The organism is Domibacillus sp. PGB-M46 (genome assembly GCF_022668875.1).
Classification (GTDB): Bacteria; Bacillota; Bacilli; order Bacillales; family Domibacillaceae; genus Domibacillus.
In genome coordinates this window covers 228,760-286,430 of record NZ_JAKGCR010000001.1, presented here as the reverse complement: position 1 = coordinate 286,430, position 57,671 = coordinate 228,760, and the positions used below count along the sequence as shown (strand labels likewise).

Sequence of the window (57,671 nt, the reverse complement as noted above, 5' to 3'; positions counted from 1 at the left end):
CGGTCGTGGAAACGGCCATTAAAACATTGGATAACGCCATTTTAAAGGGCAGCTTTATGCTGTTTACCGATATGAAAACAGAAAAAGAGCTGATGCAGGCATCCCAGCAGCTCGCAGATGCACGCAAGCTGTTGGCTAAAGGTGATACGCAGGCCGCAGCTCGGATTGTATCAGAGGTAAAGGTGCTGATCGATAAAATAACCTTTAAACCGTCCGATGCCCGGGTTGTCCATATGGCGACACAGGAGCTGGCCGATACGCCGCAGCGCCACTTGGCCGGCGCGATGGCCGGTCTTTACGATACGCCGGGCCCCCGCAGCGCTTTTGAACTGGTCCGCGCCGCTGGCTTGAACTATGAGCATGAGCAGTCCGCCGCTCTGTTAAAAGGAAAAGCGGAAGTGCCGAATGCCGTGAAGCAGGCACTGCTTGCCACGATGGGCAGCCAGTCCGGCGATCAGGCCGCTTCAAACTTAACCGGCCAGCAGCTGTTAAGCAAACCAGAAACCGGTCTGCAGTCGATAATGATGTCTCTGCCGTTTTTACTGGGCGGCCAGGCGGATAATGTGAATGTTTTTATCCGCTCAAAAAATGGCGGCCAGCAGGTGGACTGGGAAAACTGCTCGCTTCACTTCTTGTTTGAAACAAAAAAACTGGGACCGGTCGGCATGACGATCACAGCTGCCGACCGAAACCTTTCTTTAAAAGTACAAAACGACCAGGAAGGCTTTGAGCAAAAAATGGCGCCGCTCGCCGCCGTGCTCAAAAACCGGCTTTCCGATATCGGCTACCGGGTTGGAGCGGTTCAGTTCGGTCCGTTTACTCAAGAAGAAAAGGGCGGGACAGCCGCGAAGCAGTCCGCCGCTGCTGCTTCCACGAAAGGGTTTGATTTAACGATATGAGTTATTACAACCAAATAAAGCGCCGGAAAGTAAATGGCCCATCTGCCGCGGTGATCCGCTATGAAGAGGGAAATGCGCCAACAGTCGTCGCGCAGGGAAAAGGCGCGCTCGCTTCAAAAATTTTGGAACTCGCCAGCCAGCATGGCATTCCGATGGAGCAGGACTCGTCACTCCTGTCAGAGCTGATCGATATTGACCTGGGTGATTCCATCCCGCCTCAATTGTATTCGGTCATTGCCGAAATGCTCATTTTAATCGAAGAAATGGAATCTGCGTATTAAAATTCGGCAAATGTTGCCGATACACTCACATGAGGTGACAAAAATGATCACAAAAGAAATGATTTACCAGAAAACGCCGCAGCAAATTACAGCCCTTTTATATGAAGCAGGACTGACGCAATTTGACCAGGCGATCGCTTTTTTAGAAGAAAAACAATATGCAGAAGCCAACAAGGCGATGCAGAAAATTAACGATATTACGGAGCGGCTCGGCGCCGGCTTGAACTATGAAGCCGGCATTATCGCCGACCAGCTCGATCATGTGTATAACTTTATTGCCGACACCGTTATTCAAGCGAATATGTACAAAGACGCCGAAAGGCTCCAGCAGGCGCGCCAGCTTTTCGAAACGATTGCGGAGGCGTGGAACGAAGCGTCGAAAACAGCAACGGCCAAGCCGGCTGCACGCAAAACAAATGCATACGAACAAAATATCTTTGTTGAAGCCAGACCGGCCAATACATTTGAAACGGGGAATTGATCAATGAGAATTAACCATAACATTCAAGCATTGAATGCTTATCGCAATTTAAACAACACGGCCAATACAACCGCTAAAAGTCTAGAAAAATTGTCATCAGGCCTTCGTATTAATCGGGCGGCGGATGATGCAGCAGGACTTGCCATTTCGGAAAAAATGCGCTCGCAAATCCGCGGTCTTGATATGGCAGAGCGCAATTCACTCGATGCGATTTCCCTGATTCAAACAGCTGAAGGTGCGCTTGCCTCGACGCATGACATTTTGCAGCGGATGCGTGAGTTGTCGGTACAGGCGTCAAACGGAACACTTGAAACAGCGGATAGAGACGCCATTCAAGAAGAAATTAATGCACTGACAACAGAAATTCAGCGAATCGCAGATACAACAGAATTCAACAAGAAAAAGCTTCTGGATGGCAGCTTTGTGAATGTTGATTTCCAAATTGGAGCTAATAATGGACAAATGCTAGGTCTTTCGATTGGAAATATGGCTCCAGGTGCGCTTGGGATTGCCGGTCTTAACTTAGCAACCCCTTCAGGGGCGCAAACAGCCATTTCTACATTTGATACAGCTATAGCAACTGTTTCTAAACAGCGCAGCCAACTCGGTGCCGTTCAGAATCGTTTAGAGCACACCATTACAAACCTTCAGACAGCAAATGAAAACTTAACAGCTTCAGAATCCCGCATTCGTGATTTGGATATGGCGAAAGAAATGACGAACTTTACGCGAAACAACATCTTAAACCAAGCGGGACAGGCTATGCTCGCACAGGCGAATCAGCTTCCGCAGGGTGTTCTGCAGCTTCTTCAATAATTAAACGGGGTGAATCACGATGGAAGTACAGCGCGTAAATAAAGTTTCCGCGTCCCGGATCGAACGGAAAGAAGAAACGGCGAAAGCATCCGTCACGTTTACGGATGTGATCGCAAACAAGCGCCAAAATGCCGCACTTGAGAAAATGAACGGCATGATGAAAGATATCGAAACGCAGGGCGAAAAATTGGCCGAGCACCGGTCGATTGATGACCTGCGAAAGTATAAAAAAATGGTCAAAGAATTTATGGAAGAAGCCGTGAACAGCGGGCTGCAGCTAGAAGATCAGCGCGGCTTTAACCGCCGCGGCCGGACGAAGGTATATAAAATAGTGAAAGAAGTAGACAGTCGTTTGACCCAGCTTGCCAATGACGTCATTAATAAAGAGAAATCACAGCTTGATATCTTAAGCAAAGTCGGCGAAATTCAAGGCTTATTAATTAATATTTACACATAAGGAGTGGAGCGTCATGCTTATTAAAACGCTCGAAAAACAGCTGGCGCTTCATAAAAGCCTGCTTAGTTTGGCTCGCGCCAAAAAAGACGCCATTAAAGAAAATAAAATGGACGAATTGAACCGAATTATCCGCGATGAGCAAAAGCATGTCAGTGCGGTATCGATTCTTGAAAAACAGCGTGCTTCCCAGTCAGAAGGAACGGTTACAGAAGAGATTCCAAACCTTTTAAAGGAAGAACAGGAGCAGGCCGCATATCTTCGTGATGAGCTGCTCGGTGTATTGCTGGAATTAAAAGAAGCCAATGATTTAAATGCCGCACTGCTGGATCAGTCGCTTCAATTCGTTCATTTGCAGCTAGACTTGCTTGCCCCGCCGGATGCGGGGAATTACGCGCCGGATGGTGACCAAAACGAACCGTCTTCCAGGCCGGTATTCGATTCGAAAGCATAGGAGGGAAAAACATGCCATCAACCTTTATGGGACTTGAAACAGCGAAGCGCGGTATGTTTACACAGCAAAGCGCTCTTTATACAACCGGTCATAACATTTCCAATGCCAATACACCGGGCTACTCGCGCCAGCGTGTTAATTTCCAGACCACCACTCCTTACCCGGGAGTCGGATTGAACCGCCCGGAAATTCCCGGCCAAATGGGAACGGGAGTAGAGACCGGCTCGGTTGAGCGTGTTCGGGATGGATTTTTAGACGTCCAATATCGCACAGAAAACAATAAGCTGGGCTATTGGAGTGCGCGCTCAGATGCACTGATTAAAGTAGAAGATGTTTTAAACGAACCGACCGATGAAGGACTTGCGGCCGTAATGAGTGAAATGTGGCAGTCATTGCAGGATTTATCCACTACGCCTGAAAACGAAGGAGCGCGCGGCGTCGTCCTGGAACGGATACAAGCTGTAACCGACACATTCAATTATCTCTCGGATTCATTGAACTCGGTGAAGAAAGATTTCGGAAATCAATTATCGGTAACAGCGCAGGCGGCTAATTCTGTAATCCAGCAGTTATTTGATGTAAATCGGGAGATTGCTAAGATTGAACCAAACGGCTATTTGCCGAATGATTTATATGATCGCCGTGACGCCCTTGTTGACGAGCTTTCACAATATATGAATATTAAAATAAGCACGGTGCCAAGCGGAGGAAATGCCTCTAAAATCGCGGAAGGCATTTATGAAGTGAAACTGATAAATGCGGATGGAACAGAAGGAGAGCCGCTGCTGACAAAAGATACATTTAAGCAGCTCAGCTTTACGCAAACAGGAGCGGTTACAACCGATTTATCAACAGAGTACGTAAGCGACATCGACCTGGTTGAGTTTAACCGCGATGGGGAAACTGGACAAAGAATCACGCTAGATATTGCGGACGCAGGAGCGGTTGTATTTCCACAAGGTGAATTGCGCGGCCTTATTGAAGCTTTTGGCTATAAAGAAAACGGCGCAGATCCAAATGAAGCAGTCAAAGGGATTTATTCCACCCGTTTAGACAGCCTTGATAAACTGGCATATTCTCTCGCTAAAATGTTTAATGGGATTCATGAGCAGGGGACAGATTTGGATACAGCAACATCACCTGTTAATGAAGTATTTGATCTCGACGATTCAATGTCAGAAACGAACTATGCAGGAGCCGCAAGTATCATTCAACTGAATTCATCGTTTACAATGAAAGACCTTGCTGTTTCGATGAATGGAGATGCGGGAGATGGCCAAAATGCATTGAATCTGGCCAATGTCGGATCGATGCTGCTGAATGCCTCGCCGGTGACATTACTCGGCACAAAAGCCGATGGTTCAACAGTCTCCTACTCACTGCCAGCCCTTCCGATTAAAAGCGGATCGCTGAATACTTTTTATGAGTCGGTCATCGGCCGTCTCGGCGTAGATTCACAGCAGGCGCAGCGAATGGAGTCGAATGTTTCTGTTTTAAGAGAGTCGGTTGAAACAAACCGCGCTTCCGTGTCCTCTGTTTCTCTTGACGAAGAAATGACGAATTTAATTAAATTCCAGCAAGCGTATAATGGCGCGGCCCGAATGATTACAATCGTGGATGAAATGCTGGATAAAGTGATCAACGGAATGGGCACAGGCGGCCGTTAAAAAGGAGTGAAGGAACATGCGTGTAACGCAATCCATGCTGACAGGCAACATGATGAAAAATTTAACATCCAGTATGAATCGGCTTGACACATTAAATACGCAAGTGGCCACACAAAAAAAAATCAGCCGTCCGTCTGATGACCCGGTAGTGGCCATGAAAGGCATGAATTACCGCCGAAGCCTACAGGAGGTCGAACAATTCCAGCGCAATTTCAGTGAAGCGTACAACTGGGTGGAAAATTCGGATGAGACACTTGACAAAGCAAAACTTGCTATGGACCGTGTCCGTGAGCTGCTCGTGCAAACGTCAAACGATACGTATGATGCGGAGCAGCGCCAGTCAGCAAAAGCGGAAGTTGACCAGCTGAAAGAGCATTTAATTGAGCTGGCCAATACAAAGTTTGGTGAAAAATATTTGTTTAATGGGACCAACACACTGGAGCAGCCGGTTGATGAAGAGGGAACAGTGGCAGCCACAAATAAGGGGAAAGTGAAAATAGAGCTTTCTGAAGGGGTTTATATCCAAGTCAATGTTGATGCTGGCAGTGCTTTTTCTCAAGCCTTGTTTGATGATATGGACGCTATTTCTAAGGCGATGGCTGATCCGGCTACCACTGGGGAACAGTTAAGCGCCTTTTTAACAAACATTGACTCTCGTATTACCGAAAACACAACAGCACGTGCCGAAATTGGCGCCCGATTTAACCGGATCGAACTCATGCAGTCCCGCCTCTCCGAACAGGAAGTTGTGGCATCACGTATTTTGTCCGATAATGAAGACGTTGATTTTGAAAAAGTAGTGACAGAGCTGACGGCACAGGAAACGGTTCACCGCGCTGCTCTTTCTGTCGGCGCCCGGATCATTCAGCCGTCATTAATGGATTTTCTCCGCTAAATAAGGAGGGCGTTTAAATGAACATGCCAACGATACAAATCAACCAGACCCGTGCCCAAATTCAAATTTCGTCCACACCGGGCCGGCAAACGATTCAGCAGGCACAGGCGACGGTTGAACTGAGCCAGCCGCGTCCGGAAGTGAAGCTGTCCATTACGCCAGGCCGGCTTTCGATTGACCAGACAGAAGCATGGGCAGACATGGATCGGAAGAACATTTTTAGACGCACCCGCGAAGAAGCGGCAGAGGGGCGCCAAAAGGCGGCAGAAGGAATTGCACGGCGGGCGGCGGAAGGACGCGAGCTTGCAGCCATTGAAAAAGACGGCAACCCGATTGTCAGCCAGGCAATGCGTAATACAACACGAAACTATCAAACAGGCATTGCCTGGATTCCATCACCCGGAAGTGTGAAATTTCATTACCAGCCCGGCACTGTAAAGGCAGATGTTAATGTGCAGCCCATTGTCAACAACTCGCACGCCAATAAAACAACCGTCACCTATCAGCCTGGCGGGGTGAATATTCAACTAAAACAAAAGTCGTCTATTGACTTTAAAGCAGTCGATAAAACCATTTAACAAAGGATGATCAACATGAAAATCCAAACGAAATACCATGGTGAAACAGAAATTTCGCAAGAAGATATTATTTCTTTTTCAAACGGCATCCCCGGCTTTGAAAGCGAAAAAGAATTCGTTCTGCTGGGTTTTCCCGACAATAATGTCTTTTACACGCTTCAATCGGTTTCTACACCGGATTTAAGCTTCGTTGTAACGGATCCATTTTCCTTTTTTATTGACTACAACGTGAAAATTGACGACGCGACTATTGATGCTCTTGCCATTGAAAAAGAAGAAGACGTCAAGCTGCTGAACATCCTGACGGTGCGCGACCCATTCGAAGAAACAACCGTCAACCTGCAGGCGCCGCTTGTCATTAATAAAAAGAAGCATAAGGGGCGCCAGGTGATTTTAATCGGGACCCCATACGAAACACGCCACAACCTGTCTCAAGCAAGGGAGGCGTAACGGATGCTCGTCCTTACACGAAAACCGGGTGAATCTCTGATGATTGGTGATGATATTGAGCTTACTGTTGTTGCCGTCTCAGGTGACCAGGTAAAGCTCGGCATTAACGCGCCGAAACACATCGACATCCATCGAAAAGAAATTTACGTCCAGATCGGCAGCGAAAACAAATCCGCCTCTGCCGGCGTAACGGATTTATCCGGCCTTTTTAAACTCCCTCCAATGAAATAATGGATGGGAGTTTTTAATTGAGTAGTTTTCCCTTGAGTGCAGCAATCATGCCCAGCCACCTGTCAAGTAAAAGAGCAGCAACCCCTATGCCATTCTCATGAATACTTTTGCTTTCTATTACCAATCGTCTTTCCTTTTTATTTTCTCTCCATCTTGTCAAATGTTAGAGAAACAAGTAAATAAATACTTCATAAATTTGCCGGAAAAATAATAAAAAACAATTGAATATCTATTAAACATTTCCTCAATAGGACGATAATAGTAGTGTAAGCAAAAAGGAACAGGGCGGCCGACCTGGAACGGATTGCTGAACAAAAGGAAATCTGTTCACACGGACGTGAACAGCCACACTCAAGGAGGAAAATAAAATGATTATCAATCACAATATTGCAGCACTTAACACACATCGTCAGTTGGGTAGTGCTTCAAATGCCCAAGCTAAAAACATGGAGAAATTATCTTCTGGTCTTCGTATCAACCGTGCTGGAGATGACGCAGCGGGTCTAGCCATCTCTGAAAAAATGCGTGCTCAAGTTAAAGGATTAGATCAGGCGTCTAGAAATGCGCAAGATGGCATCTCATTAATCCAAACTGCTGAGGGTGCTCTAAATGAAACTCACAGTATCCTTCAACGTATGCGTGAACTATCTGTTCAATCATCAAATGAAACAAACACTGCTGATGACCGTGGTGCTCTTGACAAAGAGTTCCAACAATTAAAAAAAGAAGTTACTCGAATTGCTGACCAAACAGAATTTAACACAAAAACGTTGTTAAAAGGCGGATTTGGTGCTTCTTCTACTGAAGGCGCAAATATCGTCGCTGGTAAAGGGGTTACAGATTATAATATTGGTGGTGCAGGTGTTGGTACTGTTGCTTTAACTTCTGGAACAGGTACGAACTCTGGTGTGAAGTTAACTGCAGTTTTTACTGATGCAGCTGGAAATTCTACAACTCAAGTATTAGATGATGTAGCAATCCCAACAGGTACAGATTCAAGCACAATTAATTTTGATAAACTTGGTTTCTCATTTACAGCTAATAGTTCATTAGCTACAGGAAGTTTTGGGGGCGCGGCTGATGACACGATTACAATCTCATCTGCAGCATCTAAATTTCAAATTGGCGCAAATGCAAACCAAACGATTGATTTGTCTATCAACAACATGGATGCTACTGCTCTTGGGGTTAACGACGATGATATTTTAACTAAAGATAAAGCACAGTTAGCAATTACTGCTTTAGATAGTGCTATTAAATCAGTTTCAACTGAACGAGCAAATCTTGGGTCAGTTCAAAACCGATTAGAACATACAATTAATAACTTGGGTACTGCTGGAGAAAACCTAACAGCTGCTGAGTCTCGTGTAAGGGACGTTGACATGGCGAAAGAAATGATGGCTCAAACGAAAAATTCTATTCTTTCTCAAGCTGCTCAGGCAATGCTTTCTCAAGCTAACCAACAGCCACAAGGCGTGCTTCAACTTCTTCGTTAATCTTCACCCCGCGGCTTAGATTAGCTGAAAAGCAAGAGACTCTGGATTTTTCCAGAGTCTTTTTTATATGAAGCAGTAAAAAGCTGTTTGACAGGGAGAAACTAGATGGCTAAAAATCATCAAGACTATAAAAAGTTTCTTGAAGAACAGATCGAATGGTGTCAGGAACAGGATCTCATCTTAGAAGAGATAGAGTCAAAGCTTCTTGAAATGAAAGAGATAGCTGAATATGCTCTCAAACGTGAGCTAACCCCGTCAGAAGCTGGCAAGCTGAACGGTCAATTAAACGACTTAAAAAGTAAAATCCATTCCCTAGAAAAAAAGTTGCACTCTGACGTTCATTAGGAAATCGATGTCAGTCTACCACTCTGCCAAAATGTAATGCGATAAAGAGTGAAAAGAACAAAAAGATCAATATATATTATAATTCTGAATCAATATTAAAGCCCTTATTCCCTCGCTGGAATAAGAGTCTCAGTATTATTTTTAACACCTCGAATTTTACTGGGTTAGTAGATAACCCTTCAGGGTATTTATTAGTTATTTATACCTATATAATTTAATGACGCGATGATTATAATAGACTTATATCACAAAAAACCAAGTGAAAAAGGCAAACCATGGGAAACGATGGGACGCAAAGCCAAGGGCCTGTATCATAATGACTATTCATTATGAATGGCAGCCGGTTGCCGCAAGGGATCATAGTCTTATAGACCAATGAGCCTTGTTAAGGTTCATTTTTTATTTGGTTTTTTTAAGAAAGGTGAGGCTTTTGTATGAATAAATCGGTGAGTCAGAAGTTGTCTGTTCTGTCTGTTCTTTTGCTTGTGCTTCAGTTGTTATCTCCTGCGTTCAATGCTCAAGCAGAAGCAAACAGCAGTATTTTGCCTCCAAGTAATCTGACGGCGCAGATGGTTACGCCGGATGATGTTAAGTTGACATGGAGTACAGTTTACGGAGCCACAGGCTATAATGTTTATGAAATTAAAGAAGGGCAGATCCTCCTTCTGGGAAAAACAACGGCTGCCAGCTACAGTTTAAATAATATGGCAGAAGGCTCGTACCGTTATGTTGTTTCGACATTAAGTGCGGAAGGAGAGTCAGGTCCCTCTGCACCGGTGACAGTGGACGTTGTGTATCCAAAAATGGCTGCGCCTGAAACTTTGACACATACAGTCAAAAACGGCAATGACCTTGTGATCAGTTGGGGTGTGTCTTCTTACGCAGAAAAATATAACCTGTATGAGCTTTCTGCAACGGGCGAGAAAACATTATTATATTCGGGTACAGCACGTACATTTACGGTAAACAGAGCAACAGAAGGAACCCATTCTTATGCGGTTTCTACAGTGCATTCATTATATGGAGAGTCGGCTCTTTCCAATTCGTTAAAAGTAGATGTGGTGTACCCGGTTTTAGCAGCGCCAGCTAATTTTGCTTACACCGTGGCGAATGGAAATGACGTTACGCTTAAATGGGCGGCTGCTCCGTATGCGACAAGCTATAAGCTTTACCAAATTGTTGATGGACAGCCAGTCTTAAAAAATACGGTCACAGCCACAGCTGTCACACTATCGAACGTTGCGGCCGGTACTTATGAGTACGAAATTCGTTCTAACAGTGACAGATTTGGGGAGTCAGCAGAGGGAAGCAAGCTTTCTGTTACAGTCGGTTCTATCACAATGGCAGCACCGGGCAGCTTTACTTACAAGCTTCAAAATACGAATGATCTTACTTTAACTTGGGGAAGTGTTCCGTACGCCAACAGCTATAAAGTGTACCAAGTGGTTGATGGTGAAAAAGTGCTGAAGAGTACGGTAACTGGCACGAGTACAACGTACACAAAATTGCCGGCCGGTGATTACACATATGAAGTATATTCATTCAGTGACCGCTTTGGCGAATCGGCAGAAGGCAGCCGTGTTTCTTTAACAGTTGAAGGTGTGGCCATGGAAGCACCGGCAAATGTGATGCATAAAATTCAAAATGGCAACGACATTGTGCTAAGCTGGAATGCTGCAGCTAACGCGACAAGCTATAAAGTATATCAAATTGTTAATGGCCAAAGAGTGTTGAAAAGTACAGTAACTGGCACGGCTGTAACTTACACAAATATGCCGGCCGGTGACTATATATATGAAATTTATTCGTACAGCGACCGTTTTGGCGAATCAGCAGAAGGCGGAAAGGCCGCTTTTACGTTAGAACAAGTGATGATGGCAGCACCCGCAAACTTTACATCTAGTGTACAAAATGGAAATGATATTATTTTAAATTGGGAAAGCGTCCCGTATGCCGCAAGTTATAAAATCTATCAAATTAACGCTTCAGGACAGAAAACATTAAAAAGTACTGTAACTACGACAACAGTAACATACACGAATCAGCCAGAGGGCGAGTACAAATATGAAGTTCATTCCTATTCCAGCCGGTTTGGCGAGTCAGCGGAAGGAAGCAGTTTGTCTCTCAACCTAGTTCATCCAGAATTAAAAGCACCGGCTAATGTCAAGGAAACGATCAAATCAGATACCTCTTTTGCATTATCATGGGATGCGGCAGACTATGCGGCAAGTTATAAAGTATATCAAGTTGTCGATGGCAAAAAAACATTAAAGAGTACAGCAACAACCACAAATGTTACGTACACAAATATGCCATCAGGAGAGTACACATATGTTGTCCATTCCTATTCACCGCGATTTGGTGAGTCGGCAGAAGGAACACAAGTAACATTTACGCTGGCTGGTCAAACGATGAAAGCCCCGACAAATGCAGCTTATACAGTTGTAAATGGTAACGATATTAAACTTAGCTGGACAGCAGCAGAATACGCATCCAGCTACAAAATCTATCAAGTCATTGATGGAGTGAAAGTACTGAAAAATACGGTGGCGGGTCCGGCTTATACGTATACAAATATGCCAGAGGGCGAGTATAAATATGTGATTCACTCTGTTTCTACTCTTTTTGGAGAGTCAGCTGAAGGAGCGGAAATTTCTTTCACGCTCAGCCATCCAGTTATAGAAGCGCCGGGCAATTTCACGTATAAAATCCAAAATGGCAATGATGTGGTATTGAGCTGGAGTGCGGCAGAATACGCGAACAGCTATAAAGTTTACGAAATAATTGACGGTGAAAAAGTAGCGAAATACGTAGGAACAGCTTTAACTTTCATGCTCAAAAATGTACCAGCCGGTGAACATACGTACGTAGTGGACTCTGTGAGCACGCGTTTTGGTGAATCGGCAAAGAGTAGCAGTGTCACATTTACGATGAATGAGTATAATTTGCAGGCACCTGAGAATTTCACATACAGTGCGGCAAATACAAGTGATATTACACTAAAATGGAATTCCGTTCTGAATGCGACAAGCTATAAAGTGTATCAAGTGATTAATGGAGAAAAAGTGCTGAAAAGTACAGTAACTGGTACGAGTATAATTTATGCAAAAATGCCTGCAGGTGATTACACTTATGAAGTGTATGCATACAGTGACCGCTTTGGGGAGTCTCCAGAAGGAAGCCAGGTCACTTTTAAAGTTGTTTATCCTGACATACAGCCGCCAAAGGATCTTTCTTTTAAAGTACAAAATGGAAACGATGTAGTATTAAGCTGGAGTGCAGCAGAGTATGCGAACAGCTACAAAGTGTATGAGATAGTGGATGGCCAGAAAGTCTTGAAAAGTACAGTATCTGCATTAACTGCAAACCTGGTAAATGTACCAGCCGGTGAACACACATATGTGGTTCACACAGTCAGCAGCCGCTTTGGAGAGTCAGCAGAAGGAAGTATTCTCTCCGTTACAATGAATGAATATAATTTAGATGCTCCGTCAAACTTGACCCATAAAGTTCAAAATGGTAACGATATTGTTTTGAATTGGGAAGCTGTAAGTTATGCGAACAGTTATAAAGTTTATGAAGTGGTTAACGATCAAAAAGTGCTAAAAAGTACGGTTTCATCTTTAACTGCAGCACTAGTCAATGTTCCAGAAGGTGAGCACACCTATGTAGTTCATGCCTATAGTACCCGGTTCGGGGAGTCACCAGAAGGAAGCAAAGTAAGTCTGGATCTTGTGTTCCCGGAAATGGCGGCACCAGAAAATACTGTTTATACTGTTACAAATGGCAACGATATTACATTAAAATGGAATACGTCTGCCTACGCGAATTCTTACAAAGTGTACCAGGTGATTGACGGCGAACGAGTACTAAAAAGTACCGTAACTGGTACCACTGCTGTGTATACGAATGCACCGGAAGGAAATTATCAGTATGAAATTCATTCGGTCAGCTCGCGGTTTGGTGAATCGGCAAAAGGCAGTACAGTTTCTTTTGAACTGACTCATCCAGTTATGCAGGCACCGGGTAATGGAACCTATACGATTACAAACGGAAATGATATTACGCTTAAGTGGAATGCTGTGACTTACGGGAACAGCTATAAAGTTTACCAGCTTATTGATGGTGAATTAGTCTTAAAGAAAGCATTGGCGGGTACGTCTGTAACATTTACGAATATGCCGGAAGGGGATTACACATATGTGATCCATTCTGTGAGCACCCGGTTTGGTGAATCTCCTGAAGGGGCTAAAATCAATTTCAATTTAACCTGGCCGACCGTAGCACCGCCGCCTCTGACAGGAACCATTTTTAATGTAAATAACATTACGTTAAACTGGAAATCTGTTCAGTGGGCAAATGAATATCGCGTGTATCAAATTACAAATGGTGAGAGAAAGCTAGTCTATAAAGGCAACTCACTTACACAAAAAGTCTATAACCTGACAGAAGATACGCATTCTTTTGAAGTAACAGCCTACAGCACACGCTTCGGTGAATCGGCGCCTTCTGAGCAGATTAGGGAGAAAATTGTGTATCCAGATATGCAAGCTCCGGAAGCGACTCTGACGTTAACAAGTGAGACAAGCGCACGTATCGTTTGGGATTTTGTAACGTATGCGAATGGCTACAATATTTACGAGCTTATTGACGGGAAAGCAGTATTGGTAGCGGAAAAAGTAAATAACCTATCTTACACTGTTTCTAATCTGTCATATGCGAATCATGAATACTTTGTTACTTCTTATAGCAACTCGTTTGGCGAATCTGACCGCTCAAACGTTGTACTGGCGAAATTGATTGTCGATACGGAAGCGCCGGTTACGAAAGCGGAAGCGCCAGCGGGCTGGACGAATCAAAAAGCTTCTGTTACGTTGTCTGTAACAGACAATGAAACAGGCGTCGCTGGCACATACTATTCAGTAGACGGCAGCGAATACAAAGCGGGTACTTCTTTCACAATTGAAGAAGAAGGCGTGCACAACGTTTCTTTCTACTCGGTTGATAAAGTGGGCAACAAGGAAACCGCTCAAACGATTGAAGTGAAGATTGACCAAACGTCTCCTGTGACAAAAGCGGAAGCGCCAGCCGAATGGAGCAAAGAAAATGCGACTGTAAAACTGGCAGCCGCTGATGAAGCAAGTGGCATTGCACGAACGTTCTATTCTATTAATAGCTCTGATTATACAGAAGGTACAACGGTTACAGTTGAAAAAGAAGGCGTACACAGCATCTCTTACTTCTCTGTCGATAAAGCAGGAAACAAAGAAGAAGCAAAAACGATTGAAGTGAAGGTTGATCAAACAGCTCCTATTACAAAAGCGGAGGCGCCGGCAGACTGGAGCAAGGAAAATGTAACAGTGAAACTGGCAGCATCTGATGAAGCGAGCGGCGTAGCGCAAACCTTCTACTCGATCAATGGCGCTGACTACACAGAAGGCACATCTTTCACTGTGGAGAAAGAAGGACTGAACAAAGTTTCTTTCTATTCTGTGGACAAAGCGGGTAATAAAGAAGCCGCCCAAACGGTTGAAGTAAAAGTCGATCAAACGGCACCTGTTACACAGTCTGATGCCACAGACCAATGGCTGAAAGACGATGCTGTGATTCATTTAACGGCAACAGACCATGCAAGCGGTACGGCGAAAACGTATTACTCAATCGATGGATCAGTGTACAAGGAAGGCACAAGCTTCACGATCAGCAAAGAAGGCATCACTGCTGTTTCTTTCTATACGGTAGACCAAGCTGGAAATGCGGAGGAAGCCAAAACAATCGAAGTGAAAATCGATAAAACGGCTCCAGTGGTATCTATGAATCTATTAGAAGAATACGCACTTGGCGCTTCGTTGGATTTGACTTATAAAGCAGAGGATACAGCATCTGGCGTCGCAGTTGAAACGTTAACTTTTAATGGCCAAACATATGAAAATGGCGATGACGTTACACTAGGCCAGCCGGGTACTTACACAGCGTCTGTGACGGTTACAGACGAAGCGGGCTGGACAACAGCAGTTGAGAAAACCTTTGTTGTATACATTCCAGCTTCTATTGATGTAAACCCAGGTGTGATCAAGCAAAATACTGGGGTGATCACTGTACAGGTGACAGTGCCGCAAGAATTTAATCCAGCCGGGTTCGATCTTAGCAGCGCCCAATTAAACGGCGTTTCAGCTAATAACGGAACGAACGGACTGGAGCAGCAGGCGAAAAAAGGACAATTCAAGTTTAACAGGGAAGAATTTTCTTGGAAGCCTGGAACTGCTAAAGCAGAATTCCGCGGCATGCTGAATGGTTACCTTGTTGTCGGAAGCAAAAACGTCGAAATTAAATAAGTATATGTGAGGTCCTGGCTCAGCCAGGACCTTTTTATTTAGTCTGCGGCTCGGTCCTTTGATCGTTTCCTTGAAACCGGGCTGTTGCCAAAAGTGACACAATGAGCACCAGCTCGAACAAGTTTGTCACAGCTCCGCTTGCCACAGGCAGCTGCACAGCACTCCCCACAATCATTACAAGCGAACCAATGAAGAACCATACCCATCCTTGCTTTCGCCATACCACAATAGAAGCAGCCAGCAGCACAACGGAAACGACTAAGACCATAAGCGGCGGACCATTCGATGGTTCGGCGTTTGTATAGCTTAAAGTTCCATATTCCCACCTCGGCTGGAGCGAAAGGCCATGTACTTCTGTGAGGAATTCAAGCAGCACAAGGGCTGCAGTTAAAGCGATTGCCGCCCAGCGAAACCAGACCGTCTGTGCCCAGGAAACACCTGCTTGCTTTAAAGACATCCACGTATACAAAACGAGCAGTGGAGTAAACAGAGCATGTAGCCAGAATCGGGCAGCATTCAGGACTTCTAATACAGTACCTTCACCAATGAAGCGCCCGGCAGCAATGATTCCATTATCATAAACAAGCCCGGCGATAACAGGCAGTAGAAGGGTTGCGCTTACGATGCACCTTTTCCTAAATAGACGCAGGGCGAGAGAGAAAAGAATAAGATACGCAGCGGCAAAACAGCTGAATAAAAGGGTATCCATATAATCTCCTTTTTCTTTTATGTTTTACCTTTCCCTCCAAATTCAAACTATCTCGCTTTAACGCTTATGTGCGGTAAAGCATTAAAAATTTTCGTTGCTTTATATCAGAATATTGTATACAATTTTAACAACATCAAGAGTAAGGAGACTGGCAGAATGAAAGATTTTTTCAGTAAGCTGTTAACAGGCATGAGTATGGGGATTGTGGTGGCATTGATTCCAAATGCGCTGCTTGGGGAAATTTTAAAGCTGATCATTCCGCATGCTCCAGCGCTGCAGGCGGTTTTGGATATGACGGTTGTAGTGATGAGCTTATTGCCAATTTTAATTGGCGTGATGGTTGGGATGACGTTTAAATTAACACCGATTCAAACGGCGAGTGTCGGCATTGCGGCGATGGTTGGCGGCGGATCGGTGCAGCAGACGGCCGAAGGATTGTTTGCCTTGAATGGCATTGGTGTTGTCATCAACACTGGCTTAACGGCAGCTTTAGCGGTTCTGTTTGTACAGTGGATTGGTGGGCGGTTAAAGGAGTATTCGATTTTATTGATGCCGACGCTTTGTATTTTGGTGCCGGGTATGATTGGTGTAATGACTCTTCCGTATGTGAAGTCGTCAGCGGGCGTAGTGGGTGTGGCAGTGGATAATGTAACGACATGGCAGCCAGTGTTAATGGGAGCGATTATTGCGGTTATTTTTTGTGTCATTATTTTATCTCCTATTTCAACGGTTGGTGTTGCAACAGTCATTATGCTGTCGGGGGTTGGATCAGGTGCAGCAAACCTTGGCGTTGTAGCGGCAGGGGTCGGATTTGCGATTGCCAGCTACCGGGCGAATTCATTAGGAACGGCACTGGCACATGTGCTGGGTTCACCGAAAATTCAAATGCGTAACTTTTTTATGAAGCCGAAAATCGGGCTGCCAATGCTGATTACGGCAGCTATCTTAGGCGCGCTGGCGGGCATGCTGAATGTGCAGGGGACACCGTACAGCGCCGGATTTGGATTGTCCGGCCTGGTTGGTCCGCTGAACTACATTCACCTGGCGGAGGGTGGCTGGTCGGCAAAAAATGTATCGGTCATGCTCAGCTTGTTCCTGGTGCTGCCGGTCGTATTGAACCTCGGCTTGATTTATGTGTTTGCAAGAAAATTAAAAATGATCAAAGCAGATGATTATAAACTGCAATTTGATTAAGAAGGAAGCGGCCAAATGATTGGCTGCTTTTTTATTGTAGGCAAAGGAGCACAATGGTATGCTTTTGGAAAAAAGGGGGGCTGCGTATGATTCATCTTGTACGCCACGGAGAATCAGAATGGAATGCGCTCGGACGTCTGCAGGGGCAGATGGATATTGGGCTGAGTGAAGAAGGAAGAAAACAGGCAGCCGCGCTCGGCGGTTATTTTGAACGGGAAGGTATTTCTTTTGACTATGTGTTTTCAAGTGATTTGAACCGCGCCTTTCAAACCGCGAAGCTCGCAACAGCCTGGATGCCGGTAGAATCGATTACCGCAAGCCGGCTGCTCAGGGAGCGATTTTACGGAGAGCTTCAGGGACAGCTGCTCACTGATATCCTAACGCAAGTGCCAAACTATGCGGATAATTTCGGCATTCCGATGACACATGGCATGGAATCGATAGAAGATATGCAGGAGCGGATGGTAAAGGTACTCACTATGATTTCGAAAGAAACAAATGGAGCGCCTGCTCTTGTCGTTACACATGGCGGCGCCATCAATGCTTTCGTTCATAAGCTGACAGACGGGCAGGCCGGCACCGGGCAAGGCAAAATCGATAATACGTCCATCACAAGAATTGCCTGGAACGGTAAAAAGCTGTCGGTGGTATCGGTCAATGAGATACCACATTTAAAAGAGGTCCGGGATACATTTGAAGGGTAAAAAAGGATATCTTCCTGGAAGATATCCTTTTTGTTCTAGTTCGATAAAACTTTTTAACTATTACTATATCACTGAAAAGGGAATTATAGTATAATTTGGATGTCCGTTGCCGGGGGGCAGAACGAACGGAAAGAGCCGCCGGTCCAGCTTTTGCTGGCTGGCGGCCATAAAACAGGAAAGAGGGGTTCAAGTGAAAAAGTACTCATTTATGACGATTTTAGCAGCGCTATTGATTGGATTGTCAGCAGCACAGGCAAACGCGGCGACTTTTACGGATGTACCGTCAACACACTGGGCTGCAAAAGAAATTTCCTATTTGAGTGACCGCGGCATTATTAAAGGCGGCTCGAATGGAAAGTACAATAAAGACGCTTCTGTTACAAAAGCGCAGGCGGCTGCGATTTTGGTGCGGGCAAAAAAGCTTTCGCTCACAAACGTTCCGAATCCAAAATTTTCGGACGTCCCAACGTCTCATCCTTTTTATAAAGAAATTGCCGCAGCGGTAAACGCAGGCTGGTTTTCAAAAGGAGCATCGTTTCAGCCGGATAATCAGCTAAAGCGGGTAGAGATGGCTAAAATTACACAGCTGGCTTTTGGCATTAAGGGATCCGTACCGGTGCAGTGGGAAGACATGAACGCGTCTTATTCCGGTAATACATACATAACGCCGCTTCTGGCAAGCGGCATTACATCCGGCTATACATCCACAACGTTTAACCCATCCGCCAAAGTCACACGTGCCCAGTTTGCGGTATTCGTGGCCCGTGCGATGAATGCGAACTTCCGTTTAAAAGTGGTGAATTATCCGAAACGGGCAGCAGCGGATATTTATTACCCTCAATTTGCAGATACAACGAACCAGCATAATTTTTCTTACTTGAACAGCTACTTCCGCGAAGCAGGAGCCGATCTTGTAGCAGAGCGGAATGAGATTATGGAGCTGGCTCAAGAAGATGATTATCTGGGTGAATACTATGAATTTGTTGTGGACTACACGGTGCCGCGGGCTGATTTGAATTATATCAGTGTGTTGTTTGAAAGCTTCGAGTATACAGGCGGTGCACACGGATACGAGCAGCTTTTTGCGGATAACTATGATGTAAAAAGCGACTCGTTTATCTCACTGGATGATTTAGCTACTCAGTATTATTACGAAGATAACGTGATCGACCGGATAAACACACAGGCGTATGCGATGCAGAGCAGAGGGCAGCTTACATTCTGGGACGGACTGTACAGTTTAGACGAGCATCAGTATCAGTTTTACATGAAACCAGGCGGCTTCGTGATGTTCTTTAATCCATATGAATATGGTCCATATTCAGACAGCATTCGTCAGTTTACGATGCCATACTCATTAATCCGTTAATGGAAAAAAGCGTTCAGGATACAAGTTCCTGAACGCTTTTTTATTAAGCTCTCACCCAGTGGGCAATCGTTTCGATATCAGAAGGCTTCGTGCGGCAGCATCCGCCGATGAGCTGGGCGCCGCATTCGTGCCAGTGGCGTGTATGCTGGCTGTATGCTTCCATGTCCGGTGCGCCGGACCATGTTTTCGTTTCAGCGTCATACACTTCGCCAAGGTTTGGATACACCATAACGGGCTTGGATGATGCTCGTTTCATTTCTCTAATAAGTTCGGGCATGAATTCCGGAGCGGTGCAGTTTACACCAATCGCTGCAATTTGGGAAACAGGCTCGAGTTCCCGGGCACAGTCCGCGATTCGTTCCCCGCTGCTAATATGCTGCCCGTCTTTGGCGCTGAAGCTGATCCAAGCATACGTCTCCGGGAATTCTTCCTGCAGAAGGCGTGCCAGTGCTTTTGCTTCCGTGAGATTCGGAATCGTTTCACAGGCAAGCAGATCTGCACCTGCTTCGATCAGTGCTTGAATGCGCGGACGGTGGAACTCGATCAGCTCTTCCTCTGTCAGCTTATAGTCACCCCGGTATTCGGAGCCGTCTGCAAGAAACGCCCCGTAAGGACCGACAGAAGCTGCAACGAGCGGCTTCGGCCGGCTCGTTTTGTCATCAAGCGACTGCCAGAATTCATCCCGTGTCTGGACAGCAATGCGCACTGAAGCCTGAATGACACTAATCGTTTCTTCGGCAGTAAGACCATGCCGGGCAAACCCATCAATGGTCGCCTGATAGCTTGCGGTAATCGCGCAGTCTGCTCCAGCCTGAAAATAGTCAAGGTGCACCTGTTTAATGAGTTCCGGCGTTTCCATTAATACGCGGGCCGACCAAAGGCTGTCGTTTAACTGGCAGCCATGGCGCTCAAGCTCTGTTGCCATCGCACCGTCCAGCACGATCACCGGGAACTCTCTTAAGATGGATTGAATCGGATTCATGATGCTGCTGCCTGCTGGGCTGCTTTTTGTAAAACGTCTGTGTCCGGCTTTGTGCCAATCCATTTTTCATAGATTTCAGCATACGTGCCGTTTTCGATAATTATCTTCAAGGCTGCATCGAGGTCATCCGCGACTTCGCTTCCTTTCGGGAACATGAAACCGTAAAACTCGGAACCGAATGTTTCCGGGTCTGTCAATGTATTGTACTTCTCGTTCGGATTGTTTTTCATATATTCTGTGACAACTGTATTATCGGCTACAGAGGCCTGCACCGCGCCGTTTTTCATTGACATAATGGAAACAGCGTCGCTTTCATATTTTTTTAAGTTCGGGCTGTTTTGGCCCATCACTTTCTCGGCGGCAATCTGGCCTGTTGATGCGTTCAGGACACCGACCGTCATGTTTTTCAAATCATTGGCGCTGTCCACTTTCGTTTCTTCTTTGGTCATAATCATATGAGTAGATTGATAGTAAGGAGAGGAGAAATCGAATGTTTCTTTCCGGTCATCGCTGATTGTAATCGCGCAGACGGCAAGGTCAAGCTGTTTCTGGCGCGTGCTTTCAAAAAGGCCATCCCAGCCCATGTTTTTAATTTCGTATTCGTAACCGGCTTCTTCCATCACAGCGTCTACGACATCAATATCAAAGCCGACGATTTCTCCTTTATCCATGTATGTAAAGGGAGCGTAGGCGGCGTCTGTGCCGACCACCAATGTTTTCTTTTCAGTCCCGCTTCCACCGCCGCTTTCTTCTTCCTGGCTGCATGCAGATGTAAAGGCAAGAACGGCTGCCAGCCCTGCACCTAATAATCCTTTTGATGTCCATTTTCTCACTGCTTGTTCCTCCCAATCTCTTTTTATATGTATTATTCTCGTTAATCATACCTGAATACTATGAATTTAACAAAGAAAATTTTGGATTTTTGATAGAAAAGAAATACTGTAAGAAGAGAAGAGTATCGATTTCCAAAACAACGTCACTTTTTCATAACAATAAAAAAAGACTGCCGAGGGGGCAGTCTTTTGATTCTTACGTAAGCGCGTGATCGGCGCGGATTTTTTCGAGCAGCGCTGCACAGCCGTCCAGCACAAGGTCATACGTTTCTTGAAAGTCGCCTGTGTAGTACGGGTCGGGTACGTCTTTTTGATGCTCCGTTAAATCTAGAAAGCGGATGATTTTCGGGTGATCCGGCTGGCCCAGCATGTCACGAATGTTGGTGATGTTGCTTTCGTCCATGCCAACGATATAGTCGAATTTCTCAAAATCAGCTGCATCAAGCTGGCGGCCGCTAAGGCCTTCTGAAGAGATGTTATATTCCTTCAGCTTGGCCAGTGTCCCTTTATGAGGAGGAGACCCGATATGCCACGAGCTTGTTGCAGCAGAATCCACTTCAATACGTTCGTTCAATCCTTCTTTTTGAACAAGGTCGCGGAACATCGCTTCGGCCATCGGTGACCGGCAAATGTTGCCGAGACAAACAAATAAAACGCGAATCACAGCGTTCACTCCTTTTTTCTTCATTATAGCATTAACGGAGATCCCGCTTCATCAGCTGCAAATCGATATACAGCTGGCAGCGTGTATGAAAGTCATCGAAGTTAATGGATGTCAGCTCGTCAATTTGCCTCAGCCGGTATTTAAGTGTGTTTGTATGAATAAAAAGCTCCTCTGCTGTCGGCTTGATCCGGCAGTTATTGAGCAGGAACACTTCAACCGTCCGAACCAGGTCAGAGTGGGCGTCGGCGTCTTTTTGACGGAGCTTGAGTAAATCTTCATTCACATAATGCGTGCTCAAGTGATATTGTGCGATCGTCTCTAAATAACGAAGAATGCCGAGGCGGCTGTATTCAGGTTCCATCTCGCTGCTGTCATGCAGAAAAGCAGCCGTCCGGCATACTTCAAGCGCTTCAAGATAGCTTTTTCTGAGCATCGCCATGGAAGAGTACGCATTGCCAATGCCGGAATAAAGCCCATGCTCCTGAAATTGGCTTCTCACCGTCCGTACGAGCACACGGGCACTGGCTGGCAGTTCTTCCGATGGTCCGCCGAGCAGCACGGTGACCTGCAGGTGATCGGTGAACACATGAGCCGGCTGGTCCAGCGTATTGGCAAAAAGAGCGATCGTTTCGTACAGGTCATCGATCGTTTCTTCTTCGATCGAATCAAGCAAAAAAACCGTGACAATAAACGAAGAAGGCAGCGCAATATTTAATTGCGCCGCTTCCCATTTCATTTCGCTGTCGGTCTGGTAAGACTGATGAATAAGCTTGCGGAAAAAATCATTTTTTCGTTCATCACGCCGCCGTGCCAGCTGATTTTTCTTGTGAAGGACCTTGCCGATATGAAAGGACACATCGTGCAGAAAGGCGAGCTCCTCCTCCGTCAAAGAAGGTTCTGTTTCCTGCACCCAAATGTAGCCGAGGATGTGCTCTTTAAAACGGGCGCTGACCACAACGCGCTGATTCAGCCCGATTTCCTGCATTTCCTTTACGCGAAAAGGTTCCCGCATCGACTTCAGCTGATCGACAATGCCTTCATCCATAAACGTCTTCAAAATAGAAGTCGTCCAGCTTTTTGAAAAAATCGTCTGCTGATTAGCCCGGTCAAACTGCTCAATGTAATAGGAGCTGTACGCTAAAAGAGAAAATCGATCGTCTTCAATCACGACCGGTTTTTTCAGCACACCTCTGATCACATCGGTCATTTCGTTTAAATCGGTTAATGAGAGAATTTTTTCAAGCGGCTGGGTTAAATCCATGACGGATCCTCCTTATTTTGATTCGTTTAACGTGCGTTCAAATTCATCAAAGCGCTGAGCCGTTCCTTCAGACGGCTTTGTCAGCAGGCTGACGACAACGATCGCCAGTAAGCTTGCGGCAAAACCAGGAATCATTTCATAAACGGTTGCTGACCAAGGAGTTTTCGTCCAAACGATCACTGTAACGGCACCGACGATCATGCCGGCGAGCGCTCCCCAATGGGTCATCCGTTTCCAATACAAGCTCAGCAGGATCGCCGGGCCGAACGAAGAACCAAAGCCTGCCCATGCGTAGCCGACGAGCGCCAAAATGGTGGCATTTTGTTCCCATGACAGGATCAAGGCAACGATTGAGACAATTAAAACGGCCAGGCGTCCCAGGAATACAAGCTCCCGGTCCGAAGCATCGCGGCGGAAAAATGTTTTATATAAATCTTCCGTCAGCGAGCTTGATGTAACAAGCAGCTGCGATGAAATGGTACTCATAATGGCAGCCAAAATAGCGGAAATCAGGAAACCGGTAATGATCGGGTGGAACAAAATATTCCCCAGTTCGATAAAGATCGTTTCCGGATCACCGATTTTCATATTGTTGCTTGTGTAATAAGCAAGGCCGACAAAACCGGTTACCATAGCGCCGACAACAGAGAATATCATCCAGCTCATGCCGATGCGGCGTGCTTTTTTAATTTCTTTTACCGATGTAATCGCCATAAAGCGGACGATAATATGCGGCTGGCCGAAGTAGCCAAGCCCCCAGGCAAAAAGAGAAACAATGCCGATAAAGCTTGTCCCTGTAAAGATGTTTAAAAGAGCCGGATCTACCGAACGGACCGTATCAATCGAAGGGCCAATCCCGCCGACATGCATAACCGTCACAATCGGAACGAGCACAAGTGCCAGCACCATAATGATACCCTGTACAAAGTCGGTCCAGCTTACCGCTAAAAATCCGCCAAACAAAGTGTAAGCAATCACGACACCGGCAACAATCCAAAGGCCGATATGATAATCAAGACCGAACGTCGTCTCGAACAATACGCCTCCGGACACCATGCCCGATGAAATGTAAAATGTGAAAAAGACGATAATGACAAAACTGGAAACGAGACGAATAATTTTTGACCGGTCTTGAAACCGATTTTCAAGATACGATGGAATGGTAATAGAGTCTTCCGCAATTTCCGTATACATACGCAGGCGGGGTGCCACGTACAGCCAGTTTGCCCAGGCGCCCAGCGTTAAGCCGATCGCAATCCATGAAGCGCTGATGCCGCTCGCGTACATGGCACCGGGCAGGCCCATCATCAGCCAGCCGCTCATGTCAGAGGCGCCGGCAGAAAGGGCTGTAACCGCAGGGCCGAGTCCGCGTCCGCCGAGCATATAATCAGATAAATTCGATGTTCGTTTGTATGCATACCAGCCGATTAAAAGCATACCGGCCATGTATACAACGATGGAGACAATTAACGAAGTGTCGACCACGTAAATCCCTTCTTTCTATGCAAAATAGTCATGAAGAAAAAGTAAGGCATCGTGCAGTGGGAATCATGGTCCCCTTCAGTTGGGTCACGCTGAAAGGGTCAAAAACGATTCTTTATTAAACAAGAGGCGTCTCTTAAGCTAGCGTGGCAGCTTAAGAGACAGCCTCCTTTTTAAAGCATTTCGGATGTTGTTTTTGCCTGCATGTGAAGCTGGAGATAATCCGGGCCCCCGGCTTTTGAGTCGGTGCCGGACATATTAAAGCCGCCAAATGGCTGGTAACCGACAATCGCGCCCGTACAGCCGCGGTTAAAGTACAAGTTGCCAACATGAAATTCTTCACGTGCTTTTTCCATGTTAAAGCGGTTTTTCGTAATAACCGCACCCGTTAAGCCGTAATCGGTGTTGTTCGCAATTTCGAGTGCTTCATCGAAATCCTTCGCTTTCGCAAACGCCACGACCGGGCCAAAGATTTCTTCCTGCATCAAACGGGCATTTGGCGCTACATCAGCAACAATCGTTGGCTGAATAAAGTAGCCTGTTTCATTGTCGCCGCTTCCACCCGCCACAATGCGTCCTTCTTCTTCACCAATTTTAACATAACTCATTATTTTGTCATATGCCGATTGATCAATAACTGGTCCGACAAAATGGTTATCGACAGGGTTGCCGACAGTCAGGTCATTTGTCAGCGCAATCGCTTTTTCGAGCACCTCATCATATACGTCTTCTACAATGACTGCACGGGAGCAGGCGGAACATTTTTGTCCGGTAAAGCCAAATGCAGATTGGACGATGGACTGGGCAGCAAGGTCAAGATCTGCTTCTTTGTCTACAACGATCGTATCTTTACCGCCCATTTCAGCGATCAGGCGCTTCATCCATTTTTGACCTTCGCCGACTTTGGACGCCCGTTCGAAAATACGCAGGCCAACGTCACGTGAACCTGTAAACGTAATAAAGCGGGTTTGTGGATGATCCACAAGGTAATCGCCGACTTCTGCGCCGCTGCCCGGTACAAAGTTCACCACGCCCGGCGGGAGGCCCGCTTCTTCCAGCACTTCCACAAAACGAGCTGCTACAACAGGCGTTGTAGAGGCCGGTTTTAGAAGGATGGTGTTGCCCGTTACAATGGAAGCAACGGTTGTACCGGCCATAATCGCAAATGGGAAGTTCCACGGTGAGATGACGATGCCGACACCAAGCGGGATGTAGCTGTACCGGTTAAATTCACCCGGACGGCTCAGTACGGGCGCGCCGTTTTTCAGCTCAAGCATTTGCCGGCCGTAGTATTCCATAAAGTCAATCGCTTCAGCGGTATCAATATCCGCTTCGCGCCAGGGCTTGCCGGCTTCTTTTGTTAAAAGGGCAGAGAATTCGTGGCGGCGTCTGCGGACGATTGCCGCTGCTTTAAACAGGACATCTGCACGAATTTCCGGGGTCGTTTTCTTCCATGTTTGGAACGCTTCAGATGCTGCCTGCATCGCTTTTTCAGCAAGAGCCTGGTCTGCTTTCGATACGGAGCCGATCACCTGATTCTTGTCAGCCGGATTATAAGAGACAATTTTATTTTCTGTCGTAATGCGTTCACCGCCAATAATAAGCGGATAATGGCCGCCGAGGCTGCTTTCTACTGCATCCAATGCTTTTTTGTATGCAGCCTGGTTCGTTTCTTTTGAAAAATCAGTAAAAGGTTCGTGTTTGTATGGAATCATGAGGTTCGCTCCTTGTTATTTATTTTTTCGTCATGCCTTTAAAAGCAAAGGCGATATTTGCCGGCCGTTCCGCCAGCCGTCTCATAAAATAGCCGTACCAGTCCATGCCGTATGGCACGTACACACGGACGCGGTAGCCTTGTTTCACTAGTGTCTGCTGCAGGGAAGTGCGCATGCCGTACAGCATTTGAAATTCAAACTGTTCAAGCGGAATGTTGTGCTTGCGCTGCATCGCTTTTGTAAATTCGATCATGTTTTCGTCGTGTGAAGCAATAGCTGTGTAGTTGCCAGCCAGCAGGCTTTGTTCGATGAGTTTCATATAGTTTGTGTCCACATCTGCTTTGTCCGGATAAGCATGTTCCGGGCTTTCCTTATAAGCGCCTTTCACGAGGCGAAGGAAAGGATTCAGGCGGCTGAGTTCTTTTAAGTCCTGCTCAGTCCGGTATAAATAAGCCTGAAGTACAGTACTGACATTTTTATATTGCTTCTTAAACTGCTTGAATAACTCAAGCGTTGCACCGCATCGGGTAACATCTTCCATGTCAATAGTAACCATGATATCGAGTTTTTCTGCTTCATCTAAAATGCGGGTCATGTTCGCGACAACCAGCTCCCGGTCAATATCAAGGCCCAATGATGTCATTTTTAATGAAACGTGAGAATCAAGTCCTTCTCTATGAATCATGCGAATTGTTTCTATGCACTCTTCTGTCCGCTCAGCTGCCACTTGTGGGGAATCAACAAATTCACCAAGGTGGTCAACCGTTACCGACAATCCCTGCTCATTTAACGCCCTGATATAAGAGATGGAGCTGGCAAAGTCCGTGCCGCCAATGATTTTACCGGCCGCAAAGTTGCTGCCGCGGCTTTGTGCCAAATGATTTAATGTTTTATTTTTAGAAAGAAAAAGAAAGAAATCTCTCGTAACCGCTTCCATAAAAAGCACCTCCTAAAAGGAATGTTATCTTGTTACTAGTGTATGCGGATTTGATTTCAGGAACAATGTTCACGGAAACTAAAAATGTAAACGCTTCATTGTCGGTAAGTGACAATAAAGAGGTATCTTTTTTATAATGTCTAGCTCCAGACGCCACCAGCTCGAGGGCTCGCAGGACATGAGTCACAAAAGTGTTGCGGCACGATGCCGCGTTCTTAACTTTTGTTCCACAAGAAAAGCTCTTCTGGAGGCACAAAACGCCTCCGTCAGTACCCATCTTATGCTTGTCGCTTAAAGCTAGGCGTCCTACGCTTTTCTTAAATGTGCTAAAATGAAAGAAAAACAAAGAGGTGTTTGCATGCTGGAAGAGGCACGCAGCTTTTTGCAGTCACATTTCGGCTATAATTCATTCCGGACGGGCCAGGAGCAGGCAATAACCAACGTATTAAGCGGTGAAAATACGATTTGTGTAATGCCGACAGGCGGAGGAAAGTCGCTCTGTTACCAGATCCCGGCGCTTGTGCTGGAAGGAACAACGATTGTGGTCTCGCCGCTTATTTCCCTAATGAAGGATCAAGTTGATACGCTGCTTGCGGCAGGAATCCCGGCGGCGTATATTAACAGCACGATGACGGGCACAGATATATATGAAACCATCAAAGCAGCGCGAAACGGGGAATACAAGCTGCTTTATATAGCGCCAGAAAGGCTTGAGTCGTATTCGTTTATTGAAGATTTAAAGGAGCTGACGGTACCGCTGATCGCTGTGGATGAGGCGCACTGTATTTCACAGTGGGGACATGATTTCCGGCCAAGCTATCGCCATATTCAGCGGATGACCGAGCTGTTTCCAAATAATCCTGTTGTGCTTGCGCTGACTGCAACGGCTACGCCGCATGTGCGCGAGGATATTTGCCGTCTTCTTTCTATCGAAGAGGAAAATACGGTTATAACCGGATTTGAACGGAAGAACCTATCTTTCTCTGTCGTTCAGGGACAAGACCGGGACAGCTTTTTAAAAGACTATTTAAAGAAAAACGAAAAGGAATCAGGCATTATTTATGCCGCGACCCGGAAAACGGTCGACGGGCTGCATGAACGCCTGCAGCGGGCGGGTATTTCCGTTGCCCGTTATCACGGCGGAATGAGCGATGTGGAGCGGGCACGGGAGCAGGACCGGTTTTTAGCAGATGAAGCAACCGTCATGGTCGCCACCAATGCATTTGGGATGGGGATTGATAAGTCCAACATCCGCTACGTCATTCATTACCAGCTGCCTAAAAATATGGAAAGCTATTATCAGGAGGCCGGCCGTGCAGGGCGTGATGGCCTCGACAGTGAGTGTATTGTGCTTTATTCGTCGCAGGATGTACAGACACAGCGCTTTTTAATTGACCAGGCGCTTGAACGCGACCGCATTCCGCAGGAGCTTGAAAAGCTGCAGGGCATGGTGGATTACTGCCATACAGAAAAGTGCCTGCAGCAATTTATTGTGGCGTATTTTGGTGATCCAGGTGCCAGGCCGTGCGGCCGCTGCGGCAACTGCACTGATTCACGCAATAGTGTTGATGTGACAAAAGAAGCGCAAATGGTGCTTTCCTGCGTGATCCGGATGGGACAGCGGTTCGGCAAAGCGATAACAGCGCAGGTACTCACGGGGTCACGCAACAAAAAACTGATGGAGTTCGGCTTTGACAGCTTGTCCACTTATGGCATTTTAAAGCAGCAAAGCGTGAAGGATGTCACTAACTTTATTGAGTTTTTAATTTCGCAGGAGCTGATCGGCGTTGAACAAAAACAGTTTCCGACCATTTTTGTGACAGAGCAGGGACGGGAGGTTTTGCTGGGCAGGGAGACCGTAATGCGCAAGGAAGCGGTACAAACGAAAAAAATTGCCGCAGACGACCCACTGTTCGATGTGCTCCGTGCGCTTCGCAAGAACATTGCGGAGGAAGCGGGCGTACCACCATTCGTTATTTTTTCTGATAACACACTTCACGATATGTGTGCCAAGCTGCCAATGGATGAAGAAGATTTTCTTTCCGTGAGCGGTGTCGGAGAAAGCAAAATGGCGAAATACGGAGCTGCATTTTTAGCTGCGATCAAAGCGTACACAGAAGAAAATCCGGACCGGCAAAGAGACTTGATCACTGGGCCCGCCGCAGCTGCTCCAAAGAAAAAATCGGTTAACTCCTATGTAGATACACTCGAGCTGCATCAAAAAGGAATGGCCGCTGAAGCGATTGCGGCGGAACGAAACCTGACAGTCGGAACGGTCGAAAATCATTTGATTCAGTGCATGGAAGAAGGGCTTGATGTGAATCTCGATCTGCTTGTGCCGGTTCATTATCACGAAGTGCTTAAGCGGGCTGTTGAAGAAGCAGGAGCGGACCGGCTGAAGCCGATTAAAGAGCAGGTGCCGGAAGAAGTAACCTATGGCATGATCAAAGCGTTTTTGGAGATGCGGAGGCGGAACCATGTTTGAGGTCAAAGCGTTTCCTGAATTCTCCTGGTCGTTTTCACGGCATAAAATGCTGATGACATGTGCGCGGAAATATGCGTATGAGTATTATGCCAGCCATAACGGCTGGCTGTATGATGCAGATGAAGCAGTTAAGCATGTGTACCGGCTGAAAAAGCTGAAAAATGTGCCGATTGCATTTGGGCAAATTGTGCATGAGCTGGCAGAACGAGCGCTCCGTATGTTTCTTAACCATGGCTATGTGATGACGGAAGCGGAGCTTGTGGGAGAGGCAAGAAAGATGCTGAACCAGGCGTACCTCGATTCCCGCGACCGGAAGCAGCAATGGCTGCAAAAGCCTGCCCGTTTTCATATGCTGTACGATATGTATTATGAAGGCGAGCTGAACCGGATGGAAGCAGAAGAATACCGTCGCCGCCTGCCCATTGTATTTCAAAACTTTCTGGCGAGTAAATCCTTTGGCGATATTACCGGCCGCCCTCAGACGATGCAGTTTCAGCAGGCGGAGGAATTCCGCTTTATGACTGTTGACGGAGTGAAAATTTTTGTCGTGATGGATTTGTTATACCGCGACTTAGAAACGGATAAGTGGGTCATTGTCGATTGGAAAACCGGTAAAGAAGCGGAAGATGACCGGAGCCAGCTGGCACTTTATGCGTATTATTTGATGCAAAAATACGATGCACGGGTGGAGGATATTCAAATCCGCAACGAATACGTGCTGACCGGCGTACAAAAATCATACACGCTCAGTGAAGGAGACATTGCGCTCATGCTGGAGAAAATGAAGCAGAGTGTCCACATGATGCGCCGCTATCAGCTTGATATTCTATCCAACGAGCCGGCTGAACTCGATGACTTTCCGCGGACTTCTTATGAGCAGCGCTGCCGGATGTGTAATTATAAAGAGGTTTGTCTTGCACCGTCTTAGACGGTGTTTTTTGTTTTAAAAAGAGGGACAGCGGCAAAATAAAAGTATACCGAGTAAAGGAGTTTTGCCAATGAACGTTTTAAACGGAAAAAAATTGGCCGCCAGTGTCCTGCTGCCTGTTGTCGGCGGATCGATCATAGGTGCAGTCGCCAATCGAAATACGAGAGAAGATTACCAGCAGTTGAAAAAGCCGTCCTTTTCACCGCCGGGCTGGGTATTCCCTGTTGTATGGACCGGGCTTTACACAGCCATGGGCATTGCGAAATACCGGGCATCCGTACGGAAACCGGCAACAGCGCTCCCTTACAACATTCAGCTTGGGCTGAACTTTTTATGGTCTTTTTTGTTTTTCCGGTGGGGGCTGCGCGGCACTGCTTTTGTAGAAATAGCCCTTATGCTCGGCGCCATTACATGGACTACTTATGAATTTTACCAGGCTGATGCTGTAGCAGGCACGCTCATGATGCCGTACGCGGCCTGGGTTGCATTTGCGCTTGGGTTGAACTATTCCATTTGGTCGTTAAATAGGGTTCATTCATAATAGGTGAGTTTTTTTCTTGATTGATTATCAGTTTAATATTAAATTGATTATACCAAATGAGAGGAAGTGAGACGGATGCAGAAACGGGAGCGGATGATCAGCATTCTGGCCTGGTTTCGGCTGTCACGCTTTTACAACGAAAGCATACGCAAGTCTAATCAGCATTTAAAAAAGTGGGGACTCTCCGCTGCACAATTTGATGCGCTGGCTCAAATCAGGGCGAGTGGCCGTATCTGCCAGCAGGATCTGGCGGAAAAGCTTCTGGTCACAAAAGGTAATGTAACGCATATGCTCTCGAAAATGGAAAAGCTGGGCTGGGTCACAAGAGAGCGCGAATGGAAAACGAAATATATTACGCTGACCGAAGCCGGAAGATCACTCTTGGATGAAGTGCTGCCGGTGCAGGAGCAATTTCAAGCGGATCAATTCGGAAAGCTTTCAAGAGAAGAAAAAAAACAGCTGCTTGAGCTGCTGAAAAAAATCCAGTCGTAAAAGGGAGGAAATGAAAATGGAGTTTAAAGGCATTCATCACGTATCAGCCATTACAGCGAATGCGGCACGAAACGTGACGTTTTACACGGAAGTACTGGGGATGCGCTTAATTAAGAAAACGGTCAATCAAGATGAAACGTCGATGTATCACTTGTTTTACGGCGATGAAAGAGGAAACCCGGGGACGGAGCTGACGTTTTTTGAAATTCCAATGGCCGCCCCGAACCGGAACGGAAACAATTCTATTTCGGGTCTTTCTCTGCGCGTGCCGAACGATGCAGCACTTGATTATTGGCAAAGCCGGTTTGACGAATTTAGTGTTAAGCATCAAGCTATCATTGATCAAGGCGGCCGGAAAGCACTCCCTTTTCAGGATTTCGAAGGCCAGCGGTTTTTCCTTGTGTCGGATGAAGGAAACGAGGGTGTTGCCGGCGGTATACCGTGGGAGAAGAGCCCGGTGCCGGCTGAGGTTGGGATCATTGGGCTCGGACCGGTTCATTTAACTGTGCCTGCTGCAGAACCAACTGTTGCTGCGTTAACGGAGCTGATGGGATTCCGCGAAGCGAAGCGATATCCATCGCCTGTAGAAGGGCAGCCGGACGTTATTGTTTTCGAAACAGGTGAAGGCGGCACAGGGGCAGAGGTGCATGTGGCAGAGCGAAACGACCTTGCGCCCGAGCGGCCGGGACGCGGCGGTGTTCACCATGTTGCTTTTCGGGTGGAGGATGAAGAAGAACTGCGCCAATGGATCGCACGTGTTCGTGAAGCGCGGGTCGGCAATTCTGGATTTGTGAACCGTTTTTACTTTAAATCTCTTTATTTCCGCGAACCGAACCGTATCCTGTTTGAAGTGGCTACCGATGGACCCGGATTTGATACAGATGAAGAGCTGGAGCACCTCGGTGAGTCGCTCGCACTGCCGCCATTTTTAGAGCCGCAGCGTGAACAGATTGAAGCGCGTTTAAAGCCGCTGCCAGTTACATTTTCATGATGGAAAAGCCTTTCTTCCCCTGCATGCCGGGAAGGAAGGCTTTTTTGCGTATACAAGATGTCAATGTTTTGCAAAATCAGACGAATTGTCCAAATTTTGCTTAACAAAAAATAGAATACACCGATATAAAGAAAAGAAAATGTGCATGAAGGGGGCAAAATGATGGTTGATCGTATAGGCGAAAGCACAATACCCGCGATAGCCAAACCAATTGAAGCAAATGAAACAAAAGCAGTGGAAGCAGAGCAGAAGCCTGCAGCAGAGGCGGCTGAGCCGAGCACTCCGGTAAGGGGGGAGGAGCTGCAAAAATTTGCGGATCAGGTCAACACGTTTTTACAGCCGACCCAGACGCACGTTCAATTTGAATACCACGATGAACTGCAGGAATATTACGCAGTGATCGTAGACAACAACTCAGATGAGATCATTAAAGAAATTCCATCGAAAAAAATATTGGACATGTATGCGGCAATGACCGAATTTATGGGCTTATTCGTCGATAAAAAAGCGTAGGGAGGACAAGGCTATGGTGCTTCGCGTAGGCGGAATGGCCAGTGGCATGGACACTGAGTCGATTATTAAAGACTTAATGAAAGCAGAGCGGATACCGCTTGATAAATTAAAACAAAAGAAACAGACCCTAGAGTGGCAGCGGGACGATTATCGGGCGATGAATACGCTTTTACTTGATTTTCGGACCGAACTTACACAAATGAAATTAACGTCTAAATACCGGTCAAGTTCGGTGACAACCTCAAACGAATCAAGAGTTACTGCGACAGCTGCTACCTCTGCTGCCCAGGCTTCTTACTCGATTTCAGAAGTGGAACAGCTTGCTTCAGCAGCTTATCGTGTTGGAAGCAGTGTGTCATCATCTCCATCAACGCCGGTAGTCAAAGTAGACGCATCTAAAACACTTGAATCACAAAAAGCAAGTTCATTAAATAGCTTAACTTGGCAGCAAGGTGCAGTGGGCAGCCAGTCGATTACAAGCACAGGTGGAAACTCTGTTGATTTTAAATTAAATGCTGGCGAAGCAATTAAAGAAGATAGTTTGGTCACTCCAGCAGAAGAAAAATTCTCAAAAACAATGTTTGTAAGTGTGGATGGGAAAAAGTTCAAAGTGGTAACGGATGCTCCTACAGCTGGACAAAATGAAGTTCAATATGATCCTACTAGTGGAAAACTGAACTTTGCAAGTGGTGAGCTGGCCGCTAATGCTACAGTAAAGGTAGATTACGTTACAAATAAACGAGTCCAACAAACTACTTTAACAGCAGCTGTATCTACATTTCAACTGGACAGAAAAGAAATTAATCAAGCAGATTTTAAGTTGAAAGTTGGCGTAGACACTTTTTCAATAGAATCGGCAACAACGAATGAAAAAGGTGAGAGAGTCGCTCAATTATCTAGCGGAAAAGGGACAGTAAATTTAACTACTGGCCTTGTAACATTTAGTGGGACGCCCATACCAAAAGATACTGTTATCACAGCAGAGTTTAATCAGAATTATTCGGATCTTTCCATTAAATCGTATACCTCTAAAGGAGAAGTAACGGAAAACTTTTTTATTCAGTCTTCAGATTCCCTAAATCAAGTGATAAGTAGAGTGAATAATTCTAATGCAGGTGTTTCCCTTGTGTATGACTCGTTTTCTGACAAAATGTCGATTACAAGAAAAGAAACCGGGAACTACAACGGCTTAGAAACTGATAAGGAGATGCAAATATCTGGTGGTTTTGACAGTGGCGTACTTCATCTAAGTAATGCTGCAGAAGCGGGTGGGGAAAATGCTAAATTTACGATAAATGGTCTTAAAACGGAAAGACAGTCTAATACATTCGAAATGAGTGGCGTTTCTATTACTTTAAAAACAGAGTTTACTACGGCAGATGGCCCTGTTAATCTTTCCGTCAGCAAAGATTCCAATGCAATCTATGACAATATTAAAGGATTTATCGATAAATACAATACGTTGATCGTTGCCATCAGCAAGAAAACATCAGAAGAGCGCTACCGTACGTATACTCCGCTGACAGATGATCAGCGTGAGCAGCTTTCAGACAAGCAGCAGGAACAGTGGGAAGAAAAAGCGAAAAGCGGTTTGCTTCGCCGTGATCCCCTCTTAACGGGTGTTTTAAACTCAATGCGCAGCAACTTCTCGCAGCCTGTCTCAAACAGTGAAACAAGCGCGATGTATCAGCAGCTTGCTACTATTGGAATTACCACTACAGCCAATTATTTAGAAGGCGGCAAGCTTGAAATTAATGAGGCCAAATTAAAAGAAGCGATTAATACTAATCCAAATGCGGTTGAAGCGCTGTTTAGAGGAGGTAGCGATTCAAGCTCTGTCGGTGAGAAAGGCATTATACACAGACTATACGAGACAGTTAACGGCACGATGGATAAGCTTAAGGAGCGTGCTGGTAATTCATTTTCTACAAGTCAGCAATTTACACTTGGCCGTCAGCTTTCTACTATCGACAATAGTATTGACCGCTTTGAAGACCGCCTGATTCAAGTAGAAGATCGTTACTGGAAACAGTTCACAGCAATGGAAAAAGCAATGCAGCAAGCAAATTCGCAGTCTTCTTACTTGATGCAGCAATTTAGTATGTAATATAAAAAAGGAGTGACCTTTTAATGGCAATAAACAATCCACATCAGGCCTATGCCAACAACTCGGTTAATACCGCATCGCCTGGTGAATTAACGTTGATGTTGTATAATGGATGCTTGAAATTTATTCATCTGGCTGAACGTGCGATGAAAGAAAATAATATCGAACAAAAAAATGTAAATGTGCAAAAAGCGCAGGCCATTATCCGTGAACTAAGCATCACCCTTAAAACAGATACAGATTTAGGCAAAAATATGCTCGCCCTTTACGAGTTTATGAATGAACGCCTTATCCAGGCAAACATTAAAAATGACCCGGCTATCTTAAAAGAAGTAGAAGGATTTGTCATCGAATTCCGCGATACGTGGAAGCAGGTTATCCAAGAAAACCGCCGCATGCATCATGTTGGTGCGGGCGGCCGGGTGTAATGACGCCGGTTCATGACTGTCATAAAATGACGAAAAGGCTGCTTGATCTGCTTGAGGCAACAAATGAGGATCGTGACAGTCAAATTCAAGGTGTTGAAGAGCTGCTGGACCAGCGCGGTGACATTCTTCCAAGTATTCAGCCGCCTTTTACGGAGGAAGAGCAAAAGCTTGGACATGAGATTCATTTAATGAACCAGGAAATTGAGCAGCACCTGCAAAAGCTGAGCCGGGCTGTGAAAGAAGATTTACAGGAAGTCAAAGTGAAAAAGAAAACAATGAGCAAGTATTCCAATCCGTATGAAGCGCTGCAGACAGATGGTGTTTTTTACGATAAACGCAATTAATCCGGTGCCCCTAAAGCCCGGATTTTTTCTCGATAAAAGTTTTTTGAAAATTCGACAAATTTTTTCGTGGATTAAGAAGGATTCTAAAGGGTACATAAAGAATATAGATATTATAGCAATTAGTTGAAGGAGGAGTTCTAGCATGATGAACTATAACATTCGCGGTGAAAATATTGAAGTGACTCCGGCTATTCGTGAGTATGTAGAGAAAAAGATCAGTAAGCTCGAGCGCTATTTCACCGAAACTCCTAATGCGAATGTGCACGTGAACTTAAAAACGTACAATAACACAAACGCAAAAGTAGAAGTGACGATCCCGATGAAAAATCTCGTTCTTCGCGCAGAGGAACGTAATCCGGATCTATATGCAGCTGTTGATTTAATTACAGATAAACTAGAACGCCAGATTCGCAAACATAAAACGAAAGTAAACCGCAAGTTCCGTGAAAAAGGCGAGCCGCAGGATTATTTCGCGGTGCAGGCTGACAGCGCGGCTGTAGAAGAAGAGCAGGACGATCTGCAGGTTGTCCGGACGAAACAAATTGACTTGAAGCCAATGGATTCAGAAGAAGCGGTTCTTCAAATGAATCTGCTGGGCCATAACTTCTTTATTTACACAGATGCTGAAACAGACGGCACAAATATTGTGTACAAACGAAGTGACGGCAAATATGGCTTAATTGAAACCAACTAATCTTTTTCTTATATATTAAGAAAACAGGCTGATAACATAATTTTCTTTTAAGGAACAAAGCGAGTGACCATACAGATTATGAGCATCGGAGCCGGCAGATACCAGCAGCCGAGCATGTATTAGCATCCTAGGAAGTCCGCAGAATACGCGGGCTTCTTTTTTGTAGGTGCGATTCATGATATGATAAAGAGCGTGACTTTGCACGAGGAGGAAAAAAGAACATGTCAATTGGACGAAATGATCCGTGCCTATGCGGCAGCGGAAGAAAATATAAAAAATGCTGCGGAAAAAGAGAAGGAGCGGCCATTGTACCGGTTTTGGTAGAAGAAGCAAGTGCGATTCAGCGGGAATTGATTGATTATGCAATGGAAAATCATTCAGCGATGCTGAAAAAAGAGTTTCAGCCGCTGCTTCGGTCAAATGAAACACTGCGTCAAAATGAACAGGTGTTTCTTGTAACATTTGAAATTTGGGCGATTTTAACCCGGACGATTAAAGAAAACGAGACGATTTTAACGAAATTTGTGAAACGTCGTGTACCGTCTATTTCACGTCAGCGCACAGCGGAAATTGTCTCTTCGTGGGTAGATTACCGCTTTATGACCGGAGTGATCGAATCATGCGACGGACCTGTCTACAAGGTGCGTGATATTTTAACAGACGAGGTTTATTCTGTACGGGCACTCCGAAGTGTTGATCTTGTCGGCGCGTTTGTGACCGGAGCACTGCTGCCGCATGAATCTGATTATACGTTTTTTATGACAGATTTCCATTTTGAAGCAGCACATGCAGAAGCGATGGCAGCTGCTGTCCGCAATATGTTTAATGAATCTGCTTTTGAAGATACGCAGGACTTTTTCATACATAACTTTGTCAGTGTAATGGATACATTGTTTGCCGTGTATGAAAAAGGGCATGCCGCTGTTGATCTGACGACATTGATGTGGGCAAAAGAAGCGCAAAAGGAAACAGCCGCACATATGGAAACTTCGTTTGAACAGGAGCAGTATGGGCAGCCTGTAGCCCAAATGGCCGTGCTTCTTTGGAATTACTACTGCTCAAAGGAAGATCCGGCAGTCCGGAAGCCGGAAGTCTTTACCGCTGCCATGATCGCTCTTCTTCAAGCGCACGAACTGCTTGATGTAAAAGAATCAAAGGCAGCGATCGCAAGCCGCTATGGTATTTCTGCTGCAACACTTTCAAAACGGCAGAAGGAAATGGAAGCTGTACTGGAAGAAAAATTGCAGGCAGCGGGAAGCGGGCAAAAATAAACCATATGAGTGTACGCTCACCTTCAGAAGTGGTACTATTAACTAGGAAAAATGCGAAGGTTTTGCCCTGTTGAACCTGAAAAGGAGCGTTTAAGATGGGTTTATTAAATAAAGTGTTTGATGCGAATAAAAAAGAAATAAAAAAACTTGAAAAAACAGCTGTAAAAGTGGAGGCGCTGGCGGGTGAAACAGCGGCGCTTTCCGATGCAGCGTTAAAAGATAAAACAGAAGAATTCAAACAGCGTTATCAAAAAGGCGAATCGCTTGATGACCTGCTTGTAGAAACGTTTGCTGTTGTACGGGAAGCCGCGAAACGTGTGCTTGGCCTTTATCCGTACCGTGTTCAGCTCATGGGGGGAGCCGCCCTTCATGATGGGAATATCTCTGAAATGAAAACCGGTGAAGGAAAAACGCTGACGGCCACAATGCCGGTTTACTTAAATGCGATTTCCGGCAAAGGCGTTCATGTTATTACCGTCAATGAATACCTGGCATCCCGCGATGCGGAAGAAATGGGCCGTCTTTACGAGTTTCTTGGCTTAACAGTCGGCTTGAATTTAAACAGCTTGTCGAAAGAGCAAAAAAAAGAAGCGTACGAGTGTGACATTACGTACGGAACAAACAACGAATTTGGCTTTGACTACCTGCGTGACAATATGGTGCTGTACAAAGAGCATAAAGTACAGCGTCCACTTCACTATGCGGTCATTGATGAAGTGGACTCTATCTTAATCGATGAGGCGCGGACACCGCTGATCATTTCCGGACAGGCAGCCAAATCAACGCAGCTGTACATCCATGCGTTTTCGTTCGTCCGTACGCTGAAGGAAGAAGAAGACTTCACGGTTGATATTAAAACGAAAAGCGTGCTGTTAACCGAAGAAGGAATGACGAAAGCGGAAAAAGCATTCGGCATTGAAAACTTGTTTGACTTGAAGCATGTCGGCTTAAACCACCATATCACACAGGCGTTAAAAGCGCGTGTGACGATGCATCGCGACGTAGATTACGTTGTGCAGGATGGGGAAGTGGTCATCGTTGACCAGTTTACCGGCCGCTTAATGAAAGGGCGCCGCTATTCTGACGGGCTTCATCAAGCCATTGAAGCAAAAGAGGGCGTTCAAATTCAAAATGAAAGCATGACGATGGCGACGATTACATTCCAGAACTTCTTCCGGATGTATGAAAAGCTTTCCGGCATGACGGGTACGGCCCGCACGGAAGAAGAAGAATTTCGCAACATTTATAATATGCGCGTAGTGGCGATTCCGACAAACCGTCCAATTGCCCGTGATGACCGCGCCGATTTAATTTACGCAACGATGAACGGTAAATTTATGGCTGTTGTGGAAGATATCCATGAACGCTATCAGAAAAAACAGCCGGTTCTAGTCGGGACAGTGGCGATCGAAACATCTGAGCTTATTTCAGCCCACTTAACGAAAAGGGGCGTTCCGCACAACGTACTGAATGCGAAAAACCATGAGCGGGAAGCGGAAATCATCCAGGATGCCGGACAGCCGGGTGCTGTGACGATTGCGACTAACATGGCTGGACGCGGAACCGATATCAAACTCGGTGAAGGCGTCAAAGAGCTTGGCGGCCTGGCTGTTATTGGGACGGAGCGCCATGAATCACGCCGGATTGACAATCAGCTTCGCGGACGCTCCGGCCGTCAGGGCGACCCGGGTGTCACCCAGTTTTATCTGTCAATGGAAGATGAACTGATGCGCCGCTTCGGATCGGATAATATGAAGTCGATGATGGCCAAGCTTGGCATGGACGATACTCAGCCTATTCAAAGCAAGATGGTATCCCGGGCGGTTGAATCTGCGCAGAAACGAGTAGAAGGCAATAACTTTGACGCGCGGAAACGTCTTCTTGAATATGATGATGTATTGCGCCAGCAGCGTGAAATTATTTACAAGCAGCGTGATGAAGTGCTCGAAGCAGAAAACCTGCGCAGCATTCTGGAAGATATGGTGAACAAAACGATCGCGGCGACGATTGCGGCGCATGCGAACGATGAAGAAGCGGCCGAGCCGTATGACGCAGAAGGCATTGCCGACACGGTAAACGCGAACCTGCTTGAAGAGGGAGCGATATCAGCGGATGAACTTCGCGGCCAGGATCTGGATGCAATCAGCCGCATTATTTCCGACAAAGTTACGGAACGCTACAATGAGCGTGAAGCACAGCTTGGTGCCGAGCAAATGCGTGAATTTGAAAAAGTTGTACTGCTTCGCGCAGTCGATTCAAAATGGATCAACCATATTGATGCGATGGATCAGCTTCGCCAGGGGATTCACCTGCGTGCTTACGGACAGATTGATCCACTTCGCGAGTATCAAAACGAAGGCTTTGCCATGTTTGAGCAGATGATTGCTGCCATCAACGAAGAAGCAGCCAAGTATGTTATGAAAGCGGAAATCCGCAGCAACCTTGAGCGCCAGGAAGTAGCAAAAGGCCAGGCGGTTAATCCGAAAGAAGAAGAAGCACCGAAAAAGAAAAAGCCGCTCCGTAAAGCGCCGGAAATCGGACGCAATGAGCTGTGCCCATGCGGCAGCGGTAAAAAGTATAAAAACTGTCACGGACTTCAAGAGTAAAAAACAGGATGCGCAAAAACGAATCGCTTTTAAGGTGTGCAGCGGGCGGCAGCATTGAAGGCAGGCGTTTGGCAGCGGACTGGGTGCGGTTTTTTCCGCACCTGCACTCTTTTATTACATTAATTTAGAGGTGGACTAGATGGAACTATTTGAAATTCGCAACACGCTTGACAATTCAGCCGAGAAATTGGCGGACTTCAGGGGGTCTCTTTGACTTAGAAAACAAAGAGGCACGAATGGCAGAGCTTGAAGACCGTATGCTTGACCCTGATTTCTGGAATGACCAGCAGGGTGCACAGGCGGTTATTAATGAATCAAACGCGCTCAAAGAGCTTGTGAATGAATACAAAGATTTGGTGGAAACACAGGAAAATCTTGAAATGACCCACGAGCTGTTAAAAGAAGAGAACGATGCGGATTTGCATGAAGAGCTTGCGAATGAAACGAAAGAATTTCAAACGCGTCTTGACAATTTTGAGCTTCAGCTTTTGCTGAGCGAACAGCATGATAAAAACAATGCCATTTTAGAGCTTCACCCAGGTGCCGGCGGAACCGAGTCACAGGACTGGGCATCGCTTCTGCTGCGGATGTACACACGCTGGGCAGAAAAGCGCGGCTTTAAAGTGGAAACAATTGATTACCTGCCGGGCGATGAAGCCGGCGTTAAAAGTGTAACACTCCTTATTAAAGGCCATAATGCCTACGGTTATTTAAAAGCGGAAAAAGGCGTTCATCGCCTTGTACGGATTTCACCATTTGATTCATCAGGCCGCCGCCATACTTCTTTTGTATCGTGTGAAGTCATGCCGGAATTTAATGAGGAAATCGAAATCGAAATCCGGACAGAAGATTTGAAAATCGATACGTACCGGGCAAGCGGCGCCGGCGGTCAGCACATCAATACAACGGATTCGGCTGTTCGGATTACCCACATCCCGACAGGCGTTGTGGTCACGTGCCAGACAGAGCGTTCGCAAATTAAAAACCGTGAGCATGCAATGAAAATGCTCAAAGGGAAATTGTACCAGCGCCGCTTAGAGGAGCAGGAAGCAGAGCTTGCTGAAATCCGCGGTGAACAAAAAGAAATCGGCTGGGGAAGCCAGATTCGCTCGTATGTATTCCATCCGTATTCCATGGTAAAAGACCACCGGACAAGTGAGGAAACAGGAAACATCCAAGCGGTTATGGATGGCGATTTAGACGCATTTATTAATGCGTACCTTCGCTCCCGCCTGTAAAAAGAAAAAACCACCAAAACCCATGCGGTTCGGTGGTTTTTTTGTTAATTCGACTTTTTTTCGGCTTTTTCCGCCTGTTCCCAGTGGGAAAGAGACGGGTACGGGTCAAATGCCCATTCCATCCGGCCGTTATATTTGTACATCCCATAATGAAGATGAGGCGGGAACTTGCCGGCTGTGCCGGGCTTACCATAGCCGGAACTGCCGACGTAACCGACAACCGTGCCTGGTTTAACAATCATGCCTTCTTTTATTCCTTTTTCAAAGCCCGACAGATGGGCAAAATAATGGTACACATTATGGACATCCCGGATGCCGACCCGCCAGCCGCCATATTCATTCCATCCTTTTATTTCAATGATTCCGTATGTGGTGGCCCGCACCGGGACACCATAAGAAGCAAACAAATCGGTTCCTTCATGCATCCGGCGCCCGCCCCAGCCGCGTTTGTCCCCCCACGTGCTGCGGTAGCTGTAGTTATACCCTAAAGGAAGAGGGAAAGCATGGCCATCCAGCTCAATTGTATCGAAGTGGCGGTACAAAGCCGCAATCGTCATGATCTGTTTCACCGATGCATCTTTTTTATAATAATCCTTCAATGCCTTTTTAATATCCGATTCCAGATAGCCGTTTTTCGTTAACAGGGTCGCCATTGTAAACAACACATCATCCGGATCATTTGGATCGGCTTTTCCGTCCTGATCGCCATCAAGCCCGCGGCCGCCGAAAAAAGTAATCACGGCGGGTGTGGTTGTTTTTTTCAGCGGGTTCAGCCGTCCAGCCCAGGTGCTGCGCGGAAAATGAATGCTGATTGTGCCGGTTCGGTCAGGCAGGTCATCACGGACTGCTTGAATATTCCGCTCGAATTGGTCAACAGCGGCTAAATAATACCATGGCACCAGCGTCTGCCGCTCCATTTTTTCGTAATATGCTGCTCTTTCCTCTGTAACGCGCTGTTCCGCGGAAACAGGCATGGCGCTTAAAAAATAAAGGATGAGGCATGCCATCGGCAGCCGGCTCCACTTTGACATTTACACCCCTCCGTTTCTTTACAGCTATATCGTGCCCCAACTTTCTCTCCGTTTGTCCTGTTACTTCTTGGATGAATAAATATGGCTTTTTTTTGTCACGCTATCTCTGTTCAAGCAAAAAAATGTGACAGCAACAGAGAAGGACGTGACAACATGGCAGATCAAAAAAATTTAACACAAGAACAGACAGCGTATCAACAGCTGCAAAAAAAGAGGGAAGAGAAACGTCCGGTTGCACGAAACTGCCTGCATGCTTTTTTAGTCGGCGGTCTTATTTGTGTAGTCGGCCAGGCCATTCAATACTTTTATATTTTCTTTTTTAACTTTACGGAGCAGACAGCCGGGAACCCGACGGCCGGCACGATGATTTTTATTGCTATGCTCCTGACCGGGTTTGGGGTTTATGACCGGATAGGTCAATTTGCGGGAGCTGGCTCTGCTGTACCGCTGACCGGATTTGGCAACGCGGTGATTTCAGCTGCTATTGAGCATCGTTCTGAAGGATTTGTGCTTGGGGTCGGCGGCAATATGTTTAAACTGGCAGGATCGGTTATTTTATTCGGGGTGTTTTCAGCTTTTATCGTCGCCACTATTAAAATTTTATGGATTCAATGGGGTGGTTTGTGATGCAGATGGGACAGCGCACATGGGTATTTGACCAAAAACCGGTGATTGTGGCAACTGGAACCATAGGCGGTCCATTTGAAGGAAAAGGCCCGCTGGCGGATGATTTTGATATGCTGCACGAGGATTTATGGCTTGGGGAAGATTCTTATGAAAAAGCCCACCGGCTCTTGTTTGAGCAGGCGTGTGAAACCGCACTGGCAAAAGGAAGACGCCATAAAGAGCAGGTGCAGTATATTTTAGGAGGCGACTTAATTAACCAGATCACACCGACAAGCATGGCGAGCCGGTCGATTGGCGCGCCCTACCTTGGCTTGTTCAGCGCCTGTGCCACGTCCATGGAAGGACTGGCGCTGGGTGCGATGATTATCAATGCAGGCGGTGCGAATTATGTAATCGCCGGTGCTTCAAGCCATAACGCGGCTGTGGAAAAACAGTTTCGCTATCCAACGGAATACGGCGGTCAAAAGCCGCCGACGTCTCAATGGACCATAACGGGAGCAGGAGCAGCACTTTTAGGAAATGAAGGAAGCGGCCCGCGGGTGACTTCTGCAACGATTGGGAAAGTGATCGATATGGGCCTGACTGATCCATTTAATATGGGCGGTGCGATGGCTCCGGCCGCAGTCGATACCATTGAAGCGCATTTAAAAGACCGCGGCGTTGATCCTTCGTATTACGACTTAATTGTAACCGGTGATTTGGGCCGAATCGGCCATTCTGTTTCCATGGACTTATTCAAGAAAAATGGCACGCCTGTTAAGGAAGAGCAGTACAAAGACTGCGGCATTATGATTTACAACGAAAGCCAGCCGGTTTATTCAGGCGGCAGCGGCCCGGGCTGTTCAGCTGTAGTCGCGTACGGCCATTTATTGAACGAGATGAAAAAAGGAAAAATCAACCGTATGCTCGTTGTAGCAACCGGTGCCCTTTTATCGCCGCTTACGTACCAGCAGGGTGAATCCATTCCATGTATCGCCCACGCCGTATCGATTGAGGCCGAAGGGGAATGAAAGTAACAAGTGAAATGGATCAATGCCTGGCCAGCTTAAGAAGCATCCAGTCAAGCCTTTCGACACTTATCGTGCTGTCAAAGCGGGAAGAGTCTAAAGAGGAGCTGTATGAAGCTATTCTGGCTGTCAGGGAAGCAGCGGACGATGTACAAAAACGGTTAGAGACGTATTAAGAATGGCGAAAAAGGAGGTACAGCCATGCCGGATTGGTTAGATGTTACCTTTCGCGCCGTACTGTTTACAGCAGTGTTGTTTCTTATTACGAAAGTTTTGGGGAAAAAGCAGCTGGCCCAGCTGTCTTTCTTTGAATATGTAGCAGGCATCACCATCGGAAGTATTGGCGGAGAAGTGATTATGGGACTGGAACGAAATGTGGTCCACGGGGTGGTTGGTCTTGCTGTGTTTACGGTAATTCCCTTTTTAACGGGCTATATTTCATTGAAAAGTCGAAAGTTCCGCAGGTTTGTGGAGGGAAAAGGTGTCATTTTTATTAAAGAAGGAAAAATACTGGAAGAAAATTTAAAAAAAGAACGGTACACCATTGATGAACTTTCCGAACTTCTCCGGCAAAAAAATGTGTTTCAAGCCGCAGATGTAGAGTTTGCGGTACTGGAAGCATCAGGGGATTTAAGTGTCCTGCTAAAAAAAGAAAACCAGCCGTTAACACCTGCGATGCTGGGACTCTCGGTCCGCCCGGAAAAAGAACCGCAGACCGTCATTATGGATGGCCGTATTCTTGACGACCCGCTTGCCGCTCTCCGGTTAAATAGAGGCTGGCTTCATGAAGAACTCCAGAAGCAGGGAGTAACCGTTGATAACGTTTTTCTTGGACAAGTGGATTCAACTGGCCAGCTGACCGTTGATTTGTTTGACGACCGCCTTCAAGTTCCTCCAATAACGTAGCTGTAAGAAAGCCCCCGGTGTATCCACACGCCTGCCTTGATGAAAAGCAGGGAATAAAACTTGCTTTTTCGTCATAGGCTGCCGAGTTTGGTATACTTACGGTGAGTTTTTATCGAGAGAAGGGGGAACAAGGCAATGAAGTGGAAAAAGTCACTGCTGGCACTGATGCTTGGTTCATCTGTTGCACTGGCTGCATGCGGCGGCGGAGAAGATGCAGCGGTCGAAGAAACAGAAGAACAAACACCGTCCACAGATGAAGGAACAGGTGAAACAAGAGCTTCTGTTGGAGAAGAAGTGTATACGCAAAGCTGCTTAAGCTGCCATGGCGAAAATCTCGAAGGTGCATTTGGGCCGGAGCTGAGCAATATTGGGTCGAAGATGAGCAAAGAAGAAATTTTAAACGTGATTGAAAATGGGCAGGGGCAGATGCCGAAAAATGTAGTGGAAGGCGAAGAGGCGGAGGCAGTGGCTGCCTGGCTGGCTGAAAAAAGATAACACTAAATGCGGAACCGGCATATGCTGGTTCTTTTTTTGCATAAAATACTGGTTTTGCCTCATCCTACTGAAAAAAGGGGCGAGGCATTATGCCATTTTGGCGGCAGGATAAAGGCGGTGTATTTAAGAAATCAGCATCCGAAAACGCAGCCGCGATCACAGCACTGACTGACTCAAGTGATATCAAACAAAGAACATTCTCTTACGGTAAAGCACAAGGAATCCTTTTATATGTAGAAACGATGGTCGAAGCGGTCAAGGTTGAAAATCATGTTCTTCAGCCGTTAAAAGAAAATGGTTCAAAAAAGCCGGAAGCAGCCTTAACAGTGATCGAGTATGAAGAAGCGGCAGATCATAATGATGCATTAAGAGGGTTATTGAGAGGGAAGACCTTGCTGTTTATAGAAGGAAATCCAGCCTGTCTGCTTTGCCGAACAGAAAGAGACACGGGGCGCGCCATTAAAGAGCCTATGAATGAAAAAGTGGTACGAGGTGCTCATGACGGCTTTGTTGAAGACATTTCAGTTAATATCTTTTTGGTCCGCAAACGGGTTGAAAGTAAAAGGCTGACGGTTGAATATTTAGAAAAAGGAAACAGAGCCAATACTTCATTAGCCATTATGTATGAAAAAGACATTGCCAACCCGGAGCTTGTCCAAAGAATCAAAAAAAGGCTGGAATCTATTAATGCAGAGATTATCTACAATGCAGGCCAAATCGAAGAATTGATTGAAGATTCCACGACGTCCCCTTTTCCTCAGATGTTGAACACGGAAAGACCGGACCGGGTCGCGGCTAATTTACTGGAAGGGCGTATTGCCGTTTTCATAAATGGCGATCCAACCTGCTTGATCGCGCCGGTTTCCTTTTTTTCCTTTTACCAGTCTCCGGATGATTATACGTCACGGTCACTTGCCGGGTCTTTTTACCGGATGATTCGCTTGTTTTCCTTTTTCTTCGCGATTCTTCTACCGGCTTTTTATATTTCAGTGGTCAGCTTTCACTCCGAAATTGTGCCGAGGGATTTAATTTTGCAGCTAAAGGGCTCCGTGGAGCAAGTTCCATATCCGGCTTTAATGGAAGCTCTGTTTATGGAGCTGACCATTGAACTGATCCGGGAAGCGGGGATTCGGCTGCCGACGCCGATTGGACAGACAATCGGGATTGTCGGTGGTCTTGTTATCGGGGATGCGGTTGTAAGTGCAGGGCTCGTTTCGAACTTTACGATCATTATTGTAGCCTTAACTGCCATTTCTTCTTATGTAGTTCCCTCAATCGAAATGAACACAGCCATTCGCCTTCTTCGATTTCCTTTTATGGTGTCGGCATCCCTGTTTGGATTTTTCGGTATTGTGTTTGCGCTTATGATCCTCTTAATTCATTTGTGCAAGCTCAAGTCTCTTGGAATGCCGTATTTTTCACCGCTTGCGCCACTTCGAGTAAAGGATTTAAAGGACGTTTTTATAAGGAAAACGTGGTGGAAATTAACGAAGCGGCCATATGACAGCAAACCGCAGACGCTCAAAAGAGAAAGCAAAGGAAGACAGTGGGTGGAAAAATGAAAAGAGAAGCAAGCATTTCGACCTGGCAGCTCTTTTTTTTCCTGCTTCAAACGCAGGTAGGGGTAGGAATCTTAACTCTTCCATATGAAGTTCACCAAGCTGCCGGGAAAGATGGCTGGCTGTCCATTTTACTGGCTGGTTTTTTCATACAAACAGGGATCTTTATTATATGGATCCTGGCTTGTCGTTTTCCGGAAAAAACATTGGCTGATTTTTTACCGCTCCTTGTTGGACGCGTTTTAAGTATCATTATTATAGCTTTTTACACACTCTTTTTTTTCGTGGTTGCCAGCCAGGTTTTAGCGATTTTTCTTTCTATTACGGTAAAGTGGGCATTTCCACGTACGCCATCTATTGTTTTTGCAGTCATCATTACGGCTCTTACCATTTATTTGATTCAGGAAGATGTGCGCGTCATTGCGCGGTTTCACGTATTGATGTCTTTTTTGCTTCTCGGCGTGCTCCTGGTCTTTCTTTTAATGTGGAATCACTTAAACGTGTACTATTTGCTTCCGGTAGGTTCTTCGGGTTTTAAAGACATTTTGTCTGGTTCCCCAAAAGCTCTTTTTGCGTTGAACGGTATCGAAATTTTGCTCTGGCTTTTTCCGTTTACACAGGCGGAAAACAAAAAAAAATGGATAGCTGCTGCAGGAGCGAGCTTGGTTGTTACGGTCATTTATACATTGCTGGCGCTTTGTGCATTTGCTTATTTCAGCGCCGTTAAGTTAACACATGTACCAGAGCCGGTTCTTTATATGATTAAATCGATTGAACTCGGCATTGTGGAGCGGCTCGATCTTATTTTTCTTTCTATTTGGGCTGTGTTTTCCATTACTTCTTTTATGAGCTATTTGTATATAGCAGCAATGGGTGCCGCCAAAATGGTGAATGCGAAGCACCATAAGAAGTCTGTTTACGTTTTAGGCGTATTGATTGTACCGCTGGCTGTTTATACGAGTAATGCGGAGACCATTAAAATCCTCGGCAGCATCACTGGAAAAGCCGCTATTGCTTTTCTATTTGCTATTCCGTTGTTTTTGCTCCTTGTGGCTATTATCAGAAGAAAACGGGAGGGTACAGGATGAAAAAATGGTGGACGATCATTCCTCTTTCTCTGCTTTTAGCAGGCTGCTGGGATCAGAGGTCGGTTAAAGATCTGAATTTAATATTTGGCGTAGGCATCGACAGGGAAGAAGAAAACAATCTGACGCTGACGGTCGAAATTCCTCAAGAAAATCAAGGAACCACCAGTGGAGGGGGCGGGACCGAAGGGGCGACCCAGCAGGCTGCCCAAAGCTTAGTCATGTCGGAAAAAGGGCAGACAATTCGGGATGTGGCGTTTCAACTGGACCGGCGTATTGATGGCGCACTGGATATTTCAAAACTAAGTGTATTAATGGTCGGAAAAGAAAGTGCGCAGCACGATTTATACGCTCTGCTGGACGCTTATTTTCGTAACCCTATTAGTCCCTTGAACGCCAAACTTGTAGTCGTAGACGGGCGGGCGGATGAATTTTTCCAGAAGGATTTCAAGGGACAGACGCTTTACAGCGATTATTTTTTTAAGCTAATTGAAACAGCTGAACAGGAATCAGCTATTCCCGTCACAAATATGCAACTGGCCTGCAATCTTCTTCTAGATGAGGGAAGCGATGCTGTGATTCCTCTTATCTCTTATAATGAAGAGCAGAGGGCAGCTGAGATAAACGGAAGCGCCCTATTTAACGGGCGTTCGATGAGCGGAGAGCTGACCACCGAAGAAGCCTCTGCATTTTTGATCATGGATAATCAAACACAACAGGAACTGCCGCTTACATTCCGTGTAAAGGGAGAAGAGGATATCTCAGTCACGCTTATAGATTCAAAAGCAAAGCTGAAAGTGAGTGTGCCAAAAAATGGAAGCCCGGCGGCAACTGTGTCTGTAGATATGAAGGTGCAGGCAATCGAGTATCCTCCTCAGGGCTTAAATAAAAAAAAGGTGACGAAAACCTTAGACCAGCAGCTGACAGAAGAAGCGCAAAAACTCCTTCAGCAAACCGTTCAAAAAATGCAGGAGGCCAATTCGGACGCGTTAGGCATTGGACGAAGAATTATTGCGAAAGATCCAGACACCTTCAAAAAACTCGACTGGGGAGAAGTATACCCCGATATGGATATAAAAGTTGAGACAAAAGTAAAAATTGAAAGAACCGGGGCGATCTTTTAATATATACAATTCCACTCTATTATCTTTCAGATACCTAAAGCGCTTATTGGATAAGCGCTTTTTTTGCTGTGTTTCTGTCGAAAAATGTTACAAAAGGAAACGAATCTGTAACATATTCTTTTCATTATGACAAAACAAACAGTGCTATAATGTTTTGTGGACAGGCGGAGAGGGTACATAAACCGCCCGAATTAACGAAACCAGGTGATGAAATGATTGACATGAAAGGCGTGACGAAAAAATACCCAAATGGGGTCACAGCGCTGTCAAGCGTTGACGTCACAATTAAGCAAGGCGAATTTGTTTACATCGTCGGTCCGAGCGGTGCCGGAAAATCGACGTTTATTAAATTAATCTACCGCGAAGAAAAGCCGACCGGCGGAACCGTAACAGTCGGCGGGGTAAACATTGCAACCTTAAAGCGGCGGTCGGTGCCGGCGCTGCGCCGCAAAGTCGGCGTTGTCTTTCAGGACTTTAAGCTGCTTCCGCTTCTTACTGTATACGAAAATGTGGCATTTGCGCTTGAAGTAATTGAAGAAGAGCCGGCTGTCATCCGGAAGAGAGTGATGGAAGTGCTCGATTTAGTCGGGCTGAAGCATAAAGCGCGCATGCTGCCGACTGAACTGTCCGGCGGGGAACAGCAACGGGTGGCCGTTGCCCGTTCGATCGTCAATAATCCGAAGGTGGTCATAGCGGATGAGCCAACCGGGAATCTTGATCCGGATACATCCTGGGATATTATGCGCCTTTTTGAGAGAATTAACGAGCGCGGCACGACAATCGTAATGGCAACGCACAATAAAGATATCGTTAATACGCTTCGGCGCCGGGTAATTGCGATTGAAAACGGACGGATTGTCCGTGATGAACAGCGGGGTGATTATGGTTATGAAGCCTAGAACCCTGCGCCGCCATTTCAGGGAAAGCTTTAAGAATCTCCGGCGGAACGGCTGGATGACGTTTGCCGCTGTTTCAGCGGTTACAGTGACGCTTTTGTTAACCGGTATTTTTCTGGCGATTATGCTGAATTTAAATAAAGCGGGAACGGATATTGAAAATGATGTTGAAGTTCGTGTTCATATAAAGCTTGATACGACAGAAGCTGAAAAAGAGCAATTAAAGAAACAGATTAGCAGTCTGCCGGAAGTTGAGAGTATTGCGTATTCGTCCAAGGAGCAGGAACTGCAAAACTTGATTAAAGATATGGGTAATGATTATGCGCTTTTTGAACAAAGCAATCCGCTGTATGATGTTTATATTGTAAAAACAGCGCGTCCGCAGGATACACCGGATGTAGCACGGAAAATCGAGCAATTTGCCCAAACAGAAAAAGCGGTATATGGAGAAGAGGAAGTGAAAAACCTGTTCAGCTTTATGAAAACAGCGCGCAATATCGGTGCTGTCCTCGTAGCAGGCCTTCTGTTTACTGCGATGTTTTTAATCTCCAATACAATTAAAATTACTATTTTTGCCCGTCGGAAAGAAATTGAGATTATGAAACTTGTTGGAGCGACAAACTGGTTTATCCGCTGGCCGTTTCTGTTAGAAGGATTGTGGATCGGCCTGCTTGGCTCCATTCTTCCGATCGCAGCGATTGCAGTTGGATACTATTATGTGGAGCAGGCCCTTTCTGCAAAACTCGCAGCTCAGCTGGTAGATTTTATCGGCTATCTTCCACTCGTTTTACCGGTTACGGCACTCATGCTGGTGATGGCTGTGTTTATCGGCATATGGGGCAGCTTCCTTTCCGTCAGACGGTTTTTGAAAATATAAAACAAGCATACAGGGATGAGAGGGGTCAATTCGTTGAAAAGAAAATCGTACGTGGCGCTTGCGGTGGCGGCGTCCATTGGATTCAGTTTTACGGGAGGTGCTTCAGCAGAAAGCTTATCTGATTTGCAAAAGCGCCAGCAGCAAATTGAGTCACAAAAATCCGGTCTTGAACAAAATATCAATGAAAAAGAGAAAGCCATTTCCAATCTTCAGAAGGAGCAGGACAGTATAAACGCGGAAATCCGTAAGCTGGATGGGGCGATTACAGATTCCGAGTCAAAGATCCGGGCGAAAGAGCAGGAAATTGCCGGTACAAAAGCAGAAATTGAGCGCTTGCGGGCGGAAATCGAAGAGTTAAAGGTTCGCATTACCGAGCGTACAAAAGTATTAGAAGACCGTGCCCGCTCCATTCAGCAAAGCGGCGGATCGGCCAGCTACATGGAAGTACTGCTTGGAGCAGAAAGCTTCAGCGACTTTGTCAGCCGTGCAACAGCTGTTACAGCGCTTGTCAATGCAGATAAAGAGATTTTGCAGGAGCAGGAGCGGGACAAAAAACAGCTTGAAGCCAGTGAGCAAAAAGTAAAAGAAGAGCTTGCAAGCCTGGAAAACATGCTGGCAGACTTGCAAACAATGAAAGCCAAGCTGGAAAAACAGCGTGCAGCGAAAAATGAAGTGATGAAAGGCCTTGTTGCGGATGAGCATGAAGCGCATGAGCAAAAGCTCAGCCTTGAAGAAGAACAAAGCCTGCTAAGTGCGCAGGAAGCTTCGATTCAAGCAGCCATCAAAGCAGAGCAAGACCGTATTGCCGAGCAGAAACGTCTAGCGGAAGAAGCGGCGAAAAAGAAAGCGGAGCAGGAAGCCGCCGCAGCGGCAGCAAAAGCAAGAGCAGCTGCTTCAAAAGCCGCCGCTTCTGCTTCTTCGTCAGCACCGGCTGCTCAAGAACAGCCATCTGCTCCAGCAGCAGAGCCAAAGCAGGAGGTTCGTTCCGCAGCCACTCCGGCTGATGCAGGAGGCATGTTTATGCGTCCGGCTGAGGGAACCTTTACGTCAGGATACGGCATCCGTTCACTTGGCGACCATAAAGGTGTAGATATTGCGAACAGCGAAAGTGTGCCGATTGTAGCCGCTGCAGACGGCGTAGTGAGCCGCTCTTATTATTCAGATTCGTATGGAAATGCGATTTTTATCTCGCATTCTATCAATGGACAAGTTTATACAACCGTTTATGCGCATTTGTCTGAGCGTGTTGTACAAGGCGGCAGCGTATCAAAAGGCCAGGTGATTGGCTACATGGGTAACACAGGCCGTTCCTACGGACAGCATCTTCATTTCGAAATTCATAAAGGCCCTTGGACATTGGGTAAAGAAAACGCTGTTGACCCGGCTCAATATATTGACCTGTAAGAAAAAGTGCTTGTCTTCCCTGCTCAAAAGCAGGAGGGGACGGGCACTTTTTTTTTGATCTAGGCGGCTTGCCCTTCCGGCTTCTTCCTTTGTGCATACGCTGTAAGTGTAATGGACAGGGAGGTGGAGAAACATGGGCGAATACAAAGAAAACGGGTACGGCAGCGGATTCGCGCTTGTAGTCGTATTGTTTATTCTACTTATCATCGTGGGCGCAGCATATGTTGGCTGGGGATTTTAATGCAGGAAAGCCGCTTTATAGCGGCTTTTTTTTGTTTTTCTGCTGTTTGCAGATAAGTAGCGGAAAACGGTCATATGATATGATGGAAGAAGTGGGGAATGATCAAAATCTGCTGGAGGAGACGCATATGCGCAAGAAGTGGCTAGGCATCGCACTGCTCATTCTTTTAATAGGGCTGGCCGGCTTTCGGTTGTATGAAGATCGTAAAGATGTAACGGATATCGGTGAAAAAGGGCTGGCCGTGACAAACGACAAAAACGGTATTGCAATCGGAGAGAAAGCACCAGACTTTCATTTGGAAACAATAGATGGGGAAAAGGTGAAGCTGTCGGATTACAAAGGGAAGAAAGTGTTTTTAAATTTTTGGGCAACATGGTGTCCCCCGTGTAAAGACGAAATGCCTCACATGCAGGCCTTTTATGAGGAAAAGCCGGACAATGTTGAGATACTGGCCGTTAATATAGAAGAAAGTTCGTCTAAAGCGGGGGAATTTGCCCATCAATACGATATCACGTTTCCTGTGCTGCTCGACGAAAGCGGTGCAGTAACAGAAGAGTATGATGTGTATACAATCCCTACTACATACGTGCTTGATGAAGAAGGCACGGTATCCCAAAAAATCGTTGGTCCGATGGACGAACCGATGATGAAAGAGCTAATCCGCTAATCCGCTCATGTGAGGGCGGATTGTTTTTGTGCAATTTTCGGAATATAATGGACAGATGAAAAGGAGTGGACAACAATGGATTCTTTTAACACAAAAGCATTACATGGCGAAAAGCTGCCGAAAAATATTCAAAGCAAGGTTACGCCGATTTACCAGACATCTGTGTTTGCATTCAACAGCTTGGAAGAAATGGAAGGCTATTATAATGGGGAATCCCCTTATCTGTATACACGTGTCGGCAATCCTAATGCAGATGAGCTGGCCAATATTACAGCACGTCTTGAAGGAGCACCAGAAGGAGTAGCAGCGTCATCTGGCCTTGGTGCGATTACAGCTGCAGTTCTGGCTGTGGCCAAAAGCGGCGATCACATTGTAGCCGCGCAGGATGTATATGGCGGCACGTTTTATGCGATGAAAGAAGAGCTGTCGCGTATGGGCATTGAAACTTCGTTTGTAGATTTTGAAGACCTGTCAGCTGTGGAAGCGGCCATCCGTCCGGAAACGGTTATGCTGTATACAGAATCAATCACAAACCCGTTTTTGCGTGTTGAGAATATAGCAGAAGTATCGGCTCTTGCCAAGAAAAAAGAACTTGTTTTAATGGTAGATAATACGTTTGCCACTCCGTTTTTAATCAAGCCTTACGAGTTAGGTGCAGATCTCGTGGTTCACTCAGCGACAAAATATATCGGCGGACACAGTGACGTGTCAGCAGGTGTTGTAGTTGGAAAGGAAGAATACATACAAGCAGCGAGAAGTCGTGTTGTGAACATTGGCATGAACTTAAGCCCGTTTGAATCATGGCTCGCATGCCGGGGAGCCAAAACGCTTGGCTTGCGGATGGAGCGCCAGGCTGCCAATGCAGAGAAAGTGGCAGACTGGCTCCGTACTCATTCAAAAGTAGAAAAAGTTTTTTATCCAAAAGGCGTATCTGAGCGGGGAAATGGAGCGATCGTTACGATTGACCTGGCGAAAGATACAGACGAATTTGCTTTTTTCCGCTCACTTGGCTGGATCGGGATTGTTCCGTCGCTTGCCGGTGTAGAAACATCTGTTTCATGGCCGTTTGGCACTTCCCACCGTTCACTTAATGCAGAAGAAAAAGCAGCCGTCGGTGTTTCTGAGAAAACCGTTCGTATTTCAATTGGTATTGAAGAAGCAGAAGACATTATCGGTCAGTTTGAAAAGGCGCTCAGCGAAGCTTGATGAAAAAGCGCCATAAGTCTGTTAACGATTGCAGAAGCTTTCTGATACAATAGAGAGAAAGACTTTTGTGCAACGCTCTGGAGGGACTTTTATGGCTTTGGACTGGCTCATGCAGCTCATTACGGCTGCAGGAAGATTATTGCTTCACCCTGTCTTTTATTTTTCATTTGTTCTGGCTTTTGTAGTCGGCATGTTTCGTGTTACGCGTGAACGCAAGGACTTCGGTACACGCGTATATGATATATATCAAGAAATCCGGTTTATTTTGCCATCGAGCCTGGCAGTAGGTCTCGTGCTGTCTATTATTTCTCTTGGCCTTGGCCTGGCTTTACCGGCTGACCTGCTCAGCTTTATGGCAGCGCTGTTTATTATCTTCAGTATTGGCGGCTTTTTTCTGCTGTCGCCTGCCTGGACCTTAACAGCTGCTTATGCTGTATTTATTCTGGCCGATTACGCGGGATATTCATTTATTTCCTATGAACCTTTGAAAATAGAAAGCATTTTATCTATTCTAGCCCTTATCACGGCACTTCTGGTAATAGCCGAAGGGGTGCTGATTCATAAGCGCGGTTATCAGGGAACGTCGCCGCGCCTGGAGATGAGTAAGCGCGGACAAAAAACGGCGGTTCATCTGGCGCGGCGCCTTTGGCTTGTTCCAGTATTTCTCCCGGTTCCGGGAGCCCGCCCGCTTGAATCATTTGCAAATTGGTGGCCGGTAATCCCGATTGGCGCCGAGCATTACTACCTGATCTTATTTCCGTTTCTAGTCGGCTTTTCAATGACTGTGCGCAGTACACTTCCAGCGCTGGCTGTACAGGCGACGGGTAAAAGTGTTATTTGGGCCGGTGCTCTGACATTGCTTATTGCGGCCGGTTCTTATTGGTTATGGCAGCTGTCCGCGGCCGCTGTTTTATTCGCAGCTATTGCGCGCATGGCAATTACCCGCCGGCATTTCAGCTATGAAAAGCACCGTCCGTACTTTTTTACAACCCAGCCGAAAGGAATCATGGTAGTGGGCGTTCTCCCGGGAGCGCCTGCTCGAAAGATGGGGCTGATGATTGGTGAAATTATCACAAAAGTAAACGGGATACCGGTAGGGACAGAAACAGAATTTTATAAAGCGCTGCAGAAAAATGCTGCTTATTGCAAGCTTGAAGTGATTGGCACAAACGGGCAGGTTCGATTTACGCAAGGCTCTATTTATGAAAATGAACACCATGAGCTTGGCCTGCTATTTGCGCCTGAAGAAAAAGAATATCTGGATGACTCCGTGTTTTCTGATTAAACGCCCTTTTCGAAGGGCGTTTTTATATTGCAAAAAAACAAATATATTATATAACACACATTGACTTATTATATCTGTTATAATACAATAAATATACAGCAACACATCAACCAAAAATCACAAGGGGGACATGAACATGATGCCGTTAGAATTTTACCGTAATATCCCGGGGAAAGAGTGCTGCCAGTGCGGAGCACAGATAACAGAGCAGCATGAGTCGTACCATACGGAATGTGAACGCTGTTTAAGTAAAGTAGAAGAGTAACTTTTTCAGAGAATGTAATCGGATTCAATACAAAAATCCACCTGTTGTTCCATAACAGAGTGGATTTTTCTTTTTTTTCTGTTTATTTGCCGTTACAATAGTCATCATACCTTACAGAAAATGAACAGGTTTCTTCATTAGAAAAGGAGTGGGTATCATGGGGGTACATACATACTTTAAAACACTATCAGATCTTGAGCATTTATACCGCCTGCCGGGGAAGTTTAAATTTCAAAGCCATAATGTGGCGGCTCATTCATTCAAGGTTACAAAAATCGCTCAATTTTTAGGCACAGTTGAGGAAATGAAAGGCGCAACAGTGGACTGGCGGTCTTTATATGAAAAAGCACTCAACCACGATTATGCGGAGTTGTTTACCGGAGATATTAAAACGCCGGTGAAGTATGCGACAACAGAATTAAAAGAGCTGTTTTCGCAGGTAGAAGAAAAAATGGCACGCCGCTTTATTGAAGCAGAATTTCCGCCGGAGTTCCATCAAGCCTATTTTAGGCGTTTAAAAGAAGGGAAAGACGGCACGCTTGAAGGACGCATTTTGTCAGTAGCCGATAAAGTGGATTTGCTGTATGAAGCGTATGGAGAAATTTTAAAACGAAATCCAGACCCGCTTTTCTTTGAAATTTACGAAGAAGCGCTCAATACGATTTTAAAATTTCAAGATCTTCATTGTGTACAGTATTTTATCGACCATATTATGCCGGATATGCTGGCTGAGAAATTTATGCCGCACAGTGAGCTTCGAGATTTAACAGAGCGCATTATTAACCGGTCATAATAAAATCCAATCTTTCCGAAAAAAGAAAAATCCAGTATGATAAAAGAAAAAACTTGGGAGGGCATGATGGTGGATCAGCTGATTCTGGCAATGTTTATGCCGGCTTTGCTTGTTTTACTGTTTTCACGTGTAACATACAACCAGTTTCTTGGCGTTATTTTGACAGTCGCACTGATTGCCGCATCTGCCTATAAAGGATATACCCATACGTGGGAATTGATCGTAATGGACGCTTTTTCTATTACAGCCGGCCTTTGGCTGTCTAACCGAATGATGAAACGGCTGAAGGTAAAGCTGAATTGACACCGAAATGGATTCGGTGTTTTTTTTATC

56 protein-coding genes, 1 pseudogene and 1 riboswitch (1 of these 58 running past the window's edge) are annotated in these 57,671 nt (G+C 46.0%); of the genes and pseudogenes, 48 read left to right on the top strand and 9 right to left on the bottom strand.

What is annotated here, in order from left to right:
- From L2D08_RS01390 to L2D08_RS01325, 14 genes are all read left to right on the top strand, one after another.
- A protein-coding gene (locus L2D08_RS01390) for an RAD23 family protein (protein WP_242231918.1) crosses the window boundary here: on the top strand, positions 1 to 899 show its 3' portion. The gene continues 1,282 nt to the left of window position 1, outside the view; 899 of the gene's 2,181 nt are visible here — the last part of the coding sequence; its start codon lies beyond the left edge, outside the window; the stop codon is at positions 897 to 899.
- Entirely contained in the window at positions 896 to 1,180 is a 285-nt protein-coding gene (locus L2D08_RS01385) for an EscU/YscU/HrcU family type III secretion system export apparatus switch protein (RefSeq protein ID WP_242231917.1), read from the top strand. The genes L2D08_RS01390 and L2D08_RS01385 overlap by 4 nt, the downstream gene beginning before the upstream one ends.
- 43 nt (positions 1,181 to 1,223) lie before the next feature.
- Positions 1,224 to 1,661, top strand: coding sequence for a flagellar export chaperone FliS (locus L2D08_RS01380; RefSeq protein WP_242231916.1), 438 nt, complete (start codon positions 1,224 to 1,226; stop codon positions 1,659 to 1,661).
- Between the two features lie 3 nt (positions 1,662 to 1,664).
- Positions 1,665 to 2,477 carry a flagellin N-terminal helical domain-containing protein gene (locus L2D08_RS01375; protein WP_242231915.1) on the top strand — a complete coding sequence of 271 codons (813 nt, stop codon included), beginning with the start codon at positions 1,665 to 1,667 and terminating at the stop codon, positions 2,475 to 2,477.
- 19 nt (positions 2,478 to 2,496) lie between these two features.
- The gene (locus L2D08_RS01370) at positions 2,497 to 2,934 is read left to right on the top strand and encodes a YaaR family protein (protein ID WP_242231914.1); all 438 of its coding nucleotides are present in this window, start codon (positions 2,497 to 2,499) and stop codon (positions 2,932 to 2,934) included.
- A gap of 13 nt (positions 2,935 to 2,947) precedes the next feature.
- Positions 2,948 to 3,385 carry a flagellar protein FlgN gene (locus L2D08_RS01365; RefSeq protein ID WP_242231913.1) on the top strand — a complete coding sequence of 146 codons (438 nt, stop codon included), beginning with the start codon at positions 2,948 to 2,950 and terminating at the stop codon, positions 3,383 to 3,385.
- An 11-nt stretch (positions 3,386 to 3,396) separates the two neighbouring features.
- A complete protein-coding gene (flgK, locus tag L2D08_RS01360) occupies positions 3,397 to 5,052 on the top strand; it encodes a flagellar hook-associated protein FlgK (protein WP_242231912.1) in 1,656 nt (551 codons plus the stop codon).
- Between the two features lie 16 nt (positions 5,053 to 5,068).
- Positions 5,069 to 5,947: a flagellar hook-associated protein FlgL gene (gene flgL, locus L2D08_RS01355; protein ID WP_242231911.1), complete on the top strand. Its 879-nt coding sequence runs from the start codon at positions 5,069 to 5,071 to the stop codon at positions 5,945 to 5,947.
- A gap of 17 nt (positions 5,948 to 5,964) precedes the next feature.
- Positions 5,965 to 6,525: a DUF6470 family protein gene (locus tag L2D08_RS01350; protein WP_242231910.1), complete on the top strand. Its 561-nt coding sequence runs from the start codon at positions 5,965 to 5,967 to the stop codon at positions 6,523 to 6,525.
- Between the two features lie 15 nt (positions 6,526 to 6,540).
- A complete protein-coding gene (gene fliW / locus L2D08_RS01345; RefSeq protein WP_242231909.1) occupies positions 6,541 to 6,975 on the top strand; it encodes a flagellar assembly protein FliW in 435 nt (144 codons plus the stop codon).
- 3 nt (positions 6,976 to 6,978) lie between these two features.
- Positions 6,979 to 7,206, top strand: a complete 228-nt coding sequence (csrA, locus tag L2D08_RS01340) for a carbon storage regulator CsrA (protein WP_242231908.1) — start codon at positions 6,979 to 6,981, stop codon at positions 7,204 to 7,206.
- A gap of 368 nt (positions 7,207 to 7,574) precedes the next feature.
- A complete protein-coding gene (locus tag L2D08_RS01335) occupies positions 7,575 to 8,702 on the top strand; it encodes a flagellin N-terminal helical domain-containing protein (protein ID WP_242231907.1) in 1,128 nt (375 codons plus the stop codon).
- Positions 8,703 to 8,807: 105 nt separating this feature from the next.
- The gene (locus tag L2D08_RS01330) at positions 8,808 to 9,047 is read left to right on the top strand and encodes a hypothetical protein (RefSeq protein WP_242231906.1); all 240 of its coding nucleotides are present in this window, start codon (positions 8,808 to 8,810) and stop codon (positions 9,045 to 9,047) included.
- A 257-nt stretch (positions 9,048 to 9,304) separates the two neighbouring features.
- Positions 9,305 to 9,399, top strand: a riboswitch (cyclic di-GMP riboswitch).
- A gap of 82 nt (positions 9,400 to 9,481) precedes the next feature.
- The gene (locus L2D08_RS01325; RefSeq protein WP_242231905.1) at positions 9,482 to 15,382 is read left to right on the top strand and encodes an OmpL47-type beta-barrel domain-containing protein; all 5,901 of its coding nucleotides are present in this window, start codon (positions 9,482 to 9,484) and stop codon (positions 15,380 to 15,382) included.
- Between the two features lie 34 nt (positions 15,383 to 15,416).
- Here L2D08_RS01325 and L2D08_RS01320 read toward each other — a convergent pair whose 3' ends face one another.
- A complete protein-coding gene (locus L2D08_RS01320; protein ID WP_242231904.1) occupies positions 15,417 to 16,091 on the bottom strand; it encodes a hypothetical protein in 675 nt (224 codons plus the stop codon).
- A 156-nt stretch (positions 16,092 to 16,247) separates the two neighbouring features.
- Here L2D08_RS01320 and L2D08_RS01315 point away from each other — a divergent pair, with 156 nt between their 5' ends.
- The 3 genes from L2D08_RS01315 to L2D08_RS01305 all read left to right on the top strand — a co-directional run bounded on the left by L2D08_RS01315 (position 16,248) and on the right by L2D08_RS01305 (position 19,358).
- Complete coding sequence (locus tag L2D08_RS01315) at positions 16,248 to 17,285, top strand: PTS sugar transporter subunit IIC (RefSeq protein WP_242231903.1); 1,038 nt, start codon at positions 16,248 to 16,250, stop codon at positions 17,283 to 17,285.
- 86 nt (positions 17,286 to 17,371) lie between these two features.
- Positions 17,372 to 17,989, top strand: coding sequence for a histidine phosphatase family protein (locus L2D08_RS01310; RefSeq protein ID WP_242231902.1), 618 nt, complete (start codon positions 17,372 to 17,374; stop codon positions 17,987 to 17,989).
- A gap of 190 nt (positions 17,990 to 18,179) precedes the next feature.
- Complete coding sequence (locus L2D08_RS01305; protein ID WP_242231901.1) at positions 18,180 to 19,358, top strand: S-layer homology domain-containing protein; 1,179 nt, start codon at positions 18,180 to 18,182, stop codon at positions 19,356 to 19,358.
- A gap of 43 nt (positions 19,359 to 19,401) precedes the next feature.
- Here the strand turns inward: L2D08_RS01305 and mmuM are convergent, their stop codons facing one another.
- The 7 genes from mmuM to L2D08_RS01270 form a co-directional block, all read right to left on the bottom strand.
- Positions 19,402 to 20,340 (bottom strand): homocysteine S-methyltransferase, encoded by a 939-nt coding sequence (gene mmuM / locus L2D08_RS01300; RefSeq protein WP_242231900.1) that lies wholly within the window; start codon positions 20,338 to 20,340, stop codon positions 19,402 to 19,404.
- Positions 20,337 to 21,173 carry a basic amino acid ABC transporter substrate-binding protein gene (locus L2D08_RS01295; RefSeq protein ID WP_242231899.1) on the bottom strand — a complete coding sequence of 279 codons (837 nt, stop codon included), beginning with the start codon at positions 21,171 to 21,173 and terminating at the stop codon, positions 20,337 to 20,339. The genes mmuM and L2D08_RS01295 overlap by 4 nt, the downstream gene beginning before the upstream one ends.
- 196 nt (positions 21,174 to 21,369) lie before the next feature.
- A complete protein-coding gene (locus L2D08_RS01290) occupies positions 21,370 to 21,837 on the bottom strand; it encodes a low molecular weight protein-tyrosine-phosphatase (protein ID WP_242231898.1) in 468 nt (155 codons plus the stop codon).
- A gap of 31 nt (positions 21,838 to 21,868) precedes the next feature.
- On the bottom strand, positions 21,869 to 23,098 hold the full coding sequence (locus tag L2D08_RS01285) for a PucR family transcriptional regulator (RefSeq protein WP_242231897.1): 1,230 nt from the start codon (positions 23,096 to 23,098) through the stop codon (positions 21,869 to 21,871).
- 12 nt (positions 23,099 to 23,110) lie between these two features.
- On the bottom strand, positions 23,111 to 24,583 hold the full coding sequence (gene putP / locus L2D08_RS01280; RefSeq protein ID WP_309241319.1) for a sodium/proline symporter PutP: 1,473 nt from the start codon (positions 24,581 to 24,583) through the stop codon (positions 23,111 to 23,113).
- A 170-nt stretch (positions 24,584 to 24,753) separates the two neighbouring features.
- A complete protein-coding gene (gene pruA, locus L2D08_RS01275) occupies positions 24,754 to 26,295 on the bottom strand; it encodes an L-glutamate gamma-semialdehyde dehydrogenase (protein ID WP_242231896.1) in 1,542 nt (513 codons plus the stop codon).
- Between the two features lie 19 nt (positions 26,296 to 26,314).
- Positions 26,315 to 27,232, bottom strand: a complete 918-nt coding sequence (locus L2D08_RS01270; protein ID WP_242231895.1) for a proline dehydrogenase family protein — start codon at positions 27,230 to 27,232, stop codon at positions 26,315 to 26,317.
- A 358-nt stretch (positions 27,233 to 27,590) separates the two neighbouring features.
- Here L2D08_RS01270 and recQ point away from each other — a divergent pair, with 358 nt between their 5' ends.
- The 13 genes from recQ (at position 27,591) to prfB (ending at position 41,870) form a co-directional block, all read left to right on the top strand.
- Positions 27,591 to 29,717 carry a DNA helicase RecQ gene (gene recQ, locus L2D08_RS01265; RefSeq protein ID WP_242231894.1) on the top strand — a complete coding sequence of 709 codons (2,127 nt, stop codon included), beginning with the start codon at positions 27,591 to 27,593 and terminating at the stop codon, positions 29,715 to 29,717.
- On the top strand, positions 29,710 to 30,645 hold the full coding sequence (locus tag L2D08_RS01260) for a RecB family exonuclease (protein ID WP_242231893.1): 936 nt from the start codon (positions 29,710 to 29,712) through the stop codon (positions 30,643 to 30,645). The genes recQ and L2D08_RS01260 overlap by 8 nt, the downstream gene beginning before the upstream one ends.
- Positions 30,646 to 30,715: 70 nt before the next feature.
- Positions 30,716 to 31,186 (top strand): TspO/MBR family protein, encoded by a 471-nt coding sequence (locus tag L2D08_RS01255; protein WP_242231892.1) that lies wholly within the window; start codon positions 30,716 to 30,718, stop codon positions 31,184 to 31,186.
- Positions 31,187 to 31,261: 75 nt separating this feature from the next.
- Positions 31,262 to 31,678, top strand: a complete 417-nt coding sequence (locus tag L2D08_RS01250; protein WP_242231891.1) for a MarR family winged helix-turn-helix transcriptional regulator — start codon at positions 31,262 to 31,264, stop codon at positions 31,676 to 31,678.
- Positions 31,679 to 31,694: 16 nt separating this feature from the next.
- Complete coding sequence (locus L2D08_RS01245; RefSeq protein WP_242231890.1) at positions 31,695 to 32,669, top strand: ring-cleaving dioxygenase; 975 nt, start codon at positions 31,695 to 31,697, stop codon at positions 32,667 to 32,669.
- A gap of 162 nt (positions 32,670 to 32,831) precedes the next feature.
- Positions 32,832 to 33,182: a flagellar protein FlaG gene (gene flaG, locus L2D08_RS01240; protein ID WP_242231889.1), complete on the top strand. Its 351-nt coding sequence runs from the start codon at positions 32,832 to 32,834 to the stop codon at positions 33,180 to 33,182.
- Between the two features lie 13 nt (positions 33,183 to 33,195).
- Entirely contained in the window at positions 33,196 to 35,289 is a 2,094-nt protein-coding gene (fliD, locus tag L2D08_RS01235; RefSeq protein WP_242231888.1) for a flagellar filament capping protein FliD, read from the top strand.
- Positions 35,290 to 35,312: 23 nt separating this feature from the next.
- On the top strand, positions 35,313 to 35,717 hold the full coding sequence (fliS, locus tag L2D08_RS01230) for a flagellar export chaperone FliS (protein WP_242231887.1): 405 nt from the start codon (positions 35,313 to 35,315) through the stop codon (positions 35,715 to 35,717).
- Positions 35,717 to 36,061 carry a flagellar protein FliT gene (gene fliT, locus L2D08_RS01225; protein WP_242231886.1) on the top strand — a complete coding sequence of 115 codons (345 nt, stop codon included), beginning with the start codon at positions 35,717 to 35,719 and terminating at the stop codon, positions 36,059 to 36,061. Before fliS ends, fliT begins: the two co-directional genes overlap by 1 nt.
- A gap of 142 nt (positions 36,062 to 36,203) precedes the next feature.
- The gene (hpf, locus tag L2D08_RS01220; RefSeq protein ID WP_242231885.1) at positions 36,204 to 36,755 is read left to right on the top strand and encodes a ribosome hibernation-promoting factor, HPF/YfiA family; all 552 of its coding nucleotides are present in this window, start codon (positions 36,204 to 36,206) and stop codon (positions 36,753 to 36,755) included.
- 221 nt (positions 36,756 to 36,976) lie between these two features.
- Positions 36,977 to 38,026 carry an SEC-C metal-binding domain-containing protein gene (locus L2D08_RS01215; RefSeq protein WP_242231884.1) on the top strand — a complete coding sequence of 350 codons (1,050 nt, stop codon included), beginning with the start codon at positions 36,977 to 36,979 and terminating at the stop codon, positions 38,024 to 38,026.
- A 95-nt stretch (positions 38,027 to 38,121) separates the two neighbouring features.
- Complete coding sequence (gene secA, locus L2D08_RS01210; RefSeq protein WP_242231883.1) at positions 38,122 to 40,632, top strand: preprotein translocase subunit SecA; 2,511 nt, start codon at positions 38,122 to 38,124, stop codon at positions 40,630 to 40,632.
- Between the two features lie 139 nt (positions 40,633 to 40,771).
- Positions 40,772 to 41,870, top strand: a protein-coding gene (gene prfB, locus L2D08_RS01205; protein WP_242231882.1) for a peptide chain release factor 2 whose coding sequence is annotated in 2 segments (ribosomal slippage) — positions 40,772 to 40,843 and positions 40,845 to 41,870 — 1,098 coding nt in all. Because the reading frame shifts where the segments join, the coding sequence is not laid out codon by codon here.
- A gap of 44 nt (positions 41,871 to 41,914) precedes the next feature.
- Here the strand turns inward: prfB and L2D08_RS01200 are convergent.
- Positions 41,915 to 42,901, bottom strand: a complete 987-nt coding sequence (locus tag L2D08_RS01200; RefSeq protein WP_242231881.1) for a M23 family metallopeptidase — start codon at positions 42,899 to 42,901, stop codon at positions 41,915 to 41,917.
- 153 nt (positions 42,902 to 43,054) lie between these two features.
- On the opposite strand from L2D08_RS01200, the gene spoVAC reads away from it, so the two are divergent.
- The 18 genes and pseudogenes from spoVAC to L2D08_RS01110 all read left to right on the top strand — a co-directional run bounded on the left by spoVAC (position 43,055) and on the right by L2D08_RS01110 (position 57,641).
- Positions 43,055 to 43,528 carry a stage V sporulation protein AC gene (gene spoVAC / locus L2D08_RS01195; RefSeq protein ID WP_242231880.1) on the top strand — a complete coding sequence of 158 codons (474 nt, stop codon included), beginning with the start codon at positions 43,055 to 43,057 and terminating at the stop codon, positions 43,526 to 43,528.
- Positions 43,528 to 44,538, top strand: coding sequence for a stage V sporulation protein AD (gene spoVAD / locus L2D08_RS01190; protein ID WP_242231879.1), 1,011 nt, complete (start codon positions 43,528 to 43,530; stop codon positions 44,536 to 44,538). The genes spoVAC and spoVAD overlap by 1 nt, the downstream gene beginning before the upstream one ends.
- Positions 44,535 to 44,711: a DUF1657 domain-containing protein gene (locus L2D08_RS01185; RefSeq protein ID WP_242231878.1), complete on the top strand. Its 177-nt coding sequence runs from the start codon at positions 44,535 to 44,537 to the stop codon at positions 44,709 to 44,711. Before spoVAD ends, L2D08_RS01185 begins: the two co-directional genes overlap by 4 nt.
- A 25-nt stretch (positions 44,712 to 44,736) precedes the next feature.
- A pseudogene (locus L2D08_RS01180) lies at positions 44,737 to 45,432 on the top strand (DUF421 domain-containing protein); the annotation flags it as partial.
- Between the two features lie 144 nt (positions 45,433 to 45,576).
- Complete coding sequence (gene cccB / locus L2D08_RS01175) at positions 45,577 to 45,936, top strand: cytochrome c551 (protein WP_242231877.1); 360 nt, start codon at positions 45,577 to 45,579, stop codon at positions 45,934 to 45,936.
- A gap of 89 nt (positions 45,937 to 46,025) precedes the next feature.
- Positions 46,026 to 47,498 (top strand): spore germination protein, encoded by a 1,473-nt coding sequence (locus L2D08_RS01170; protein WP_242231876.1) that lies wholly within the window; start codon positions 46,026 to 46,028, stop codon positions 47,496 to 47,498.
- Complete coding sequence (locus L2D08_RS01165) at positions 47,495 to 48,583, top strand: GerAB/ArcD/ProY family transporter (protein ID WP_242231875.1); 1,089 nt, start codon at positions 47,495 to 47,497, stop codon at positions 48,581 to 48,583. Before L2D08_RS01170 ends, L2D08_RS01165 begins: the two co-directional genes overlap by 4 nt.
- A complete protein-coding gene (locus tag L2D08_RS01160; RefSeq protein ID WP_242231874.1) occupies positions 48,580 to 49,704 on the top strand; it encodes a Ger(x)C family spore germination protein in 1,125 nt (374 codons plus the stop codon). The genes L2D08_RS01165 and L2D08_RS01160 overlap by 4 nt, the downstream gene beginning before the upstream one ends.
- 212 nt (positions 49,705 to 49,916) lie before the next feature.
- Positions 49,917 to 50,603, top strand: coding sequence for a cell division ATP-binding protein FtsE (gene ftsE, locus L2D08_RS01155; protein ID WP_242231873.1), 687 nt, complete (start codon positions 49,917 to 49,919; stop codon positions 50,601 to 50,603).
- Positions 50,593 to 51,477 (top strand): permease-like cell division protein FtsX, encoded by an 885-nt coding sequence (gene ftsX / locus L2D08_RS01150; RefSeq protein WP_242231872.1) that lies wholly within the window; start codon positions 50,593 to 50,595, stop codon positions 51,475 to 51,477. Before ftsE ends, ftsX begins: the two co-directional genes overlap by 11 nt.
- A 33-nt stretch (positions 51,478 to 51,510) precedes the next feature.
- The gene (locus L2D08_RS01145; protein WP_242231871.1) at positions 51,511 to 52,881 is read left to right on the top strand and encodes a murein hydrolase activator EnvC family protein; all 1,371 of its coding nucleotides are present in this window, start codon (positions 51,511 to 51,513) and stop codon (positions 52,879 to 52,881) included.
- Positions 52,882 to 53,014: 133 nt separating this feature from the next.
- Positions 53,015 to 53,122: a YjcZ family sporulation protein gene (locus tag L2D08_RS01140; protein ID WP_242231870.1), complete on the top strand. Its 108-nt coding sequence runs from the start codon at positions 53,015 to 53,017 to the stop codon at positions 53,120 to 53,122.
- 127 nt (positions 53,123 to 53,249) lie between these two features.
- Positions 53,250 to 53,789 carry a redoxin domain-containing protein gene (locus L2D08_RS01135; RefSeq protein WP_242231869.1) on the top strand — a complete coding sequence of 180 codons (540 nt, stop codon included), beginning with the start codon at positions 53,250 to 53,252 and terminating at the stop codon, positions 53,787 to 53,789.
- Positions 53,790 to 53,864: 75 nt separating this feature from the next.
- Positions 53,865 to 54,995 carry a trans-sulfuration enzyme family protein gene (locus L2D08_RS01130; RefSeq protein WP_242231868.1) on the top strand — a complete coding sequence of 377 codons (1,131 nt, stop codon included), beginning with the start codon at positions 53,865 to 53,867 and terminating at the stop codon, positions 54,993 to 54,995.
- 91 nt (positions 54,996 to 55,086) lie between these two features.
- On the top strand, positions 55,087 to 56,280 hold the full coding sequence (locus L2D08_RS01125) for a PDZ domain-containing protein (RefSeq protein WP_242231867.1): 1,194 nt from the start codon (positions 55,087 to 55,089) through the stop codon (positions 56,278 to 56,280).
- A gap of 136 nt (positions 56,281 to 56,416) precedes the next feature.
- A complete protein-coding gene (yhfH, locus tag L2D08_RS01120; protein ID WP_242231866.1) occupies positions 56,417 to 56,545 on the top strand; it encodes a protein YhfH in 129 nt (42 codons plus the stop codon).
- Between the two features lie 157 nt (positions 56,546 to 56,702).
- A complete protein-coding gene (locus L2D08_RS01115; protein WP_242231865.1) occupies positions 56,703 to 57,338 on the top strand; it encodes a YfbR-like 5'-deoxynucleotidase in 636 nt (211 codons plus the stop codon).
- Positions 57,339 to 57,404: 66 nt separating this feature from the next.
- On the top strand, positions 57,405 to 57,641 hold the full coding sequence (locus L2D08_RS01110; RefSeq protein WP_242231864.1) for a CsbA family protein: 237 nt from the start codon (positions 57,405 to 57,407) through the stop codon (positions 57,639 to 57,641).
- Positions 57,642 to 57,671 lie beyond the last annotated feature (30 nt).

Excerpts from the sequence above, each read along its gene's own strand:
- L2D08_RS01250 (WP_242231891.1), top strand. The coding sequence starts at position 31,262 with ATGCAGAAACGGGAGCGGATGATCAGCATTCTGGCCTGGTTTCGGCTG.
- L2D08_RS01160 (WP_242231874.1), top strand. The coding sequence starts at position 48,580 with ATGAAAAAATGGTGGACGATCATTCCTCTTTCTCTGCTTTTAGCAGGC.
- L2D08_RS01115 (WP_242231865.1), top strand. The coding sequence starts at position 56,703 with ATGGGGGTACATACATACTTTAAAACACTATCAGATCTTGAGCATTTA.
- L2D08_RS01110 (WP_242231864.1), top strand. The coding sequence starts at position 57,405 with ATGGTGGATCAGCTGATTCTGGCAATGTTTATGCCGGCTTTGCTTGTT.
- L2D08_RS01380 (WP_242231916.1), top strand. The coding sequence starts at position 1,224 with ATGATCACAAAAGAAATGATTTACCAGAAAACGCCGCAGCAAATTACA.
- fliD (WP_242231888.1), top strand. The coding sequence starts at position 33,196 with ATGGTGCTTCGCGTAGGCGGAATGGCCAGTGGCATGGACACTGAGTCG.
- L2D08_RS01165 (WP_242231875.1), top strand. The coding sequence starts at position 47,495 with ATGAAAAGAGAAGCAAGCATTTCGACCTGGCAGCTCTTTTTTTTCCTG.
- cccB (WP_242231877.1), top strand. The coding sequence starts at position 45,577 with ATGAAGTGGAAAAAGTCACTGCTGGCACTGATGCTTGGTTCATCTGTT.
- pruA (WP_242231896.1), bottom strand. The coding sequence starts at position 26,295 with ATGATTCCATACAAACACGAACCTTTTACTGATTTTTCAAAAGAAACG.
- L2D08_RS01170 (WP_242231876.1), top strand. The coding sequence starts at position 46,026 with ATGCCATTTTGGCGGCAGGATAAAGGCGGTGTATTTAAGAAATCAGCA.
- L2D08_RS01375 (WP_242231915.1), top strand. The coding sequence starts at position 1,665 with ATGAGAATTAACCATAACATTCAAGCATTGAATGCTTATCGCAATTTA.
- L2D08_RS01325 (WP_242231905.1), top strand. The coding sequence starts at position 9,482 with ATGAATAAATCGGTGAGTCAGAAGTTGTCTGTTCTGTCTGTTCTTTTG.
- L2D08_RS01245 (WP_242231890.1), top strand. The coding sequence starts at position 31,695 with ATGGAGTTTAAAGGCATTCATCACGTATCAGCCATTACAGCGAATGCG.
- L2D08_RS01125 (WP_242231867.1), top strand. The coding sequence starts at position 55,087 with ATGGCTTTGGACTGGCTCATGCAGCTCATTACGGCTGCAGGAAGATTA.
- L2D08_RS01320 (WP_242231904.1), bottom strand. The coding sequence starts at position 16,091 with ATGGATACCCTTTTATTCAGCTGTTTTGCCGCTGCGTATCTTATTCTT.
- L2D08_RS01365 (WP_242231913.1), top strand. The coding sequence starts at position 2,948 with ATGCTTATTAAAACGCTCGAAAAACAGCTGGCGCTTCATAAAAGCCTG.
- L2D08_RS01310 (WP_242231902.1), top strand. The coding sequence starts at position 17,372 with ATGATTCATCTTGTACGCCACGGAGAATCAGAATGGAATGCGCTCGGA.
- hpf (WP_242231885.1), top strand. The coding sequence starts at position 36,204 with ATGATGAACTATAACATTCGCGGTGAAAATATTGAAGTGACTCCGGCT.
- L2D08_RS01140 (WP_242231870.1), top strand. The coding sequence starts at position 53,015 with ATGGGCGAATACAAAGAAAACGGGTACGGCAGCGGATTCGCGCTTGTA.
- L2D08_RS01370 (WP_242231914.1), top strand. The coding sequence starts at position 2,497 with ATGGAAGTACAGCGCGTAAATAAAGTTTCCGCGTCCCGGATCGAACGG.
- fliW (WP_242231909.1), top strand. The coding sequence starts at position 6,541 with ATGAAAATCCAAACGAAATACCATGGTGAAACAGAAATTTCGCAAGAA.
- fliS (WP_242231887.1), top strand. The coding sequence starts at position 35,313 with ATGGCAATAAACAATCCACATCAGGCCTATGCCAACAACTCGGTTAAT.
- L2D08_RS01385 (WP_242231917.1), top strand. The coding sequence starts at position 896 with ATGAGTTATTACAACCAAATAAAGCGCCGGAAAGTAAATGGCCCATCT.
- L2D08_RS01335 (WP_242231907.1), top strand. The coding sequence starts at position 7,575 with ATGATTATCAATCACAATATTGCAGCACTTAACACACATCGTCAGTTG.
- flaG (WP_242231889.1), top strand. The coding sequence starts at position 32,832 with ATGGTTGATCGTATAGGCGAAAGCACAATACCCGCGATAGCCAAACCA.
- yhfH (WP_242231866.1), top strand. The coding sequence starts at position 56,417 with ATGATGCCGTTAGAATTTTACCGTAATATCCCGGGGAAAGAGTGCTGC.
- L2D08_RS01285 (WP_242231897.1), bottom strand. The coding sequence starts at position 23,098 with ATGGATTTAACCCAGCCGCTTGAAAAAATTCTCTCATTAACCGATTTA.
- L2D08_RS01350 (WP_242231910.1), top strand. The coding sequence starts at position 5,965 with ATGAACATGCCAACGATACAAATCAACCAGACCCGTGCCCAAATTCAA.
- spoVAC (WP_242231880.1), top strand. The coding sequence starts at position 43,055 with ATGGCAGATCAAAAAAATTTAACACAAGAACAGACAGCGTATCAACAG.
- spoVAD (WP_242231879.1), top strand. The coding sequence starts at position 43,528 with ATGCAGATGGGACAGCGCACATGGGTATTTGACCAAAAACCGGTGATT.
- L2D08_RS01185 (WP_242231878.1), top strand. The coding sequence starts at position 44,535 with ATGAAAGTAACAAGTGAAATGGATCAATGCCTGGCCAGCTTAAGAAGC.
- L2D08_RS01215 (WP_242231884.1), top strand. The coding sequence starts at position 36,977 with ATGTCAATTGGACGAAATGATCCGTGCCTATGCGGCAGCGGAAGAAAA.
- mmuM (WP_242231900.1), bottom strand. The coding sequence starts at position 20,340 with ATGAATCCGATTCAATCCATCTTAAGAGAGTTCCCGGTGATCGTGCTG.
- L2D08_RS01330 (WP_242231906.1), top strand. The coding sequence starts at position 8,808 with ATGGCTAAAAATCATCAAGACTATAAAAAGTTTCTTGAAGAACAGATC.
- L2D08_RS01130 (WP_242231868.1), top strand. The coding sequence starts at position 53,865 with ATGGATTCTTTTAACACAAAAGCATTACATGGCGAAAAGCTGCCGAAA.
- ftsX (WP_242231872.1), top strand. The coding sequence starts at position 50,593 with ATGAAGCCTAGAACCCTGCGCCGCCATTTCAGGGAAAGCTTTAAGAAT.
- L2D08_RS01260 (WP_242231893.1), top strand. The coding sequence starts at position 29,710 with ATGTTTGAGGTCAAAGCGTTTCCTGAATTCTCCTGGTCGTTTTCACGG.
- recQ (WP_242231894.1), top strand. The coding sequence starts at position 27,591 with ATGCTGGAAGAGGCACGCAGCTTTTTGCAGTCACATTTCGGCTATAAT.
- flgK (WP_242231912.1), top strand. The coding sequence starts at position 3,397 with ATGCCATCAACCTTTATGGGACTTGAAACAGCGAAGCGCGGTATGTTT.
- flgL (WP_242231911.1), top strand. The coding sequence starts at position 5,069 with ATGCGTGTAACGCAATCCATGCTGACAGGCAACATGATGAAAAATTTA.
- fliT (WP_242231886.1), top strand. The coding sequence starts at position 35,717 with ATGACGCCGGTTCATGACTGTCATAAAATGACGAAAAGGCTGCTTGAT.
- ftsE (WP_242231873.1), top strand. The coding sequence starts at position 49,917 with ATGATTGACATGAAAGGCGTGACGAAAAAATACCCAAATGGGGTCACA.
- L2D08_RS01255 (WP_242231892.1), top strand. The coding sequence starts at position 30,716 with ATGAACGTTTTAAACGGAAAAAAATTGGCCGCCAGTGTCCTGCTGCCT.
- L2D08_RS01135 (WP_242231869.1), top strand. The coding sequence starts at position 53,250 with ATGCGCAAGAAGTGGCTAGGCATCGCACTGCTCATTCTTTTAATAGGG.
- csrA (WP_242231908.1), top strand. The coding sequence starts at position 6,979 with ATGCTCGTCCTTACACGAAAACCGGGTGAATCTCTGATGATTGGTGAT.
- L2D08_RS01315 (WP_242231903.1), top strand. The coding sequence starts at position 16,248 with ATGAAAGATTTTTTCAGTAAGCTGTTAACAGGCATGAGTATGGGGATT.
- L2D08_RS01200 (WP_242231881.1), bottom strand. The coding sequence starts at position 42,901 with ATGTCAAAGTGGAGCCGGCTGCCGATGGCATGCCTCATCCTTTATTTT.
- L2D08_RS01270 (WP_242231895.1), bottom strand. The coding sequence starts at position 27,232 with ATGGAAGCGGTTACGAGAGATTTCTTTCTTTTTCTTTCTAAAAATAAA.
- secA (WP_242231883.1), top strand. The coding sequence starts at position 38,122 with ATGGGTTTATTAAATAAAGTGTTTGATGCGAATAAAAAAGAAATAAAA.